Genomic DNA, 52,883 nt, shown 5'->3' with positions numbered 1-52,883 from the left:
CTTCTCCCAGGTGCGCTGCGCCTTCTCCGGGGAGCGTCGCAGCGTGCTGGGCAGGTCCTCGCGCCCGGGCATCTCGTCCTCCTCCGTGCCGACAGGGTCACCGTGACCGTTCCCCGCTGACGCGGCGGCAAACCATACGCGCGGCGCGCACGACGCCGGCCACGTTTCTCGATTTCCCGATCCGGGTATCGGTGGCCAGGCCCGACCGGACGACCGGTCATCCGGCGGCCGGGGCGCAGGGAGCGGGCATGACGACCACGGAGCCCGGTACGACGCGCGACGGCGCACCCGGCACGCGCGACGGCGCGCCTGACACGCGTGTCCCCCGCCGGATGCGGCAGCTGAGCTGGCGGACCTGGCGTGGGGTGCTGGTCCGCAGCGTGCAGAACTTCGTCAACGACAACTGCTCCGACTGGGCCGCCGCGCTCACCTACTACGGGGTCCTGGCGCTCTTCCCGTCCGCCATCGTGGTGGTCGCCCTGGTCGGTCTGGTCTCCGACGGCGAGCGGACCCTGGACACGGTGGTCGACCTGGCCAAACAGGTGGGCGCCGGGTCGGTGGTGACCGGCGACGACGGCGGGGTTGTCGGAGTGCTCCGGTCCGTGGTGGTCCAGGAGCACAACGCCAAGGTGCTGCTGAGCTTCGGCCTGCTCGGTGCGTTGTGGTCCGCGTCGGGGTTCATCGGCGCGTTCACCCGGGCCTCCAACGCCATCTACGGGGTGACCGAGGGCCGGCCGGTCTGGAAGTTGCGGCCGATCCAGATCGGCCTGGCCGCGGTGACGCTCGTGCTGCTCGCGGTGGTCGCCCTCGCGCTCATCGTCAGCGGCCCGGTCACCGACGCGGTCGGCGATCTGATCAACGCCGGTGGCCTGGCCCGGACGGTGTGGAGCGTGGCGAAGTGGCCGGTCCTCGCCATGGTCATGATGGTGCTGTTGTCGCTGCTGTTCTGGATCGCACCGAACGTGCGCCAGCCCCGCTTCCGCTGGCTCACCCCCGGCGGCGCGGTGGCACTGGTCTCCTGGGCGGCGGTCTCCTTCGGCTTCGGCTTCTACGTGGCCACCTTCGCCTCGTACCGGACGACCTACGGCAGCCTGGGCGCGGCCATCGCGTTCCTGGTCTGGCTCTACCTGTCCAACTCGGCGCTGATGCTGGGGGTGCAGATCAACGCCGAGGTGCAGCGCGGGCGGCAGTTGCAGGCCGGCGACCCCGACCCGGAGGACCCGGTGCTGCCGCCCCGCAAGCGCGGCGACGACTGAGCCACCGGTCTCGCGCCGGTCGTCTCTCGCGCCGGTCGTCCGGTTCCGGGTCGGGCCATGGGCCCATTCGTGGCCCGGTGCCGGTTTACCGGGCAGGGTGCCGGGTAGCGCAGAAGGCATGGAGCGTGGCAACAGCAAGCACGGACCGAGGATCGACGAACAGATGAGTCAGGAGGTCAGCGGCCTCGTGCAGGGGCCGGGGACCGGTGGCTCTCGGGTCGACGAGTCGCGGGTGCCGGAGCCGGCTGGCGAGGACCAGCCGGAGACGACCACCGCGCCGGCGGGCGACCTGCGTACCGGCACCCCGCAGGGGATGAGTTCCACGGACGTCGAGCAGCGCAGCCGGCTGGGCCGGTTCATCTCGATGAGCGCGCTGCCGGGCGACCGCCTGGTGCTCATCGCCAGCGCCCGCGAGAACGCGGCGCCGGACGACATCGTGGCGGCGCTGGAGCGACTGCCCGAGGGCACCCTCTACCAGACGGTCTCCGAGGTGTGGGCGGCTCTCGGCAACAAGAACGAGACAACTCGCTGGTGACGGGTCGTCCCCCGACTCGATGACCACCAGCGGCCGAAGGAGGTTCTCTAGATGAGTGGCGTTACCGAACATGTGGACGTTTCCGTGCCCGTACGCACCGCGTACGACCAGTGGACGCAGTTCGAGCAGTTCCCCGAGTTCATGGAGGGCGTGTCGGAGGTCCGGCAGCTCTCCGACACGATGACCCACTGGACCGTGGACATCGCCGGGGTGAAGCGTGAGTTCGACGCCGAGATCACCGAACAGCTTCCCGACGAGCGGGTGGCCTGGCGCTCCACCGACGGCACCCAGCAGGCCGGCGTGGTGACCTTCCACCGGCTCGACGCCGACAAGACGCGGGTCACCCTCCAGCTCGAGTTCGAGCCGCACGGTGTGGTCGAGCAGGCCGGCGACAAGCTCGGCATCGTCGACAGGCGCGCCAAGGGCGACCTGGAGCGGTTCAAGACCTACATCGAGCGGCGCGGTCAGGAGACCGGCGCGTGGCGCGGCGCGGTGGACCGTCCGCAGCCCTGATCCCCGCCCGCACGACACCCGATGGCCGCCGGAGTCCCGGCGGCCATCGCCGTGTCGACGCCCCGGCCGGCGACGAGCCCGGTCGCGTGGCGCCGTTTGCGATCATCGCGCCCGGGTACCGCTCAAGACATGACCGACGACAGCATCAGGGTGTGGCGGGACGAGGAGCGGCTTCCGCTCGAGGAGTTGGAGAAGGCCGTGTCGGGCTCCAGCCTCGACGGGCAGGCCGACGACGTGACCGGCAACGACGCCGGCGAGGAAGCCGCGTTCGGGCACGGGCCGGCCGCCTCGGACCGCGACGGGCAGCCCCGGGGCAACAGTCGCGAGGCGACCGACCCGGAACGCCCCTACCGTCCCTCCACCACCGGCCGGACCGGGCCGGACGTCTGACCCTCCCTGCCGGCTGCGGCGGACACCGGCCGCCCGGTCGAGCGCCGGGCGCCCCACTCGTAGAGCGCGATCAACGCCAGCGCGAGCACCACCAGGGTCGAGCCCAGCACCTGCACCGACGTGTTGCTGATCAACACACCGAGCCCGGCCGGGACGAGCGCCGCGCCGATGCCGGAGGCGCCCACCTGCAACCCGATGGCCCGGTCCGCGTGGGCGGCGCCGACACGGTCGGCGGTGGTGAGGGTGAGCAGCGGGAACACCGGCGCGGCGGCGAACCCCACCACGACCAGGCCGAGCACCGCCAGCGCGGCCGGCCCGGGTACGGCGATCAGCACCGCGCCCACGGCCATTCCGACGAGGCTGACGCGTAGCACGAGCCGGGCGCCCAGCCGCTCGGCCACCACGCCCTGCACGACCCGGCCGACGAAGAGGCTCCCCCAGTACGCGGAGACGCAGACGCCGGCCACCGCCGCGCTCAGGCCGCGACCCTCGGTCAGCAGCAGGAACGCCCACAGGCCGGCGGACACCTCGATGGCGACGTACAGCGCGAAGGCGAGCGTCCCGGACCACACCGCCGGCAGCCGCAGGGTCGCCCCGATCGGAATCCGGACGGCCGAAGCGCTCGCGGCCCCTGCGGTTGCGGCCTCGGTGGCGTCCGGGCCCCGTTGCCAGGCCCGCACGGTGAGCGCGAACGCGGTGGCGAGGGCGAGTTGGGCGGCGGCCACGATGCCGTACCCCCAGCGCCAGGACAGTCCGGCGCTCAGCACCCCGGTCATGATCAGCGGACCGATCGCCACGCCCAGGCCGAAGAAGGCGTGCAACCAGTTCATGTGGCGCGGCCCGAAGGCCCCGGCGGCGTACGCGTTGAGCCCGGAGTCGACAGCGCCGGACCCGAGCCCGACCAGCAGCGCGCAGCCCACCAGCACGGCCAGCACCGGGCTCAGGGCATAGCCGGTCAGTGCCAGGCTGGCCAGCAGGGTGCTGCCGGCGAGCAGCGCGCCCACGCCGATGCGGGCCAGCGTGAAACCGGCCAGCACGCTCGAGGTCAGATAGCCGACGGTGCCCGCGGTGAGCACCAGACCGACCGCGTCGGTCGGCACGTCGAAGTCGCCCCGGATCGAGGGCCAGCCGACGCCGAGCAGGGAATCGGGCAGACCGAGGCTGACGAACGCGAGGTAGGCCAGCAGGAGCAGGGAGGCGCGGGGGCGTACGGGCGTGGTCGACACGGGGCACCATCCTGCCGCAGGGGCACCCTAGTGCCGTCGGCGCCCGTTTGCGCGCCGCGCAAAGAAGTCGTGTCCGGACGGTCGAGAAAACGGACAGCTCATCCAGAATCGGCCGATCGGGGGACGGCAAACGGGCGGACTCGCGTAAGAATTTCGGGATGCATCAAGGCTCCGGAATCCTCTCGACGCGTCAGCGCCGGCTCGCCTGGCTCGGCTTCCTGCTCGCCGCCCTACAGGCGCCCGTGTCCGCCCGACTGGTCGCCGACGACTCGTGGCTGTTCAGCCTCTGCGTCGCGCTGATGGTGGCGACCGTGATCATCGCCGATGACGCGGCACGCCGACGCCCGGCCGACGCGACAACCGACTAGGGTCCGCTGCCCGGCCGGGCCTCGTGGCCCGGTCGGCCGTGGCTGCGACGGCGTTCCTTCATCTCCGCCTCGTAAAGGTGGCGTCGTCCGCCCACCAACTCGTCCCGGGCCTGCCGGTCCAACTCCCGAAACAGCGCGTGGTAGCCGTCGTCGAAGTCCTCGACGATCTGGAACGTCCACCGCCCGGCGATGACGTTGCGGCCCAGCAACTCCGTGTCGATCCGGTCGGCGAGCTGCTGGTGACCGGCGTCGCGAAACTGCTCCACCGCGTCGCCGAGGATGAGATCGGCGTGCCCGATCAACTGGTGCAACGAGTACAGATGCCCCCGGGCCCGCTCCACGCACTCCAGCGCCTCGCTGAGCCTGCCGAGCGCGGCGACCGTCGCGTCGCTCACCCCGGGTGGTCGCCGGTGTCGCTCGTCCGGTCCGTCCGGCTGCTGTCCCATTGCCTGCCTCCGTGCCGTGAAACGCCTGTGCCTCTCCTGCTGCCCCGTCTGCGCCGGATCAACCCCCGCGGTCAGCACCGAACGGCACGTGGCGCGGCCGACATCCGCCGAGTGGCCGACGGCAACGCCGTCACCTGTCGGTTAGCCTCGGTCACCATGCGTGTGCCGTTCAACCGGGTCGCCACCCGTACCGCCGTCGACTCGGCGCGGTCCACCCTGGCCGCCCTCACCGTCTCCCTCGGCACCGTCGGGCTCGCGGCCGCCGCCGCGCGACCGGGGCTGCTGGCCCTCGTCGACCAGCACGCGGCCGCCGTGCGGGACAGCCTCGACGGTGACCGCCAGCCGCTGACCGCCGCGGCCCTCGCCGGCTACGTCGAGGGGGTACGCGCCGCCGCGCTGGAGCACGGGTGGGCGCCGCCGGACGGGCCGGTGGACTGGAGCCACCCCGAGTGGCTGCTCACCCGGCTGCTCGCGGTCTGCGCGCTGGCCCGCTCGCTCGACGGGGTCTGACGGACAGGGGGAGGGCACCCCGCGCCGTACGCGGAACACCCTCCCCACCGTGCCGTACCGCCTCGCTACGAGCGGTACTGCGGAGCCTCGTCCACCCGCGGCATCGCCTGGGTGCGATCACCCCCGCGGTCGGCCATCTGCCGCTCCACGTCGCTGCGTCCGGCCGCGTTGGCCTGACGCTGCTGCTGCACCGCCCGAGCCTCCCGGGCGGCCCGATCCAGCCAGCCGTCCCAGCGGTTCTGCATCGGCTTCACGAGACCACCACCGACACCGACGATCAGGATGCCGGCCACCGTGGCGAGCACCGCGATCAGCACCGGGGTCGTCACCGTGGTGGCGATACCCACCTGGTTCAGTGCGGCGATCACGCCGAGCGCGATGATGAAGATCGCCGTGAGGTCGGCCAGTACCTTGCCGTATGACAGCCCGCCCAGCGCCCCGGTGACCAGATCCCGGGCGGCGTTGGCGATCGCGGCCGCCACCACCACGATGACGATCGCGACGAACGCCCGCGGCAGCCAGGACACCACGCCGCTGATCAGGTCACTGATCGCGTTCGGCCCCCAGACTCCGAACGCGAACTGCAGCGTGAACAGCAGTACGGCGTAGTAGGCCAGTCTGGCCAGAATGTCGGAGGCGTCGTACTTCGTTCTCTCCAGGGCCCGTTTGATACCGCCACGTTCGACCGCCTGGTCGAAGTGCACCCGTTCCAGCACCGTATCCACGATCTTGAGGACGGCTCTGGCGATGAGCCAGCCGACCACCAGGATGACGATGAAGGCCACTGCCTTCGGGATGAAGAGCAGCACCGACCTCCAGGTGTCGGCGATGGCATCGCCGATGTCGGCCTGCCTGACCGCGAGGGTTTTCAGCATGATGTCCCTCCTGTCGCATGGACTGCGCCGGGCGCATACCCGGCTACCGGTCCAGCAGTCCGCACAACGCGCCGCGTTTTTCCCCGCCGGCCGATGATCAGGGGCCCTGAACTGCCCAAACGGGCAGCGCGACGCTGGCGGCGACGCCCCGCCGCCATGATCGGATGCCTTTTCCGACAAGCCGACTAGGCTGCGAACATGCCAGGAACGGTCGGGCGAGTCCCCACGCCAGCAACTCCGGTCCCGGATGCGTCCACCGGCACCGGTGCGGCCGCTGCCGTGCTCGCCCACGACTGGGCCGGCACCCCGCTGGGCCCACCCGAGAGCTGGGACGTGGCGGTCCGGGCCGTGGTCGAGCTGATCCTCGCCTCGCCGATGCCGATGGCCCTGGCGTACGGCGACGACCACGTCCTGCTCTACAACGCCGGCTACGCCGAACTGCTGGGCACCAAACACCCGAGCGCCCTCGGCCGCCCGGCCGCCGAGGTGTTCGCCGAGATCTGGGCGCTGCCGGGCGTCGGCCAGGTGTTCGAGCGCACCTACCGGCAGGGCGTGCCGTTCCTGGAGAAGGAGTCCACCCTGCCGCTGGTACGGGGGCACTCCGCGACCGTCGAGCAGGCGGTCTTCACCCGGGGCTACTCCCCGGTGCGGGACAGCACCGGCACGATCGTCGGCACGTTGACCGTCGCGGCCGAGACGACCCACGTCACCGAGCAGTTGCAGAGCCTCAGCGAGGTGGCCGCCGCGCTCGCGGGCACGCTCACCCTCGACGACGTGGCCCGGGTGGCGCTGCGGTACGCGATCACCACGTTCGACCCCGACCAGGCCTCGTTCGCGGTCGACGAGGGCGGCGGCGGTTGGCGCATGGTGCGCCGGGTGCGCGGCGAACTGCTGGACGAGGCCGACGAGCGGCTTCCTCCGCTCTGGCGGCGCGCTCCGGCGGGCTGGTCGGCCCCGGTGGTGGAGGCGGCCCGCTCCGCCGGCCCGTTCTTCGTCCGCGACGGGCAACCGCTGCGGGAGATCGCGGCGGACCGCCACGACCAGAAGATCCGCTCGATGGCGGCCCTGCCCCTGGGGACCTCGGTGGTGCGCGGCGGGCTGGCGGTCGGCTACCAGGTGCCGCACACCTGGTCACCCGCCGAGCGGGCGCTGCTGGCCGCCTCGGTCGAGCTGATCGGCCAGGCCGCGGAGCGGGCCCGCCGGTTCGAGACCCAGCACGGCACGGCCCAGTTGCTGCAACGCAGCATGCTGCCGGAGCACCTGCCGGACCTGCCCCGGTTGCGGGTGGCGGCCCGCTACGACCCGGGGGTGGACGGCAACGCCGCCGGCGGTGACTTCTACGACGCGTTCCTCCTGCCCGGTGGCGCGCTCGGCGTGGTGCTTGGCGACGTCGCTGGTCACGACGTGCAGGCCGCCGCGCGGATGGGACAGGTCCGGGCCGCGCTGCGCGCGCTGGCCCTGGCCGACCCGGCGCCGGACGCGGTGCTGGCCGGGTTGGACCGGTTGGTCACCAGCCTGGGCGCGGAGGCCAGCACCCACGAGCTCTTCGTCACCGTGGCGTTCGGGGTCATCGACGCGGAGCGGCGGGAGTTGACCGTGGCCAGCGCCGGTCACCCCGCACCGCTGATCCGCCGCAGCGACCCGGAGGGCCGCTGCCACGCGGAGTACGTCGACGTGCCGGCCGGTCCCCCGCTGGGTCTGGGCAGCCGGCCGGGCACCACCACCGTCGCGTTCCGTCCCGGTGACACCCTGTTGCTGTTCAGCGACGGGGTGGTGGAGCGTCGTCGGCAGAGCCTCACCGCCGGGCTGGCCACCCTCGGCGACGCCGTCGCCAAGGCCGGCAGTGGCGACCCCCGCGCCCTGTGCGCGGTGGCCACCGCGGCGGTGCCCGGCGGCACCGAGGACGACGTGGCCGTGCTGGCGGTCGAGCACGCGCTCAAGCCGAGCCGTTCGGCGAGCATGGAGGTGCCGGCGGAGCCGACCGCGCCCAGCCGGGTCCGACACTGGATGACCGGCCAGCTCACCGAGTGGCAGGTGGCCGAGTCGGTGATCGGGGCGGCGGTCCTCTGCACGAGCGAGCTGACCACGAACGCGTTGCTGCACGCCGGCACCGCCGCCCGGGTGGAGATCGACCTCAGCCCCGAGCGTCTCCTGGTCTCGGTCGCCGACTCCGGCACCCGGGGCACCGTGACCCGGACCCGCACTGACACGTTGAGCAGTCGTGGGCGTGGCCTCGGCCTGATCGAGGAGCTCAGCGACGCCTGGGGCACCGACCCGTCGGTCCGCGGCTCCACGGTCTGGTTCGAGATTCTGACGCCGCCGACCGCGCATCCCTGAGACGCCCGACGGGTAGGAGGACGTCCATGGCTACCGACCGGCCCAGTGGAGTCCTCTTCGACGTCGACGGGACCCTGGTGGACACCACCTACCTACACACGGTGAGTTGGTGGGAGGCGTTGCGCCAGACCGACCAGCCGGTGCCGATGGCCGTGGTGCACCGCTCGATCGGAATGGGTTCGGACAAGCTCCTCGACCACCTGCTCGGTCCCGAGCGGGACCGGGACGCCGACGAGAAGCTGCGCGACGCGCACGACACCCTGTACGCCGAGTACTGGGAACGCCTCACCCCGCTGCCCCGGGCCGCCGACCTGCTGCGCGCCTGCGCCGAGCGCGGCCTGCGGGTGGTGCTCGCCACCTCCGCCTCGGAACCCGAGGTGGCGGCGCTGCGCCGGGCGCTGGCCGCCGACGACGTGATCGACACGGTCACCTCCTCGGCGGACGCCGAGCAGAGCAAGCCGGCCCCGGACATTCTGGTGGTCGCGCTGGAGCGGTCCGGGTTGGCCGCCGAGCGGGTGGTCTTCGTCGGCGACTCGGTGTGGGATGTCATCGCGGCCGGCAAGCTGAGCATTCCGTGCGTCGGGCTGACCTGCGGCGGCACCAGTCGCGGCGAGCTCGCCGGCGCCGGCGCGGTGGCGGTGTACGACGACCCCGCCGCGCTGCTCGACGCACTGGCGGACTCGCCGCTGACCCGACCGAGGTGAGGCTCACTCCGGTTCACCCACTCGTACGCGCATAGCCGGCCCCCTCGTGGGGCAAGGTCTGTCACCACCTGCCCGCGCCCCGCGGGTGCGGTCGAAGGGTGGTGCCGTGGAGCCGGTAGACGTGGCGTTCGCGCTTGTGGGCCTGGGCGCCCTGCTCGCGGGCATCCTCCCCCGGGTGCTGGAGCAGCGTCCGCTGTCCATGCCGATCGCCTTCCTCGCCCTCGGCATGCTGGTGTTCCTGCTGCCGGTCGGGCTGCCGACACCCGACCCGCTGGCCCACCCGGAGCTGACCACCCACCTCACCGAGATCGGTGTGATCGTCGCGCTGATGGGCGCCGGGCTCAAGATCGACAGGCCGTTGAGCTGGCAGCGGTGGTCGTCCACCTGGCGGCTGCTGGCGATCGCCATGCCCCTGTGCATCGCCGCGGTGGCCCTGCTCGGCTGGTGGTGGGCGGGCCTGGTGCCGGCCGCCGCCCTGTTGTTGGGCGCCGCGCTGGCCCCGACCGATCCGGTGCTCGCCGCCGACGTGCAGGTCGGCGAGCCGACGGACGTGGAGGACTCCGAGGACGAGGTCCGCTTCGCGTTGACCTCGGAGGCCGGCCTCAACGACGGGCTGGCGTTCCCGTTCGTCTACGCCGCCATCGCCATCGCCTCGACAAGTCTCGCCCCGCGCGACTGGATGGCCGAGTGGTTCGCCGTGGACGTGCTCTGGAAGGTGGGCATCGGGGTCGGCGGTGGGCTGCTGATCGGCTGGTTGCTCGGCAAGCTGTTCTTCCGCGCGCCAAGTGAGCTGCGACTGGCCCGGCACGCCGAGGGCTTCCTGGCCCTGGCCGCCACGTTCCTGGCGTACGGGCTGGTGGAGGTGGTCGGCGGGTACGGCTTCCTGGCGGTGTTCGTCGCCGCGCGCGCCATCCGGGCCGCCGAGCGGACCCACGAGTTCCACTCGGTGTTGCACGACTTCGCCGAGCAGGTGGAACGGCTGCTCACCCTGGTGCTGTTGCTGCTGCTCGGCGGCGCGATCGTGGGTGGTCTGCTGACGCCGCTGACCTGGCCGGCGGCGGCCGTCGGGTTGGCGTTGGTGTTCCTGGTCCGGCCGGTGGTCGGCTGGTTGTCGCTGCGCGGCGCGCCGGGGCGAACGGCCGAGCACTGGGTGATCTCGTTGTTCGGCATCCGCGGGGTCGGCTCGTTCTACTACCTCGCGTACGCCACCACGAAGGCGGACTTCCCGCAGGCCGAGCTGCTCTGGGCGACCGTCGGGCTGGTGGTGCTCGTCTCCGTCGTGGTGCACGGCATCACGGCGACCCCGGTCATGCAGCTACTCGACTCCGAGGGCGAGCGGACCTCCGACCCGGCCGAGCGGGACGCCGACGCCCGGCCGGTAGCCGCGGCCGGGCACCCCTGAGCGCGTGCCGCAGCCCAGCCGGCAACGCCCGAGCAGGCGGCCGGCCACGCCCGAGCAGCGAGCAGGCCACCCCTGAGCAGGCAGCTCAGGCCAGGCGGGCGACCAGCGCACGGCCCAGGTCCCGGCCGGAGCGCCAGGCGCTCTGCACCCGGGGCTTGCCGAACGCGTCGCCGGCCAGGCCGATCCCGTCGGCGTCGAGGTGGTGGGTGACGCCGCCGGCGTCGCTCGTCGGCTTCGCGTACGTCCAGCGGTGCACGTGCACGTCTACGGCCTGCTCGTGCAGCCCGAGCAGATCCCGGACGGCCTGCTCGACCGCCGGGCCGGCCCCGGTGGGTTGGGCCAGGTGCCCGGCCGCGAACTCCGGCACGGTGTGCGCGACAAGCACCGGCGCGCCGTCACCGCGCCGGTCGCCGTCGTCGCAAACGAGGTTGAGGACCGGGTGCTCGTTGACGAACGCGCCCCGGAAGTCGGGCCAGCGCCGGGTCGGGAAGCGCAGCACCACGGCCAGCGACGGCGACCAGCGTTGCGCCTGCACGACCCGGGTGGCGTCGGCCAGGGCCGGGTCGAGCAGCAGGGCGGCCTGCGGGCCGGGCATGGCCAGGGCGACCGCCGCGCACGACTCCCCGTCCACGACCGGGCCCGGCTCCACGGTGAGCACCAGCCGGTCGACGGTCACCGGCACCTCACCGGCCAGGTGCTCGACCACCGAGCGCAGTCCACGGGGGGCGGCGAAGCGCATCGGCCCGGGCACCTCGTGGCTCCCGCTCCGGTCGTACGCCTGGAAGGTGTCGGTCCATTCCCGGACCAGGCCGGCGGCGCGCCACGTGTCGACGACGGCGACGAAGTCCGGGTCGGTGGCGGTGAAGTACGCGGCGCCGATGTCCGCGGGCCGACCCTCGAACCGTTTGCTGGCCATCCGGCCACCGCGGACGTGCCCCCGCTCGCGGACCTGCACCGGCACCCCGGCCCGGGTCAACTCCACCGCACAGGCCACCCCGGCGATGCCCGCCCCGACCACCACCACCGTCGACCGGTCCACCTTCATCCGATGATCGTAGGTGGCGGCGAGCGGGCAGGAATGAACAGTGGAGATCAGGGGTACTGGCACACCTGTTCGAAGAGAGGATGACGACGATGACGAACCCGAGCAACGAGCCGGCCGACCAGAGTGCCGCGATCAAGGACCCGGACGAGTGGGTCACCGGCGACGAACCGCCCACCGCGGCCCAGGAGTCCTACCTGGGCACCCTGGCCCGGGAAGCCCATGCCGATCTCCCGGACAACCTGACCAAGGCCGAGGCGTCCAAGCGCATCGACGAGCTTCAGGCCGAGACCGGCCGGGGGCAGTAGCCCCGCCCCGACGGTCAGGCGCGGGGTAGGCGGTGCAGCGTGACCTCGGTCAGGCCGCCCGCGTCGATCTCGGCGGTCAGGTAGGTCGCGTGGGGTTGGGAGCGGCGGTCGGTGGGCGAGCCGGGGTTGAGCAGGCGTAACCCACCAGGCGCTTCGGTGTCCCACGGGATGTGCGAGTGCCCGAAGACCAGCAGGTCGACGTCGGGAAAACGGGCCGCGCACCGCTTCTCCCGACCGGTGCGTGGCCCGGTCTCGTGCACCACGGCGACCCGCAGGCCGTCGAGTTCCACCCGGGCCACCTCCGGCAGCCGGGCGCGCAGCGCCGGACCGTCGTTGTTGCCGTACACCCCGACGAGCCGGCGCGACCGCGCGGTCATCGCGTCGAGCAGCGCCTCGTCCACCCAGTCACCGGCGTGCACCACCACGTCCGCGGCCTCGATCGCCGCCCAGAGCGGGCCGGGCAGGTCCCGGGCCCGCTTCGGTAGGTGGGTGTCCGCCGTGAGCACCAGCCGCATCCCGCCATTCTCCCCGGCGGCGGGCCACCCCTCGCGCGCGGCCCGCCGCCACTACCGGACCGGGGAGAAGTACGCCGGGGGCATCCCGCAGTGCCGCAGCGTCGGATCACGCTCGACGTCGGTCAGCACGCCTGCGGCGTTGATCAGGCCGATGTGCGAGAACGCCTGGGGGAAGTTGCCGAGCTGCTCCCCGGTCAGCGGGTCGATCTGCTCGGCGAAGAGGCCGAGGTCGTTGACCCGGGCAGCCAGCGCCTGGAACAACTCGTGGGCCCGGTCCCGCTCACCGGCCAGCGCCAGGCAACACACCAACCAGAACGAGCAGATGACGAACGCCGCCGGGTCGCCGTCCCAGCGCCGCAGCAGGCCGTCGTGCGACAGCCGCTGCTCCACGACACGGACCGTCGAGCGCATCCGCGGATCGTCGGCCCGCAGGAACCCCACCAGGGGCATCACCAGCACCGACGCGTCCAGCTCCTCGGATTCGAAACTTCCGGTGTACGACTGGAGCCGTTCGCTCCACCCCCGCTCGAGCACCTGCGCGCGCACCTCGTCGCGGACGGTCGCCCAGCGCGCCACGTCCTGCGGCTCGCCGAGCTGGTCACCGAAGCGGACCGCCCGATCCAGGGCGACCCAGCACTGCACCTTCGAGGACACGTGGTGGTGTTCGACGCCGCGTTCCTCCCACATCCCCGCGTCGGGCAACTCCCAGTCGTGCGCGGCCTGGTCGGCGAGCAACCGGAGGACGTGGCGCACCTCCTGGTCCATCGGCTCCAGCTTGTCGCGCATCAACCAGGCGGCATCGAGCGTCTCGCCGAAGATGTCGGTCTGCCGCTGCTGCCAGGCGTCGTTGCCGATCACCACCGGCGGGCTGTCGCGGTAACCGCCGAGTTGTTCCAGGCGGTGCTCGGTGAGATCCCGCTCCCCCAGCACCCCGTACATGATGGGCACCGGCTTGTTGTCGACCCGACCCATCGCCCGTCCCAACCAGGCGAACTGCCGCTGCACCTCGTCGATGCACGTCGTTCGCCACAGTGCCCGCAGGGTGAGGCTGAGGTCGCGCACCCAGACGTAGCGGTAGTCGTAGTTGCGGTCCCCGCCGAGTTTTTCCGGCAGCGACGTCGTCACCGAGGCCACCACGGCGCCGCTCGGTCGGTACGTCATGCCCTGCACGACGAGCCGGCTGCGCCCCACCTGTTCGGCGTAGAGCCCGTCGTAGGCGTGCGACGCCGTCCAGGACCGCCAGCCGGCGACGGTGTCGGCGATGGTCTGGTCGGCGTCCGGGACCTCCGGCAGCGGGGCGTCGTAGGTCGGGGCGTACCCGAGGGAGAAGTTGTGCCTGGTGCCGGCGCGGACGGTGAACGTCGCGGCGGCCTCGCCCTCGCCGGAGGTCAACCGCACGCTGCCGCGCAGGGTGAGCCGGGCGGCTCCGGCGATCGCCTCCAGCATGTCCTCTCGCTCGATCAGGTACGCGATGGTGCGGCCGTACTCGAAGCGCGGCCGGTAGTGCACGCGCATCGGCACCGCACCGGACAGCCCCTCCACCGAGCGGACCAACACCTGTGGCGAGTGCAGGCCGATGTCGTGACCGCGGGACCCCGGCTCGAAGGCGAGCGCGTCGGTGAGGGCGACCTCCCCCTGCGCGGTGCGGAAGACGGTCCGCAGCACCAGGGTGTCCTCGAGGTAGTCGCGTTCGGTTGTGTAGTCGCCCTCGGGCCGGATCGACCAGTGTCCGGCACCGTCGTCGAGCAGCCGCCCGAACACCGACGGGGCGTCGAACCGCCCCGGACACCACCAGTTCACCGAGCCCGAGGAGTCCACGAGCGCCGCGCTGCGTCCGTCGGCGAGGAAACCGTAGTCACTGATCTGTCCGCTCTCCACCTGACTGCCTACCCGGGCCACCCGCGCCCATTCCCCCCGCCGGGGATGGCCCGCGCGCGCCGGCCGGTGTTACCTGTCGACATGGACGGGAACCCGGAGAGCTGACGAGGGAGGATGCTCATGACGTCAGCTTCGGGGCCGACCGCCGCATGGCGGCCCGGCACACAGGATGGCGACCTGCTTCCAACCGGACCGGCCGGCCGCCTCGCGACACCGGGCGGTGACGGCCACGGGCCGGAGACCGGCCCGCCGACCGTGACGATCGGCTCGTACCCGGACTATCCGGCCGCACAACAGGTCGTCGACTATCTGGCCGACAATCGTTTCCCGGTGGAGCACACCGCCATCGTCGGCACCAACCTCACACTTGTGGAGACGGTGCTCGGGCGGATGACCACCGGTCGCGCCGGGCTGCTCGGCGCCGGCACCGGCGCCTGGTTCGGGCTCTTCATCGGTCTGCTGTTCGGCATCTTCACCGTCGGCAACTGGCTGGCGGTGATCCTGGTCGGGCTGGTCATCGGCGCGATCTGGGGTGCCGTGTTCGGCGCGGTCGCGCACGCGATGACGGGCGGGCAGCGGGACTTCACCTCGGCCAGCTCGCTACGCGCCGGCCAGTACGCGGTGACCGTCGACGCGCAGCTCGCCGACCAGGCGCGACAGCTGATGGGTCGGATGCGGGTGCCTGGCTCACCGGCCAACGCCCGCTGAGAGACGAGGCCCGCTCAGCAACAAGGCCCGCGCAGCGACGATCGACCGGCCGTCCGCCCCGGCAGCACCCGGGGCGGGCGGCCGTTCAGTCGTGCCGTGACGGGGCCTGGTCAGCTTCGAGCCGTTCGCCGTACCGTGTCGCACCGCGCACCGAGTCCACCGCGAACGTCACGTGGCCGACGGGGACCCGCCCGCCGACAGCCTCGGCCACCCGTGCCGCCGCCGTCAGCGCGAAGCCTCCGCACAGTTCGACGAGCGCGACCCCCTCGGCCACGAGGTCCACCGCCACGGCCGGGGCCGTCGACGGGTCCGGCACGGGCACGAGATAGGTGCGTTGACCGCCGCGGTCGAGCACGACCCGGTCGTCGACGGGGTCGCTGCCCGGATGCTCGTAGATGTACGCCCAGCTGATCGTCATCGAACGCTCCTCCTCCTGGACCGGGGACGTCGACCGACCGTAGGCGTTGAAGTGGACTTGAGGTCAAGGACACTCAGTCGTGGTACGTCAACTCCCCGGCGCGGATCTCGACGTCGACCCGGTTCTCCGGCGGGGCGAGGGGGCACGCCCAGCGGTCGTCGTACGCGCAGCTCGGGTTGTAGAGGTAGTTGGCGTCCAGCCGGACCCGGTCGCCGGGCAGCAGCTCGACACCTCGACCGAAGGTGCCTTTCACCGTGTCGGTGAGGTAGCGGCCTCCCCCGTAGGTCTCCCGCCCGCAGGTGCCGTCGCGCAGCGGCACGAACAGCCCGCCCCCGTACGCCTCGATCCACCAGAGCGTCAGCGGTCCCCAGGGCGTCTCGGCAATCGCCACCCGCCGGTACGCGACCACCCCGTCCGGACCGCCGGTGTCGATCCGCAGCTCGCCGCTGGCCGCCCGCAGGGGCGCCTCGACCACCGCCTCGGGATTGGGCGGGAAGTAACGCACCCCGGAGAAGCCGGCCCGCTCCGCCGCCGGGATCGGGCTCTGCGGGTGGGTGGCGAAGAGTTCGTCGCGGCCGGCACGGAACCCGGTCAGGTCGACGTCGGACAGGTACAGCCGGGCCACCCGCTCCCGCCAGTCGGCAAGTTCCAGGTCGGTCAGCATGCCGGGGACTCCTGATCGAATGACAGCTCTCCGGACCGGACGGGCCTGCCACACGCCTGGCAGCGCACCTCGGCGACGAAGACCTGGCCGCAGACGTCGTGGACGAAGTCGACCCTGGGCACGTCGCCCTCGCTGTAGGTGTCACCCCAGCGCTTGAGCACGAGGATGACCTGCCCGAGGTCCTTGCCCTTCTGAGTGAGTTCGTACCCCGCGACCTTGCCGTTCTCGCTGGCACGGGCCTGGAGGATGCCGGATTCGGCCAGTTTTCGCAGTCGGGCGGCGAGGACGTCCCTGGGCGCGCCGACGGCCCGAAGGATCTCGGTGTACCGCGAGGCGCCGAATGCGAGCGCTCGCACGATGTGCAGCGACCACCTGTCGTTGACTGCGTCGAGCGCCACAGCGAGAGTGTCCCGCTCTGGTTTGGTTTTCAAACCGTCGGTGCTACGGTTCGTTTGGTTGGACATTCAAACCACACTACCCGAGGAAGCACCCATGACGTCGCCATCCGATCCACGTACCGACGGAGCACCGCCCGTCGTCACCCAGCGCCGAGCCTGGACGACGCTCGTCATCACCGGGCTGATCATCGGCACGGCGTTCATCACGGTCTATGTCGGACTGCAACGCAGCCCTCAGCCGAGCCGGCTACCGATCGCCGTGGTCAGCGAGCGACTGGCGAACACCGCACAGGCCGGCTTCGGCGACACCGTGGCCGTCACCGAGGTCGCGAGCCTCGCGGACGGCGAGGCCATGGTGCGACACGGCGACGCCGTCGCCGTCCTCGGCGCGACGTCCCCCACCACGCTGACGCTCGACTACGCGGGCGCGAGCGGGTTCAGCGAGAGCGGCGCCGCGCGTCAGCTCGCAGCCGGTCTCGCCGAGAAGGCTGGGGCGACCGTCCAGGAGAACGACATCGTGCCGCTGGCGACCTACGACAGCCGAGGGCTGTCCGCCTTCTACGTGGTGTTCGGCGTCACCCTCTCGTCGTTCGTTCTCGCGCAGGGGCTCACCGCCGCCACCGCGAAGGTGCGACTGCGCCACCGCCTCTACGCGATCGGCGGATTCGCCGTCCTGATCGGCGTGATCGCGGCGACCGTCGCAGGTCCGATCTACGGATCACTGACGGCCCCGTTCCCGCTGCTCGCGCTCTCGCTCATCCTCCTGTCCGCCGCCAGCGCCTTCACGACGAAGGCTCTGGGGGCCTGGCTCGGCCCGGCGGGCATCGCCCTCGCCGTCCTCACTCTCACGACCATCGGCAACGCGACGAGCGGGGCGACGATCGGGGTCGACCTGCTCCCGGAGTGGGCACAGGCGATCTCGGGGAAGCTGCCGCCGGGCGCGGCCGTGCGGGCCGTCAACAACTTCGGCTACTTCGACGGCGCGCACACCGCGGCGCCCCTCGTCGTCCTCGCCGCCTGGTTCCTGGCGGGCCTCGGTCTCGTCCTGCTCCGACAGCGGACCGCGCGGCGCCGCCCGCTGGCCGCGGAGGTGGGACGGTGACCGCCCGAGTCAGCCCGTACGTACGCCCGCCCGGCCGTCAACGCGACGGCCAGTTGCTGAGGACCGCGTCGAGGGCGTCCAGGGTGCGCGACCAGGAGTCGTCCGTCGCCCGTGGGGTGTGGCGGAAGCCGCCGGTCTTCTCCAGGCTGACGAACCCGTGGAACGTGCTGTGCATCATGCGGACGGCGTCGGTCTGGTCGGGCTCGGAGAGCCGGTAGCCGCGCAGGATCGCCCGGGTCATCTCGGCGTGTCGGACGCCCGCGCTCGCCGCGGCGGTCTCCGGGTCGAGGTCGATCTGCATGGCGGCGTACCGACCCGGGTGCTGCCGCGCGTAGTCCCGGTAGGCGTTGGCGAACGCCACGAGCGCGTCCTTGCCGGCGCGGCCGGCGAGCGCGGCGCCCACCCGGTCGGCCAGCTCCGTCAGGGCCAACAGGGCGATCCGGACCCGCAGGTCCTGCGCGTTCCTGAGGTGGAAGTAGAGGCTCGCGTCCTTCACCCCGAAGTGGCGCGCGAGCGCGGCGACTGTGACGTTCTCCACGCCCACCTCGTCGGCCAGCTCGGCCCCGGCCAGCGCGATGCGCTCGACGGTCACCCCCGCACGTGCCATGCCGCACACTCCCCGCCCAGCCGTAATAATTGGTTGCCTAGGAGAGCTAGGCTACTACCTATGTTGCAGCTGACCGAATCCGTCATCCGCGCGTCCTTCGTGAATTGCAGCCGGGGCGAGGCGAAGCGGCTGACCGTACCCAACGATCTTGCGTTGCGTCCCTGGGACGACCTCGACTTCCTCGGCTGGCGGGATCCCGCCGCGCCGCAGCGGGCCTACCTGGTCGCCGAGACCGACGGCCAGCTGGCCGGGGTGGTGCTGCGGGCCGCGAAGCACCAGATGGGGCGCGTGCGGCACAGCATGTGCTCGTTCTGCCTGACCACGCACCTCGGCGGCGGCGTCACGCTGATGACCGCCCCGAAGGCCGGCCCGAGCGGACGGCAGGGCGATTCCGTGGGCACGTACCTGTGCTCCGACCTGGCCTGCTCGCTCTATCTGCGGGGGAAGAAGCACGCCGGGCCTCCCGCGCCCGAGCCTCTGCCCCTGCCGGAGCGGATCGAGCGCGTCCAGACCGCCCTCGCGACGTTCCTCCGCAAGGTCACCGAGTGACGGTTGGGGGCGACCGGCGCGTGTTTCGAGCCCGGTCGGCCCCCGGCTAACGGTCGGTGGCGAGCCGGGCGTGCAGGTGCTCGTCGTAGCGGCGGCCGTCGCCGTAGCGGTACGACTCGCGCAGTGTCCCCTCGGCGAGGTAGCCGGCCCGCTCGGCGACGCGGCAGGACGCCGGGTTGGCCACCGCGTGACACAACTCCACGCGGTGCAGCCGCAGGTCGGTGAACGCCCAGTCGGTGAGCCGGACGACGGCCCGCACCGCCACCTGCCGCCCGCGCGCCGCCGGCGCCGTCCAGTAACCGACGGAGGCGCCGCCGTCATGGATGCTGTGCAGCGAGACCGAGCCCAGCGGTTTCCCGTCGGCCGCCGAGGTCACCGCCAGGGAGACGTGGTCACCGGCGGACCAGTCGGCCCGGCGGCGGACCCAGCGCAGCGCGACCTCGTCGTCGACCGGGCCGCCACCCTGCGGGTTCCACTGGGCGATGGCCGGATCGCGCAGGGCGTCGCGCACCGCCGGAGCGTCCTCGTCTCGCCAGGGGCGCAGCAACAGGTCGGCGACGGTGAGCTCCACGTGTTTCACGAGGCGGCAGTCTGGCACACCGCGCCACCATCGCGCCGCTGGTTTACCGGCCAACTCTTTCAAAGTTGCACGAAGCGTCCAGTCGACGGCAGAGACGTGACGCGGGCAACGCTTCGCAGCGGTAGTTAAATTTTGAAGTAGTGCTATCGTCGTGGTCATGACCGAGAGCCTGGACCGCACCCGAGAGGTCGCCTGGCGCGCCTACATCGAGGCCAGCCAGCTTCTCTTCACCCAGTTGGAAGAGGACCTGCGCGCCGACAGCGCGCTCAGCTTCGCCGACTACCACGTGCTGGTCCTGCTCTCCGAGGCTCCGGGGCAGCGGCTGCGGATGGGCGAGTTGGCCAACGGGCTCATCTTCTCGCCCAGCCGACTGACCTACCAGATCTCCTCCATGCAGCGCCGTGGCCTGGTCAGCAAGGAGCCGTGCCCGGACGACCGACGCGGCAGCGAGGCGGTGCTCACCGCCGCCGGGCTGCTCGCCCTCTCCGACGCCGCGCCGCACCACCTGGCGTCGGTCCGGGCCCACCTCATGGACGACCTCGACGACGCCGAGGTCGCCTGCCTCACCCGGGTCTTCGACCGGCTCGGCCGCCGCCTGCGAGCGGCCCGAGCCGCCTCGTCCACCCACGTCACCCGTTAAGGAGCCCTCCGATGCCCGCGATCACCGTCGACAACGTCGTCGTCCTGCCGCGCCTGCCCCAGCTCGGCGACAGCACCACCTTCCGCAGGGTCCGCACGGTGACCACCGCGCCCACCGGCTTCGAGGGTGAGGGCTTCCCGGTCCGTCGCGCCTTCGCCGGGGTGTCGACCACCGACCTGGACCCGTTCATCCACCTCGACCAGATGGGCGAGGTCGACTACGCGCCGGGCGAGCCGAAGGGCACCCCGTGGCACCCGCACCGCGGCTTCGAGACCGTCACGTACATCATCGACGGCATCTTCGACCACCAGGACTCGCAGGGTGGCGGCGGCACCATCACCGACGGCGACACCCAGTGGATGACAGCGGGCAGTGGTCTGCTTCATATCGAGGCGCCGCCGGAGCACCTGGTGGTCAGCGGTGGGCTCTTCCACGGCACCCAGCTCTGGGTGAACCTGCCCCGCTCGGCCAAGATGAACCCGCCCCGCTACCAGGACATCCGGGGCGGCGAGTCGGCGCTGCTCACCACGCCCGACGGCGGCGCGCTGATCCGGGTCATCGCCGGTGAGATCGCCGGGCACCGCGGCCCGGGGTCGACCTTCACGCCGATCACCATCACCCACGTCACGGTGCAGCCGGGGGCGCAGGTCGACCTGCCCTGGCAGCCCGACTTCAACGCCCTGGTGTACGTCCTGGGCGGCCGCGGCACGGTCGGCACCGACCGGCGGCCGGTGCGTACCGGCCAGCTCGCGGTGCACGGCCCGGGTGACGCGCTGCGGTTCGCCGCCGACACCACGCAGGACAGCAACACCCCGGCGCTGGACCTCTACATCATGGGTGGCAAGCCGATCCGGGAGCCGGTGGCGCAGTACGGCCCGTTCGTGATGAACACCCGAGACGAGCTGATCCAGGCGTTCGAGGACTTCAAGGCCGGTCGGCTCGGCGTGATCCCCACCGAGCGGTTGCCGCACACCGGCGGCCAGGGCACCCGGCCCTGACGCCGCCTCGGCACTGAGATCGGCGCCGGCGCCCCCGGTTCACCACGGGCGCGCCGGCGCCGCCTCAGGAGACCGCGAAAATCCCAGCCACACCAAGAATCACCATCACCAACACCGCTACCAGCGCACCCCGTTCGCTCTCCACCGCCGGCTCGCGGTACTCGGTCACGGGATTCGTCGTGTCGCGGGGCATGATGTGGTCTCCTCGGCTGTTGTCGCGTCGCCGCGATGGCGTTGGCCAGGTCACCGGTGTGCCGGGCTGGCGTGCGGACCCACGTCCGGAGTCCTACCGTGAGGACGTTGCCGACCTCCAGGGGGGCTGGACGTTGCCGTCGCAGGACTGGTTCCTCACCGCGCAGGAACGCGCCAACCCGGTGTCTGGGTTACCCGTCTCAACCAGGGGAAACCTCGCTGAGCCGTTGATTCACGGTGCCGCGTACTTCGACCGGCTGGTCGACGAGGTGGAGGCGCTGGGGTCCGGCGACCACCTGTTCTTCACCGACTGGCGCGGTGACCCGGACCAGCGGATGCGGCCCGACGGCCCGACGGTGGCCCAGCTCTTCGCCCAGGCCGCCCAGCGCGGCGTGGTGGTCAAGGGACTGATCTGGCGCTCGCACCTCGACGTGCTCGCCTACAGCGAGGCGGAAAATCGCGACCTCAGCGAGACGATCTCCGCGGCCGGCGGCGAGGTGCTGCTCGACCAGCGGGTCCGCCGCGGCGGCTCGCACCACCAGAAGCTCGTGGTGCTGCGGCACCCGGGCGCACCCGAACGGGACGTCGCGTTCGCCGGCGGGATCGACCTGTGCCACAGCAGGCGCGACGACGCCGCTCACCACGGTGATCCGCAGCCGGTGCAGATGTCGCCCCGGTACGGGCCCAACCCGCCCTGGCACGACGTGCAGCTCGCGGTGCGCGGCCCGGTGGTCGGCGCGTTGGACACGCTGTTCCGGGAACGCTGGACCGACCCGATGCCGCTGGACTCGGAGAACCCGATGGCCTACCTGCGGGACCGGCTGCGCGGCGCGGACCTGCGGCCGGACCCGCTGCCCGAGCAACCCGCCGACCCGCCCGAGTGCGGTCCGCACCAGATCCAGGTGCTGCGCACCTACCCCGCCGTGCGTCCGCGTTACTCGTTCGCACCCGACGGCGAGCGGACCGTGGCCCGGGGTTACACGAAGGCGGTACGCCGCGCGCGCCGACTCATCTACCTGGAGGACCAGTACCTGTGGTCGGCCGAGGTGGCGGACCTGTTCGCGCACGCGCTGCGGGACAATCCGGAGTTGCACCTGATCGCCGTGGTGCCTCGACACCCGGACGTGGACGGCAGGTTCGCGCTGCCGCCGAACATGGTCGGCCGCGAGCAGGCGCTGTCGCTGTGCGAACGGGCCGCACCGGACCGGGTGCACGTGTTCGACGTGGAGAACCACACCGGCAACCCGGTCTACGTGCACGCGAAGGTGTGCGTGGTCGACGACGTCTGGGCCAGCGTCGGCAGCGACAACTTCAACCGCCGCTCCTGGACGCACGACAGCGAGTTGTCCTGCGCGGTGCTCGACGACACCCGCGACCAGCGGGCGCCCACCGACCCTGCGGGCCAGGGCGACGGCGCGCGGACCTTCGCCCGGGACCTGCGGCTACGGCTCTGGCGCGAGCACCTCGACCGGGATCCGGAGGGCGCCGACGACGCCGACCTGCTCGACCCGGCGGACGCCGTCGCGGCCGTCACGGCCGCCGCCGACGCGCTGCAACAGTGGTACGACGACGGCCAGGTGGGTGAGCGACCGCCCGGACGGCTGCGCCCGCACCGCCCCGAGCGGCTGCCGTGGTACACCCGCGCCTGGGCACTGCCGGTGTACCGGTTGGTCTACGACCCGGACGGCAGGCCGCTGCGGGCGAGGCTGGCCGGCACCTGGTGAGGTGACCGGATCGGCTCCGCCGCGGCGGCGACCGGATGCACGCTCAGCCCACCGGGGTAGGCGAACGAGGAGCGCGGCGAGTAGTAGCCGAAGCCGATGGTCAGCGGATTGGCCGGGCGGAGCGCGTACAACGGGTTGCCCGGCTCGAGGAACTCCACCGACTCGATCTCGAACGGGGCGACCGGTTCGGCGACGAACGGGTAGACCGAGCTGATGAGCTGGCCGTCGCGGCGGGTGAAGTAGCGGTGGTGCCCGCTGCTGATCGCGTGACCGGTCTCCCCCACCCGGCACCGTGCCCGGATCAACGTCGCCCCGTCGATCTCCGTCTCGGAGAGCAGTGCGTCGCCGGTCACCCCGATCCGGGTCCGGCCGGTCAACACCGGGGCGCCGCGCGCGGCGGCGTACTCACGGACCAGGCTGCTGGAGGCCACGTAGGTGGTCCACCAGCCGCCCGGGTTGAGCCCGCCGGGCGCGTCGACGCCGAGGAGCGAGACGCCGAGGTAGGTGAGCGAGTACGCCCCGAAGCCGGAGGTCTGCGTCTCGTCCTCGACCACGTACTGGTTGAGGAACACCTGGTGGTCGGGGCGCGGGAACAGGCCCGGCGGGACCAGTGCGGCGACGGCGTCCGGGTCCGCCGGCACCCAGCTGAAGTAGAGCGTGCGACTGTTCACGACGAGCTGGGGAGCGGCTGGATCGAGCACGGTGCCTCCGAACCGGGTGTGTACACGCGACGCTACGGCCGGTCCCACCGGCGGGACAACGACGGATAGTCGACACTTCCGCCCAGCTGTCGGATTCCCTGTTGACCACGGGGTCGAGGCGGCAGCCGCGAACCGGACGGGCCGGACGTGCTGCGCGGCGTCCCACTCTGGGTAAGTGTGATCACATCCCTCCCAACCTTTGCCCTATTTGCACCTTTTGTGGTGAGACACGCCTTAAGTACATCAGCCTTTCGGCTAGATTTCGGGGAGACGATCAGGCTAAGGTGAGTCCCGAACGGCCCATTGAAAGCTAAACCAAAGAGTCACACCTTTTTGTCCGCGGACAAGGTGCAGGGAGGACCACCCATGACCGCGCCAACGATCACCGAGCAGCCGAGCACCACTGCCAAGGCCACCAAGCTCGACCCGCGCGCACTCACCGACAGCGCCGCCGACCTGCTCAACGCCATGGCGGCGCTGCCCACCAACCACCCGTCGCGTGCCGCGCTGCGGGACCGGGCCATCGAGGCCTGGCTGCCGCTGGCCAACCACCTGGCCCACCGCTACAGCGGCCGTGGCGAGCCGACCGACGACCTGGCCCAGACCGCCGCGGTCGGCCTGATCAAGGCCATCGACAAGTTCGACCCGTCCCGCGGTGTCGACTTCGCCGGGTACGCGATCCCCACCATCATCGGCGAGCTCAAGCGGCACTTCCGCGACCGCACCTGGGACATCCGGGTGCCCCGCCGGCTCCAGGAGCTGCGGCTGGCCATCTCCGACGCCAACAGCTCGCTCCTGCAGACCCTCGGCCGTTCGCCGACGGTCGCCGACATCGCCGCCCACCTCAAGCTCACCGAGGAAGAGGTGCTGGAGGGCCTGGAAGGCGCCCGCGCCTACAACGCGGTGTCGCTGTCCACCCCGACCGGTGACGGCGAGCGCGCCACCGAGCTGGGCGACATGCTCGGCGGCGAGGACGGCGAGTTCGAGCTGGCGGAGCTGCGGGTCGCCCTCGGCCCGGCGCTGGCCACCCTCGACGAGCGCGAGCAGAAGATCCTCACGCTGCGCTTCTACGGCAACCTGACCCAGTCGCAGATCGCCGACCAGATCGGTGTCTCGCAGATGCACGTCTCGCGGCTGCTGACCCGGGCGCTGACCAAGCTGCGCGGCCAGCTCGACGGCACCTACTGAGCCAGATCACGCACGTACTGAGCCAGATCACGACGGTGGGCCGGGTCGACAGACCCGGCCCACCGTCGTACCCCCGTTCGTCCCGCTCACGTGCCGTGCGGGGAAGGCTCCCCGACCACCGCCGGCCCGCGCTGGGTCAGCGGTCGGCCGGCTGCCGCCACATCGGCCAGAACGGGGTGCCGTCGGGCACCCGGAACGGCTCGCCGGCCAGATAGCCGTGCTTCGCGTACAGGTCCCGGCTGCGCGGGCTGCTCGCCTCGACGTACGCCGGCATCCCGTTGGCATCCAGCCAGGCGTGGTGGTGTCGCATCAACGCGCTGCCCAGCCCCTGACCCTGCCGGCCCGGTTGCGTCGCCAGGAAGGCCAGGTGGTGGTGGTCCGGGTGCGGGTGGTTCGCCGCGAACAGCTCGTCGAGGTGCTGGAACCGGTCGGTCCACTCGCCGCACGCGGCGGCCAGTCGGGCGTCGTAGTCCACCGGCGGCGGAGCCGGCTCACCCACCGACCGAAACCAGACCGCGACCGAAGCCCGGTCCGCGGTGGCGTGGACCATGCCGTGCCGCATCGCGTGGCCGACCAGAATCTCGAAGTCTCCGGCCAGCACGGCCTCCCGCTTGCTCGGGTCGGGCACCAGCCAGGACGTCACCCGCAGGGCGACGAACGCCTCGGCGATCCGGTTGGCCACCAGGGTGGTCTCCTCGGGTCCGAGCTGCTCGATTGTCACGCTCACCGGGTCACCTCCACCTGGGCCGGCGTCTCCGGCTTGACGGCGGCGCTCGCCGCGCCGAGGCCGATCCGGGCGTACGTGTCCGGACGGTTGTCACGCAGCACCAGCGCCCAGCCGATGCCCAGCAGCGCCGCCACCGGGTACACGGCGGGCAACGCCCAGCGCAGGGTGGAGTCCGGCGCGACACCGAGCAGGTTGGCGAAGTTCGACACGGCCAACCAGATGATCACGAAGAGCGCGATGGTGGCCAGGCCGGGAGCGATGGCTCGCCGCCAGAGGTTCTCGTCGCCGCCGGAGCGGGCGAAGTAGCCGATCACCGCCACCGAGGTGGTGGCGATCAACAGCAGGACGCCGAACCCGCCTGTGGTGCCGCCCCAGAAGAACAGCTTGACCACCGGGTCCCAGCCGTTGATCGCGTAGAGCAGGATGACCACGAGGCCGAGGACGCTCTGCGCCAGCGAGGCGGCGCGCGGCGCCCCGCTGCGGGTCGAGGTCTGCCCGAACACCGCCGGCAGCACCCGCTCCCGACCGAGCGCGAACGTGTAGCGGGCCGTGGTGTTGTGAAACGAGATCATCGCGGCGAGCACCGAGGTCAGGAAGAGCACCTGCCCGATGGTGACGGCGGTGTCGCCGAGGTGTGCGCCGGCCAGGTTGAAGATCAGCGTGACGCTCTGCTCGTTGGCCGCGGCGACGATCTGGTCCGGCCCGACGGCGACGGTCATGGTCCACGCCGACAGCGCGTACAGCCCGGCAATGATCACCACCGACAGGTAGGTGGCGAGTGGCACCGTCCGCTTCGGGTCCTTGCTCTCCTCGCTGAAGACCACTGCCGACTCGAAGCCGACGAAACCGAGGATGGCGAGCACCAGCACCGCTCCGACGCCCGGCACGAAGAGGTTGTCCGGCGAGAACGTGGCGAAGCTGACCTCACCGCCGGCCGGGTTGCCGAGCTGCCCCAGGTCGAAGACGAGGATCACGACGACCTCGGCGACCAGCAGCGCGGCCAGGACCAGACCGTTGATGTCCACCCGGAGCAGACCGAGCAGACCGACCAACGCCCACGCCACCAGGGCCACGACGGCCCAGTGCGGGTGCCCGCCGAAGATCCGGTCGAGCACCGGCTCGGCCGCCACACCGATGGTGCCGTACAGCCCGACCTGGAGCGCGTTGTACGCGATGAGCGCGACCCAGGCGGCGCCGACGCCGGCCGGTCGGCCCAGTCCACGGGAGATGTAGGCGTAGAAGGCCCCGGCGTTCTCCACCCGCCGCGACATCGCCACGTAACCCACCGAGAACAGGGCGAGCACCGCGGCGACAAGCAGGAAGGCCAGCGGGATGCCGGTCACCCCGACCACGCCGTAGCCGGTGGTGACGACGCCTGCCACCACGGTCAGCGGCGCGGCGGCGGAGAGCACGAAGAAGATCACCGAGGGGATGCCGAGACGGCCTCGGGCCAGGGCTTCGGAGACGTTGCTGGGTCTGTCGACTGTCGATGTCGGGGGCATACGACTACTCCGGTCGTCGAGGGGAGGGGTAGGGGGTTACCGGGGAATCAGGGGATGCCGCGCAGCACGGCGGCGCCGACGGCGGCTTCGGTGTGCCCGACGAGTTCCTTCAGCGGGGCCGGCAGCGCGGGGATGAGGACGTTCAGCCGGTGGTGCGCGCGGGGGCCCGCGCTCCACAGCACCTCGCGGGTCAGCCCCGCGGCCACGACGAGGCCGAGCAGCAGGGCGTCCGGCACGCTCGGCGGGTCCGGCCGGTCCAGCAGAGCCCGCAGCCGGGTGGCCGGCCAGGCCACCGCGTTCAGGTCGATCGGCAGGTAACTGACCGAGGTGCGCAGCAGCCGGCGGCTCTCCTGGCGGCGCAGCACCCCGGCGCGGGCCAGCCGCTCCCCCACCGAGGTCGTCGCGCTCTGCGCCAGGAAACTGAGCCAGGTGCGCAGTTCCTGGTGCTGGGACTCGCCGATGAGCTGGTCGAGCACGGTGTGCGCGAGCGCGTCGGCCGGTGGACGCCGGTCGATGACGGTGACCCGTCCGGCCTCGATGTGGATGTGTCCGTAGATGAGCAGCTCGCCGAGCAGCCCGCCGGCCAGTCCGAGTCCGGTCGCCGTCGCGTGCAGTTTGGCCTTGCCCCGGCTGTCGTTGTGGGCGACCAGAAAGAACTCGTCGGCGATGAGCAACGGCCCTCCCGCACAGGTGTGTCCACAGTGATCGCGACCGGGAAAGGATGCACCGACCGCTACTGCAACGCAACTCCCAGATTTGAAAGTTGCACTCCGTGCTGGCGCGACCTGCGGATCTTGGCGTGGCAGACTCGGACGGTGACCGCCACCCCCACCGGCCGACCCGCCGCCAGCCCCACCGTGCGCCGTCGACGCATCGCCAGGGAGCTTCGCCAACTCCGGGAACGCGCGGGCATGACCCTCGATGTGGCCGCCCGCCAGCTCGACATGTCGAAGAGCAACCTCTCCCGCATCGAGAACGCGCTGATCGGCATCAAGCCCCGCGACGTCCGGGCGGCCCTCGCGCTCTACCAGGTGACCGGCGCGGACGCCGAGGCGCTCATCGAGATCGCCCGGGGGGCGCAGCAACGCGGATGGTGGCAGAGCTACAGCGACGTCCTGCCCGAGTGGTTCGAGTTCTACGTCGGGTTGGAGGCGGAGGCCGCCGCGCTGCGCACATATGAGGCCGAGTCGGTGCCCGGACTGTTGCAGACCGAGGCGTACGCCCGGGAGATCTACCGGCGCACCGCCGGCGAGGACGGCCTGGAGCGCAAGGTCGCCGCCCGACTGCGTCGGCAGGAGGTGCTGCGCCGCGAGGATCCGGTCCACCTGTCGGTGGTGCTCAACGAGGCGGTGTTGCTGCGACCGGTGGGCGGCGCCGCGGTGATGGCCGAGCAACTGGCCCACATGAGTCGCGTCGCGCAATTACCCAACGTGATACTTCAGGTACTTCCGTTCGTGGCCGGCGGGCATCCCGCGATGAGCACCCCGTACGTGCTCCTCAACTTCGCCGACACCGCCGACGCGTCCGTGGTTTACCTGGATAACCTATCGATGGGACTGGCGTTGGAGGATGTCGGCGAGGTGCTGCGGTATAGCCTTCTGCACGAGGAGCTGTGCCGCCTGGCGCTCGATCCGGCGGCGTCGTTGATCCGCTTGGAGCAGGCTTCTCGTTACTTTGCGTGACCGCTTCTGCGGCACGCCGACCAGACGAGAGGTACCACGGATGACGGCGCACGACCTGACCCGGGCGGACTGGCGCACCAGCTCGCGCAGCAGCGGCAACGGCAACTGCGTGGAGGTCGCGACAGCCGGTGGCCGGGTCGCCGTCCGGGACAGCAAGGACCGCTCCGGCCCCGCGCTCGCCTTCGACCCGGTGGCCTGGCGGGCCTTCGTGCTCGGCGTCGGCGAGGTCCGCCGCCCCTGAGGCGCCCACGCCGGTGCGAGACTGGGCCGTGCTCTCCGACGTAACCCTGGACCTGCCGGTACGCCCGGTGCTGCCGGCGCTTGTCGCGGCGCTCGACGCGGCCGGGGCAGGCGTCCTGGTCGCCCCGCCGGGCACCGGCAAGACCACCCTCGCGCCGCTTGCCGTGGCCGACCGGGTCAGCGGTCGGGTGGTGATCGCGCAACCCCGTCGGGTGGCCGCGCGCGCCGCCGCCCGACGGATGGCCGAGTTGCTGGGCGAACGGGTCGGCGACCGGGTCGGCTACGCGGTGCGCGGCGAGCGTCGGGTCAGCGCCGCGACCCGGGTGGAAGTGGTCACCACCGGCCTGCTGGTCCGCCGGCTGCACCACGACCCGGAGCTGCCCGGCACGGGCGCGGTGCTGCTCGACGAGTGCCACGAGCGGCAACTCGACGCCGACCTGGCGCTGGCCTTCACGGTGGAGGCGCGGGCCGCCCTCCGGCCGGATCTGTGGCTGCTGGCGATGTCGGCGACTCCGGACACCGACCGCTTCGCCGCGCTGCTCGGCGGGTCCGCCCCGGCCCCGGTGGTACGGGCCGACTCGGCGCTGCACCCGGTTGAGCGGATCTGGGCACCGCCGGCGCGCCCGATCGTCGCGTCCGGGGCCGGGCCGGTGGATCGGGCCCTGCTCGACCACGTGGCCGCCACCGTCCGGCGGGCGCTGCGCGAACGTACCGGTGACGTGCTGGTCTTCCTGCCCGGCGCCGGCGAGATAGCGGCGGTCAGCGGCCGGCTCGCCGACCTGCGGGACACCGTCGCGCTGCTGCCGCTGCACGGTCGACAACGGGGCACCGAGCAGGACGCGGCCCTGCGCCCCGCCGATCGACGCCGGGTCGTGCTGTCCACCGCGCTGGCCGAGACCAGCCTGACCGTGCCGGGCGTACGGGTGGTGGTGGACGCCGGGCTGTCCCGGGTGCCCCGCATCGACCTGGCCCGCGGGTTGGGCGCGCTCGTCACCGTGCCCGTCTCCCGGGCCGCCGCCACCCAGCGGGCCGGCCGGGCCGGCCGGGAGGCCCCCGGGTACGTCTACCGCTGCTGGTCCGCGGCGACCCACGAACGGCTGCCCGCCCGCGCCGAGCCGGAGATCGCGACCGCCGACCTGACCGGCTTCGCGCTGGAGCTGGCCGCCTGGGGCCGACCGGACGGCGTCGGGCTGGCGCTTCCCGACGCGCCGCCGGCTGCCGCGCTGACGGTCGCCCGGGACACTCTGCACACGCTGGGCGCGGTCGACGCCGACGGTCGGATCACCGCGCGCGGGCGGGCGATCGCCGCCGCCGGCGCGCACCCACGACTGGCCCGGGCGTTGCTCGACGGCGCCGGGCGGGTGGGCGCCGACCGGGCGGCCGAGGTGGTCGCCCTGCTCGCCGAGGAGAGCGTGGCCGGCCCCGGCGACGACCTGGTCGCCGGCTGGCGTCGGCTGCGCGCCGGCGTCGACGCGGGTGCGACCGCCCGCTGGCGCACCGAGGTACGCCGGCTGCGCGCCGCGTTGCCCTCCGGCGCCCCAACCCCCGCCCCCGGCGCGGGCGGGCTGAGCGACGATCTCGCCGCCGGGCTGCTCGTCGGTCTGGCGTACCCGGAGCGGTTGGCCCGGGTGCGGCGGCCGGGCGGATCGGCGTACCTGATGACCGGCGGGACCGCCGCGGAGCTGATGGCCGGGTCGGGGCTGGCCGGGTCCGACTGGCTGGCGGTGGCCGTCGCGGACCGCACCCCCGGCGCGCCGTCGGCCCGGATCCGGCGGGCCTCGCCGGTGGACGAGGCGACGGCCCGGGAGGCGGCCGGCCCGCTGCTGCTTACGAGTCGCGAGATCGGCTGGTCCGACGGCGACGTGGTGGCCCGGGAGGTGACCCGGCTGGGCGCGATCGAGCTGCTCCAGCGGCGGCTGGACCGGCCGGAGCGGGCGGAGGTGGCCGCGGCCGTGCTGACCGGTCTCCGTCAGGAGGGGCTGGGGCTGCTGACCTGGACGCCGGCGGCGCGGGCGCTGCGGGAGCGCCTCGGGTTCCTCCGGCACCACCTGGGCGCCCCGTGGCCGGACGTCGGCGACGAGGCGTTGCTCGACGCCGCCGCGACCTGGTTGGGTCCCGAGTTGGCGGCGGCCCGGCGTCGGGCCGACCTGGCGCGGGTGGACGTGGCGTCGGCGCTGCGCCGGCTGCTGCCGTGGGCACAGGCCGCCCGCCTGGACGAGCTGGCCCCGGAGCGGATCGAGGTGCCGAGTGGTTCCCGGGTGCGGGTGGACTACACCGATCCGGCCGCGCCGGTGCTCGCCGTGAAGCTGCAGGAGACGTTCGGCTGGTCGGCGGCCCCCCGCGTCGGAGCCGGGCGGACGCCGGTGCTGCTGCACCTGCTCTCCCCCGCGGGCCGGCCGGTGGCGGTCACCGCCGACCTGGAGTCGTTCTGGCGTACCGGCTACCCGCAGGTGCGCGCCGAGTTGCGCGGGCGTTATCCCCGGCACCCGTGGCCGGAGGATCCTCGGACGGCGACACCCACCCGACGCGCGGCGCCTCGTCGACGCTGAGCCGCGCCCCTACTCCTCCAGGACGTCGGCCACCACGACACTCACGTTGTCCGGTGCGCCGGCGTGCAGGGCCAGATCGATCAACTTGCCCGTGCAGGCGCCGCGATCGGGATATTCCCCGAGCACCTCGGTGAGGGTGTCCGGGCGGACGACGTTGGAGAGGCCGTCGCTGCACAGCAGCCAGCGGTCGCCAACCCGGGGCACCATCGTGGAGTACGACGGGTTGACCTCGTCACCCTGCAGGGCCTGGGTGACGACGGCGCGGCGCGGATGGCTGCTCGCCTGGTCCGCGGTGATCACCCCCTGGTCCACCAGCATCTGGACGAACGTGTCGTCCCGGGTGACCTGCTTGAGCACGCCCTCGCGGAACAGGTAGGCCCGGGAGTCGCCGACGTGCGCGAGGGCCAGGCAGCTGCCGGTCCGGGCGAAGAGCAGGGCGGTGAGTGTGGTGCCCATCCCCTGGCGCTCGGGATCCTCGGCGACCGCCTGCCGGATCCGGGAGGTGGCCAACGCGATGCCACCTTCGAGCGCGGCCACCAGGGCGTCCTCGGGGGTCTCCACGTCCAGCGGGGCCAGCGCGCCGACGGTGAGGGCGCTGGCCAGGTCGCCGGCGGCCATCCCGCCCATGCCGTCGGCGACGGCGACGAGCCAGTTGCCGGCGTGCAGGGCGTCCTGGTTTCCGCTGCGGATCAGCCCACGGTCGCTCGTTCCCACCGAACGCAGCTTCAGGGTCATGGGAGGCAGCCTGCCAGGCGAAGGGCGCAGTTGTCTCTAGGAGATCAGGACGACGGCGCGTGGCGCGGCCAATCTCACGTCCGCGCGCCGGCGCCCCGGGCCGCGCCGGACGCGGTGGTCGCCCTCGTCGCGCGCCAGAACCCATCCAGTCAGATCAATTGACACGGGGTGTCGCCGCTGGAAACATCGAGCCGATACCTGGGAGCGCTCCCAGGTTTCCACCATCACCACCGTCCCCCACCCGTCCGGAAGGACTCCCCGTGACGAGATCCCGACGCCGCCTCCTGTTGGCCGCGGCGACCACCCTGGCCCTCACCGGAGCGGGCGCCGGCGCGGCTTACGCCGAGCCACCACCGGATGCCCCCGAGCAGATCGACAACGGCGACTTCAGCGAGGGGGTGAGCCCCTGGTTCTCCTTCGGCACCGGCCCACTCGCGGTCACCGACGGCCGGCTCTGCACCACAGTGGCGGGCGGGCTGGCCAACCCCTGGGACGCCGGCATCGGCCAGGACGGGGTGCCCCTGATCGCGGGCGCCGAATACACCCTCGGGTTCGACGTCTCCGCCACCCCCGGCGCCGCCGTCAAGGCCGTGCTGCAACTCGGCAGCGCCCCGTACACCACGTACGCGGCCGTGGACGCCACCGCCACCGGCACCGCCCAGCGGGTCGAGCAGACCTTCACCGTCCCGGAGACCAACCCCGGCGCCCAACTGATCTTCCAGGTCGGCGGCTCCGCCCAGACGCAGACCATCTGCCTCGACGACGTCTCGCTGCGCGGCGGCGAACCGCCCGCGCCGTACGTGCCGGACACCGGTCCGCGGGTGCGCGTCAACCAGGTCGGCTACCTGCCCGGCGGCCCGAAGAACGCCACTGTCGTCACCGAGGCCACCGACCCGCTGCCCTGGCAGCTGCGCAGCGCAGCCGGCGCCGTCGTGGCCAGTGGCACCACCACCGCACGCGGTGTCGACGCCGCCTCCGGGCAGAACGTGCAGTCCGTCGACTTCTCCAGCTACCGCACCCCCGGCAGCGGGCTGACGCTCACCGTCGACGGCGAGACCAGTCACCCGTTCGACATCTCCGGCGCCCTCTACGACCAACTGCGCTCCGACTCGCTGCAGTTCTTCTACGCCCAGCGCAGCGGCATCGCCATCGACGGGGACCTGATCGGCGACGAGTACGCCCGCCCCGCCGGGCACCTCGACGTGGCGCCCAACAAGGGCGACACGAACGTGCCCTGCCAGCCGGGCGTCTGCGACTACTCGCTGGACGTGCGCGGCGGCTGGTACGACGCCGGTGACCACGGCAAGTACGTGGTCAACGGCGGCATCGCCACCTACCAACTGTTGAACACCTTCGAGCGCACCAAGACCGCGGCGACCGCCGACGGTGGCGCCGAGCTCGCCGACAGCACGCTGCGGGTGCCCGAACGCGACAACGGCGTGCCGGACATCCTCGACGAGGCCCGCTGGGAGCTGGAGTTCCTGCTGAGCATGCAGGTACCGGCCGGCAAGCCCCTCGCTGGCATGGTCCACCACAAGATCCACGACCAGAACTGGACCGGGCTGCCGCTCGCACCGCAGGACGACCCGCAGCCGCGTGAGCTGCACCCGCCGTCGACCGCGGCCACCCTCAACCTGGCCGCCACCGCCGCCCAGTGCGCGCGGCTCTTCGCCCCCTACGACGCGGCGTTCGCGGCCCGCTGCGGCACCGCCGCGACCACAGCCTACGCCGCGGCCAAGGCCCACCCCGCGGTGTACGCCAGCCCGACCGACGGCACCGGCGGCGGCGCGTACGACGACAGCAACGTCACCGACGAGTTCTACTGGGCGGCGGCCGAGCTGTACCTCAGCACCGGCGCGCAGAACTACCTGACCGACCTGACCGCGTCGCCGCACCACACCGGAAACGTGTTCGAACCGCGCGGCTTCGGCTGGCAGAGCGTGGCCGCGCTGGGACGCCTCGACCTGGCCACCGTGCCGAACGGGCTGCCCACCGCAGACCTCACCCGGGTCCGCGCCTCGGTCACGACCGCGGCCGACGCGTACCTCGCCGAGCTGCGCCGGCAGGCGTACGGGCTGCCGATGCCCGGTGACGCCGAGAGCTACTTCTGGGGCGGCAACAGCAGCATCATCAACAACGCCATCGTCCTGGCCACCGCCTTCGACCTGACCCGCGATGCCAAGTACCGCGACGGCGCCGTGCAGGCGATGGACTACATCTTCGGCCGCAACGCCCTGAACATCTCCTACGTCACCGGGTGGGGCGAGCACGCCGCACAGAACCAGCACAGCCGGATCTTCGGCCACCAGCTCGACCCGAACCTGCCCCGACCGCCCGCCGGCTCCCTCGCCGGTGGCGCGAACGCCGCCCTGCAGGACCCATTCGTCGCCAAACTGCTCGCCGGCTGCAAGCCCCAGTTCTGCTACGTCGACGACATCAACTCGTACTCGACGAACGAGGTGGCGATCAACTGGAACTCGGCGCTGACCTGGATCTCCTCGTTCCTGGCCGACCAGGGTGACGCCGGCGCGGTGCCGGCCGTCACCTGCTCGGTGGGCTACAGCAACTACGGCACCTGGCAGGGCGGCACCGGCTTCACCGCCCAGCTGACCATCCGCAACACCGGTGCCACGGCCGTCAACGGCTGGAACGTGCGCTTCGCGTTCACCGGCGGCCAGCGGGTACGCGAGGCGTGGTTGGCGAAGGTCACCCAGTCCGGTGCGACGGTCACCGCCAAGAACGAGTCGCACAACGCCAAGATCAATCCCGGCGGCACTGTGACGTTCGGCTTCAACGCCACCACCTCCGGCGGCGCCAACCCGAACCCGGGCCTGGTCACCGTCAACGGCAAGCCCTGCTCGCTGTCCTGAGCACGCCCGGCTGGTGGCCGCCCTCCCTCGGGCGGCCACCAGCTCGGCTGGATCCGCATACCTACCATCGCGAGCATGGATGGACGAGTGTGGATTCTGGTCGGGGTGGCCACTTTGCTGCTCGCCGTACTCCTGGTGGCGGCACTGCTGGCCGTCGGGCGGCGCAGGCGCCGCGCCCCGGCCGGCGCCGACGAGACGATGCGCCGCGCCCGCCAGGCCATCCGGCAGAGCGGGCACCAACAACGCCGCCAGCGCCGGGGCACCACGCGCGGCAAGGGCTACGGCGGAGACGACAACCAGGCCTACAACAGTGGCATCGCCAGCGACTCCGGCGGCGGGCCCTGACGCCCGCTTCCATCGGGTGGTTGGCGGCGGCCCGGACCCCGCCGAGGCTCGGGCCGTCTCATCGTGCGTCCGGGTCTGCGTCTCGCGCCGTGCGGTCGATACCTACCTGTCTTCGGAGGTGGAGCCGTGCCCATGGACGACGGGCCCGTAACGCCAGCGCTGGTGATCTGGACCGCGAAACGGGTGATCAACCAACATCGCAAGCCGTCGAGTCGCTGCGCGCAGTGCCAGGACGACGGGTGCGAAATGCTGACGTGGGCGCGGAACGCGCTCACGGCGCACCGCGAATGATGGAGCGGGAGCCAGCCCGGTCGGCGGGTGCGAACACCTCCCCGCGCACGGATCGACGAAGTTGTCGTACACCTGTTCTATTCTCGGTCCATGTTGGAGGAGTTGGCGCAGGCAGAGGCGGCGGTCGCGGCCTGCGCCGACGCCCCGGCCTGGGCTCTCACCGAGTCCGACCTCGTCGCGGCTCTCGACGCGGCGCACCGGCTTGAGCGCCGTCTGGCGGCCGTCCAACTGACCCTGGTGCGTGAGCTGGACGGCCGGGGCACGGCGGGGGCGCAGGGCGCGTCCTCGACGGCGGTCTGGCTGCGCGACCGGCTACGGCTCACGGTCCCCGCCGCCCGCCGAATTGTCGACCTCGCCGGCGCGCTGGACACCGGAGCACCGGGGGTGCGGGCAGCCCTGGCCAGCGGGGCCATCAGTGTGGAGCAGGCCCGGGTCATCGCCGCGACGGTCGACACCGTGCACGCCGCCGCCGGCGCCGAGGCCGCCGACAAGGCGGTCGGTGTGCTGGTCGAGTGGGCCGGGCAGTTCGAGCCGACCCTGCTGCGCAAGCTCGGCACCCGCATCCTCGACCACGTCGCCCCGGAGGTTGCCGAAGCTGCCGCCCGGGCGGCTCTGGAGGCGGAGGCCCGCCGATCCGCCCGTGATCGTCATGTCACCCTGTCCGAGCTCTCGGATGGCCGCCTGCGGTTGAGCGGCACCCTGGACGCCGAGGCCGCCGGCCTGCTCCGCGCGGCGATCGACCCGTTGACGGCCCCATCGGGCCCGGACGATTCGCGCAGTCCTGGCCAACGCCGCCACGACGCGCTCGCCGACCTCTGTCGTCTCACCCTGCGCACCGGCGAGTTGCCCGAGCACGGCGGGGACCCCGCCCAACTCGTGGTCACCACCAGCTTCGACGCGCTGGGCCGGCAGCTCGACGTGGGAGCCCTGGACACCGGCCTCCGGCTCACTCCGGAGACGGTCCGCCGTCTCGCCTGCGACGCGGCGATCCTGCCCGCTGTCCTCGGCAGCGCCGGTCAGGCACTGGACGTGGGTCGACAACGCCGCCTCGTCACCGGGCCGCTCCGACGCGCCCTGGTCCTGCGCGACCGCGGCTGCGCCTTCCCCGGCTGCGACCGCCCGCCACGCTGGTGCGACGCTCACCACATCCGGCACTGGGCCGACGGAGGTGACACCAGCCTGGCCAACTCGGTGCTGCTCTGCGGCCACCACCACCGGCACGTCCACCGCGGCGACTGGGCCGTCCGGCTCGGCGGCGACGGTCACCCCGAATTCATCCCGCCCGCCTGGCTCGACCCCGACCAGATCCCCCGCCGCAACGAGTACCACCGGCGAACGTGACCTCCGCCGGTATCCGGTGACGGGGAAGCTCCACCGCACCTGACCAGCGAGGTCGAAGGGCCGTGCGAGCCCCACGGCGAAGGCCGACGGCGGCACGGCGTCAACGAGGCTTGGGCCCTCGACGAGATCACGGCGTGATCCCTTCGGCATCACGCCGTCAGCAGCCGCGTCACCGGCCGGCTGCTAGCCTGCTGGGCTGATGACAGGGAGATTCGGCACTCGGGACACCTTCGCCGTCGAGGTCGGCGAGATCCTGTCTCCCAACCTGCGCGTCGTCGACCTGTGGGCGGCAGGCAAGAAACTGACGACCCATGACAACGTGGCCTACGTACCGTCCCTCTGCCATTACATGCAGACTGCGGCAGCGGAGGTACGCCAGCGCGCGATTCGACCCCGCCCCTCTCGCGAACGGTCACCGGAGGAGATCTTCCGGCAGTTTGAGGCCGACGAGACAGACTTCCGCGAGCGGTACTGGTTTCTGCAGTGGAGCGAGATCGTCGACAACGTATCGTGCTACGCCTACCTCGACGATCACCTGGTGATCGTCTTCGCGTTCCGGCGAGCCGACCACCCCTTCCCCGAAGACGTGGGCAAGGTCTTCGTCGCCAGAATCCCGCCAGACGAATTCGCGGCCACCCTGGAACAGGCGACTGACCTGCTGGGCGACGAGCGGGTGGGTTGAGGCCCGACAAGGATGCCTTCGAGCCCCACGTCCTCAACCTAAAGACTTCTCAAACACGCTGTTCGGCCCGTACGCGCCGACTGACGCGCTCCTTGCTCCCCGGTTTTCCGATCGCCGCGGGTGCCGGGGCGGAACGCAGCCCGGACTTGATCACGTACAGCTCACGCTTGGCCGTGGCCATCCCCCGTGCGTCGAGCACGTACCCCGCGATCCACACCCACCCGTTGTACGGGTCGTCCTCGCCGATAGACATCACCCGCATCAACAGCGCCCGGTCCCCGGTGAACTGCACCGAGCAGTCCGGGCCGACGAACACGACGTCCCCCGCCTTCACGGCAGCCAACCGATGAACCTGCGTCGGAGCACATCGACCGGAGCCCAGCCCATGTCCTGTACGGCAGCGATCAGGCACAGGCTCAGGTAGTACGCCAGCGGCACCCGCTCGCGTTCGGCCAGCAGGTCCGCGCGGCGCGTGGCACAGGGCCAGGGCCGGTCGCATCCCTCGCACAGCCACAGCGGGAGGACCGGCGCGTGCGTGGTCACTGGCTCTCACCCGGCCAGTGGCCCCGGTTGATCGGGATCTTGTGTCTCGTCCGGCACGGCAGCTCGTTCCCGCACTTGCAGACGTTCCGCCACTTGATCCACGACCACACCGGCTGATGCCTGCGCGCCAGGGTCATCGCTACCGCCGCCAGGTATTGGCCGTAGGGCACGTGTCGGGTCATGCGCCCCACGGTCGTCGCCTCGGACGCATTAGTCAACTGGCAATATCCGAAAGGAAAGAGCGAGTCGCTTTACGTTCGGGCTATGGACCGAGGGCCGGGGCAGCTCATGGGGCCGTACGAGATCGCCGAGCGCCTGGGCGTCTCGCGGCAGCGGTTCCAGCAGCTCGCCCGGTATCCCACCTTCCCGAAGCCGTACCAGGAGCTACGGGGAACGAAGGTCTGGCTGGCCGAGGACGTCGAGGCGTGGATCAAGAAGTACCGCCAACCGCGCCCAACCGAGGACGACACCCCGGACTGACCGGGCAGGACGAAGCCCGCCCGGCCACCCGTCACGTCGCTACCGACGCCACCAGCGGAACAGCTCGGAAACAGCCTTCACAATGGCGGCGCGGTCTTTGGATTCAGCACCCCTCAGGGCGATACCGGCCACGATGACTTTGCCGGCTACCGGAAGCCCTACGAGAACCGCAGCGATCAGCGGACTAGCTGCGGCGATGGGTTCGATGCTGGACAGTCCCACTGCTTGCCCCTCCTCACTCTGGTCGAGCGAGGCCACGCAGGACTCAGCTCGACCAGTACGCATTGACTGGTGAAGCCGAGGTCCTGCACCGACTGAGCAAGATCTCAGATGTTGCGGAGTCTCCTGTAGGTATTCGATAGAACGGCAACTACGGCCGAAGTATAGGAGGTTGCCTAGCACCTGCTTGTCGGCTAGCGATGCCAGGTAGCAAGCTGCCGTCCCTGGGGAAGGCAGTTGCTCGCGTGTCCCTCGGGACGAGCTAATGATCGCCCAGCCCCGGAGAGGACATCAACGAGTTTACCTGCACGGACGCTGCCGGCTGACAAACACCCCCCGTCCGCATCGATGGAAGGCGGTGGCGAGGGCTCCAGTTCGCCGCAGAGACGCTGTCAACACGCGTTGGGGGTAGCGGTTATCCCCACCGCGCAGGCTCAGCACGACCAGTAGGTGACGACTGGTGAAGCTGAGTTCCTACGAAGCCCATCCTGCGCTCCCGGGGTGGGTGTCGGTTTTGATGCCACGACACGTCGGAGGCTCTGGGGCGACGAGCACGCCGTAGGCGGGCTGTGACGGGCGCCGCAGCGTTCGGGGCATCGGTGCGCGTACCCCCGGACCTAGGTTCGACGTGTGGGCATCCGGGTGGGGACTCGTGGCCGCTGGCGGTCTCTGTCGCCGCTGCCGCCGCCGGGTCGGCTGCGTACCCTGTCCCTGGCCACGCTCGCCAACACCGTCGGGACCGGGCTGTGGGTGACCGGTTCGGCGCTCTATCTCACTCGCGTCGTCGGGCTGAGCCCCACGCGGGTCGGGCTGGGGCTCACGCTCGCCGGCCTGGTGGGGCTCACCGCCAGCGTGCCGCTCGGCGGACTGGCCGATCGACTTGATCCGCGAAACCTGCGGGCGGTCCTCCAGTTGGCAGGCCGGCGTCGCCGTGGCGTACCTGCTGGTCGGCTCGTTCCCGGTCTTCCTGCTGGTGGCCACCGTGGACGCGCTGCTGATCTCCGGCAATCTGGCGGTCCGTGCGGCGCTCGTCGCCGCGGTCGGCGGGCCGGAGGGGCGGGTGCACGCCTTCGCGACCCTGCGCGCGGTGGCCAACCTGGGTGTGGCGCTCGGCGCGGCGCTGGCCGGGTTCGCGCTGGTGGCGGACACCGGGTGGGCGTACCGGCTGCTCGTGGTCGGCAATGCCGCGACCTATCTGGTGTCGGCGGCGCTGATCATGCGACTGCCGGGTTATCCGCCGGTCCGGCGGCTGCGCCGGCCCGACCCCGGTCGTGCCCTGCGCGATGGACGCTTCCTCGCGGTCGCCGGGGCGTCAGCCGTGCTCTCCCTGCACTGGGTGGCGCTGACACTGCTGCTGCCACTGTGGGTGGTGACCCGCACCGACGCCCCGCCGGTGCTGGTCTCCGTCATGCTGCTGGTCAACACGCTGCTGACAGTGGTGCTCGCGGTACGGCTGAGCGGCGGCGCCCGGGACGCGCTGCCGGCGGCGGCGACGATGCGCCGGGCCGGGCTGGTGCTCGCGGCCGGGATGCTGCTGTGGGCCGCGACCGGCTTCGTCTCCGGCGCGCTGGCGATCGGCCTGCTGCTGTGCGCGACAGCGATCTACACCCTCGGCGACCTGTGGCACGCCGGGGCCGGGGCGGCACTGGCCTACGACCTCGCCGCCCCGGACGCCATCGGCGCCTACCAGGGGGTCGACACACTGCTCGCCGGGCTGGCCCGCGCGGCGGGGCCGGCGGTGCTGACCTGGCTGATCCTCGGCGGTGGCCCGATCGGCTGGCTGGCCCTGGCCGGGCTCCTCGCCGGCGCCGGCCTGGCCGTGCCACCGCTGACCCGGTGGGCCCTGGCGAACCGCAGCGATCAGCCGATCTCCTCGTCGACGTAGCACCAGCGCCAGGTCTCGCCCGGCTGCACCGAGCGGATCACCGGGTGGCTGCTGGACTCGAAGTGCTTCGTCGCGTGCTGGTACGGCGACGAGTCGCAGCAACCGACGTGCCCGCAGCTCAGGCAGGCCCGCAGGTGCACCCAGTCGGCGTTGCCGATGGCGACGCAGTCGGGGCACTCCTCGGTGGTGCGCGGCTCGACCGTATCCGTCTCGGCCAGATGCTGACAGCTCACTTCTCGACCTCCCGCAGCAACGACTCTTCCAGGTCCAGGTCACGATAGGCCCGCACCAACACCTCCTCGGGGATCCGACCGGCGTCCCGGGCGGCCCGGAAGACATCCCGCTCGGCGTCGATCATCTTCTGTCGTAGCCGACCGTACGCCTGCGACGGCGTTTCCCGCTCGGTGCCACCCAGTCGTTCCCAGGCCAGGTTGTTGCGATCCTCAAGCGCGCGGCGCAACCGGTCCACCACCGCCTCGGGGGCGCTGTCGGCAAGCGCGTCGAGGCGGTCCTGGGCGGCCCGGCTGGCCTGTTGCTGCACCCCGGCAGCCGACAACGCGTCCTGCACCGGGTCGTCCTGGGGCAGCTTCAACCGCCGGGCGACCACCGGCAGGGTGGCGCCCTGCCCGACCAGGGTGACCACGATCACCGCGAAGGCCAACCAAATGAACAAAGCCCGGGGGTACGGCTCGTCTTCGGCCAGGGTCAGCGGCAGGGCCAACGCGGCGGCAAGCGTCACCACGCCCCGCATGCCGGCCCAGCCGATGACGATCGGAAACTTCGGTGACGGCCTGGCGTCGCGGCGGCGGACCCGGGGAACCAACCGGGCCAGGTAGGTGGCCGGGAAGAGCCAGATGAACCGGGTCAGGAAGACGGTGGCGAGCACCACGAAGGTGACCAGGATGAGGAAGCCGGCCGGCTCGTCGAGGTCGCGCAGCACCTCCCGCAGTTGGAGCCCGACCAGCAGGAACACCAGCCCTTCCAGCAGGAAACGAACGAGCCGCCAGAACGCGCCGATCTGCAGGCGGGACGCCGCCGACAGCAGCTGCGGCAGTTTGTGGCCGAGCACCAGACCGGTGACGACCACCGCGACCACACCGGAGGAGTGCACCGCCTCGGCGGCGAACACCACCGCGAACGGAATGATCAACGACAACGCGTTGTCCAGCACCGGGTCGGTGATCCGCCGGTGCAGGAAGCCGAAGACCACCGCGCCGAACGCGCCGATCAGGATGCCGCCGCCGGTGGCCCGCAGCACCTCCAGGGTGACGTCGGCGGCGCCGACCGCCAAGCCGGCGGTGGCCATGGTGGCGACCCGCAGCAGCACCAGCGCGGTGGCGTCGTTGACCAGGCTCTCCCCCTCCAGGATGGTGACCACCCGGCGGGGCAACCCGACCCGGCGCGCGACAGCGGTGGCGGCCACCGCGTCCGGCGGGGCGACCACCGCGCCGAGCGCCAGGCAGATCGCGAACGGCACCTGCGGCAGCAGCAGGTGCAGCACGAACCCGACCACGAACGCGGTGAACAGCACCAGGCCGACCGCGAGCAACAGGATCGGCCGAATGTTGTTCTTGAACGCCGGCACCGAGGTTTCCAGCGCCGCGACGTACAGCAGCGGCGGCAGGATGCCGACAAGCACCAGCTCCGGGTCGAGTTCGACGTGCGGGACGCCCGGCACGAAGGAGAGCGCCAGACCGAGCACGACGAGCACGATCGGCGCGAGCAGGCCGAGCCGGCGGGCCAGCGCAGCACCGAAGGTGGCGATCGCCAGGAAGACGACGACCGGAAACAGGCTTTCCATGGGGTACGAGCCTAGGGGTCGACGGATTCGGGCCTCGATCAGCCAGGCCTCGATCAGCCGGTCGGCCGCAGCTTCGGCAGCACCTCGGCGCCGAACGCGTCGATGAAGCCGCGCTGTTCCTGCCCGACGTGGTGCAGCGCGATCTGGTCGAAGCCGAGCTGCGCGTACTCCTCCAGCCAGCCGACGTGCCGACCCAGATCGGCCGAGACGTTCACCACCTCGGCGACCCGCCGCGCCGGCACATCGGCGGAGACCACGTCGAAGTGCTCGACCGTCTCCAGGTCCCAGCAGACCGGCGGGGCGAAGACGTTGCTGCGCCACTGGTCGTACGCGAGGGCCTCGGCCTGCTCCTGCTCCGGCGCCCAGGAGACGTGCACCTGCAGGTGCAGGGGGCCGCGCCCGCCGGCGTCCCGGTACGCGTCGATCATCTCGCGCAGGTGTGCCACGGGGGCGTTCACGGTGATCAGACCGTCCGCCCACTCGGCGCACCAGCGGGCGGTGGCCACGCTGACGGCGGCGCCGACGAGCGCGGGCGGCTCCTCGGGACGGGTCCACAGCCGGGCCCGGTCCACCCGGACCAGGCCGTCGTGGCTGACCTCCTCGCCGGCCAGCAGCGCCCGGATGACGTCCACGCACTCCCGCAGGCGCGCGGCGCGGACGTCCTTGCGCGGCCAGGGGTCGCCGGTGATGTGCTCGTTGCTGGCCTCACCGGTGCCCAGCGCTGCCCAGAACCGGCCCGGGTACATCGCGCCGAGGGTGCCGATCGCCTGCGCGATGATCGCCGGGTGGTACCGCTGGCCGGGCGCGTTCACGACGCCGAACGGCAGGCCGGTGGCCTGCAACGCCGAGCCCAGCCAGGACCAGGCGAAGCCGGACTCGCCCTGCCGTGCGCTCCACGGGGAGAAGTGGTCGGAGCACATGGCGGCGTCGAAGCCGGCCCGCTCGGCGTGTTTCACCGCCTCCAACAGGGCGCGCGGACCGATCTGCTCATGCGAGGCGTGGAATCCGAACAGCGTCATGGGCGCACTTCCTACCCACGCCCGCCCCCGCTGATGCGTGCCGCGCCGCTACCTACTCGGCGTGCGCGCCGGCTCCGGCCGAGGCGGCGCCCTCACCCACCCAGACCGTCTTGGTGTTGCAGAACTCCCGCATGCCCAGCGCCGACAGCTCGCGCCCGTAGCCGGAGTTCTTCACGCCGCCGAACGGCAACTCCGGATAGGAGGTGGTCATGCCGTTGATGAAGACGTTGCCCGCGTCCAGGTCGGTGGCGAAGCGCTCCTGCTCGGCCGGGTCCCGGGTCCAGGCGTTGGAGCCGAGCCCGAAGCTGGTGCCGTTGGCGACCTCGATCGCCTCGGAGTACGACGACACCCGGAACAGGCCGGCGACCGGGCCGAAGACCTCCTCGGACCACATCCGCATCTTCGGGGTGAGGTCGGTGACCACCGTCGGCGGGTAGAACCAGCCGTCGCCGGTCGGCATCTCGCCACCGCAGAGCACCGTCGCGCCGTTGTCGACCGCGTCGCGGACCTGGGCGTGCACCTCGTCGCGGCCACGTTCGCTGGCCAGCGGCCCCACGTCGGTGTTCGAGTCCATCGGGTCGCCGACCCGCAGCGCGGCCATGTTCGCGGCGAACTTCTCGGCGAAGGCGTCGAACACGTCGGTGTGCACGATGAACCGCTTCGCGGCGATGCAGGACTGGCCGTTGTTCTGACAGCGGGCGGTGGTGGCCACCTCGGCGGCCCGGTCCACGTCGGCCGAGGGCATCACCACGAACGGGTCGCTGCCGCCGAGTTCGAGGACCGTCTTCTTCAGCTCCCGCCCGGCGATCTGGGCGATGGACCGGCCGGCCGGCTCACTGCCGGTGAGCGTGGCGGCGCGGACCCGGGGATCGGCCAGGATCGCCTCGACCGCGTCCGAGCCGACCAGCACCGTGGTGAAGGCTCCCTCGGGGAAGCCGGCCCGGCGGAACACGTCCTCCAGCAGCAGCGCGGTCTGCGGCACGTTCGAGGCGTGCTTGAGCAGGCCGGTGTTGCCGGCCATCAGCGCCGGCGCGGCGAAGCGCATCACCTGCCAGAGGGGGAAGTTCCACGGCATCACCGCGAGCACCACACCGATCGGCTGGTAGCGGATGAACGCCCGGGTCGCCTTCACGGCGTCAGCGTCGGCCGGCTCGTCGGCGAGGAACCCCGGGGCCTTGTCGGCGTAGAAGCGGGCGGCCGTGGCGCACTTGGTCACCTCGGCCTGCGCCGAGGCGTACGTCTTGCCCATCTCCGTGGTCATGATGCGGGCGATCTCGTCGCGCTCGGCGTCCAGCAGGTCGGCGGCGGCGTTCATCCACCGGGCGCGCTGATCGACGGTGGTCGTCCGGAGCTGCTGGTACGCGAGGTCGGTGCGCTCGATGGCACCGTCGAGTTGCTCGGTGGACATCGCCTCGTAGGTCTTGAGCACCTGTCCGGTGGCGGGGTTGGTGGTGGCGATGTGGGGCATCTCGTCCTCCTGTCACTCGAACAACGAGTGTCGTACGCCCGGCTCCTCGCGGTGGCGGGCGGCGCGGCGGCGCTGGATCACGACCAGGTCGATCACGGCGACCACGGCGAAGATCGCGCAGAGGACGCCGAGCCAGGCGATACCTGCCCAGAACGCCAGCACCGCGAAGATCACCATCGTCACCAGCCCGAAGCCGGCGAAGGTGAGCCGGAGGTTCAACGCGCTGTTCGCGTGGCCGACCGTGCCACGGGCACGCCGGGGCTGCGATCTCGTCATGACCAGGGAGCTACCCCCGATCGGCCGGGTTAACCGGTACGACGCGCTCGCACCCGCCGGTGCGCCGGTGTGCTCCGGCACATCCGATCGCGCCGAGGGCCACGCGACCCGCACGATGGGCGCATGTCAATGACCCTCGCCGTGCCGGTGACCGTCGCCATCGCCCGCCGTGTCGACCCGACCCGGACCAGCGAGATGGTGGCCTGGATGCGGGCCGGCACCGCGCTGGCCGAGGCGTTCCCGGGTTTCCTCGGCGCCGGCTGGGTGCAGAGCGGCCCCGGTTCGCCGGAGTGGCACATGCTCTACCGCTTCGCCGACGCCGAGACGCTGCGCCGGTGGGAGGAGTCGCCGCAGCGGCACTGGTGGCTCAGCTCGGCCCAGGGCATCGTCGAGCACACCCGGGTCGAGCGACGTACCGGGATCGAGGGCTGGTTCGACCCGCCGTTGGAGCACTCGGTCGACCCGGTCGAGCCGGTCGGGCCGGTCGGGCCGGCGTCGCCGCCGAGGTGGAAGCAGGCGGTGACCATCTGGTTGGCGTTCTTCCCGCTGAGCCTCAGCGCCACCCTGCTGACGAGTCACTTCCTCGCCGCCGTGCCGTTGGCGGCGCGGGTGCTGCTGATGACGCTCTGCCTGACCCCGCTGATGACCTATCTGGTGCTGCCCCGGATCACCCGGGCCCTGCACGGGTGGCTGCACGGCCAGCCGGCACCGCGGCGGGATTAGAACACCTCACCGGCCCGGCCGCCGACACTCTGCCGCATACCCGACAGCAACTTCCCGGTGAACCACCTCCTACGCATAGAGTTACCGCGCTGTCGCTCTGTGCTGCGGGAACGGGGGACGTCATGCCTCGACGGTGGGTCGCCGCGCTGGCCTGTCTCGTCGCACTTGTCGCGTTGGCCTGCGAGGGCGGCACGTCCGCGTCGCCCCGCCCCACCCGGAGCGGCACGCCGTCGACCGGGCCGGGTGGCATCGCCGCCCTCGGTGACTCGATCACCACCGGCTTCGCCTCCTGCCTGGTGCTCACCTCCTGCGAGCGCAACTCCTGGTCCACCGGCGACGGGCTGCGGGTGGAGAGCCACTACCGGCGGCTGCTCGACCAGAATTCGGCGATCCGCGACCGGACGTACAACCACGCCAAGGCCGGCGCCCGGGCGGACGCTCTGGAGGGTCAGGCCACGGCAGCGGTACGCGACCGCCCCGACTACGTCACGGTGCTCATCGGCGCCAACGACATCTGCCGGGGCGGGGTGGACGCGATGACGCCGGTGGCGCAGTTCCGGGCCGACGTGGACCGAGGGCTGAAGGTGCTGCGGACCGGCCGGCCGAAGGCCCGGGTGCTGGTGGTGAGCATCCCCGACCTGTACCGGCTCTGGGAGGTCGGACACGACGAGCCACGGGCGGTCCGCGCGTGGCGGCGGGGCATCTGCCCGGCGCTGCTGGCCGAGCCCACCTCGACAGCGCCGGCCGACCGGGCCCGCCGGGCCGCCGTCCGGGATCGGATCGACGCCTACAACGCCGAGCTGGTCGCGGCCTGTCGGGCGTACGGCTCACGCTGTCGCCACGACGGCGGCGCGGCGCACAAGGTCCGGTTCACCCTGGACCTGCTCAACCCGCTGGACTGGTTCCACCCCAACGCCAGCGGCCAGGGCCGGCTGGCCGAGGCGACCTGGCGACCCTCCGGGATGGCCGGTTGACCGTCCCGGAGGGCGATCGTCAGGGTTGGCGGGGGCCCGGGAGAGCGGTGCCGCGGGGGCGGTAGAGCGCCCGCGAGCGCTGCGCGAGGTCCTTCGTGGCCGACGAGTTGGCCCAGGTGCCGAGCACGATGGCCGCGCCGGGGATGACCTTGGCGACGAGCCGCTTGGCGGCCCGGACGCCGGCCATCTGGGCCAACCGGACGCCGAGTTGCAGCATCACCCGACCGAGCGGGCGCTGACCACCCAGACCGAAGAGCGCATCGGCGCGTTCCCGGCCGGCGGCCACACCGAGCGCCAGTCGTGCGCTCTCGGCGACCTTGTGCACGCGCTGCAGCACCAACAGGTCGGTGGCCCGGTCGCTGTGCAGCGGATCGACGTCGTACGCGGCGGCGATGTGCAACACCATCCGCGCCTGGGTCCAGGCCAGTACGCCCACGTCGATCACGGCGCCGGGTAGCCCGGCGGCGCCGGAGACCGCGCCGGACAGCCGGGCCAGGTTGACGAACCTGCGGGCCGCCTGGTCGGCCAGGGCGTCGGACGAGATGCCGGGCTGCTCGGCTCGGGTCCGGTCGGCCCACTGCTCGGCTTCCGGTCCGAGCCGGCGCACCGCCTCCAGGGCGAGGTGCTCCGGGGCGTACTGGGGGTCGTCGCGCATCCGGTCCCAGAGACGGGCCGGCGGACCCTCGGGGGCAGCCGCCGACCCGGCGGGCAGATCGACGGACGGCTGGGGAGTAGGGGCGGCGGGCTGGCCGTCGACGGGCGGGGTGTCGGTCACCGGGTCTCCCCTGGAATGGGAACGGCGGACAGGGCGGCCGATGGAGCGGTCAGCGGCGGCGGTTGGAGAACCGGGCCGCCAGACCCTTGAGCTTCTGCTGGTTGTCAGGCTTGGCCATCTCCCGACGACCTCGCTCGACCAGCTGCTGCCCCTTCGGCGATCTCAGGAACGTGGTGATCCGCTGCATCAGTGACATGGCGTCCTCCTGTCGATGATCCCTCTGGTTCATGTGTACCCCGAACCCGCAACACATGTACCCGGGATGCGACAGCCTCAACCCTGACCGTCCACAGTGGGCGGAAGACTACCGCCCCGCCGGCACGATGGCGTCGACGACCCGGGTGGCCCGCCATTCGTGCTGCTGGTAGTACTCGGGGTACGCGGAGACCTGCACCGCCTGGGCCGCGTCGGTGAGTCGCATCCCCTGCCAGCCGGGCACCTGCTCCAGCGCGGAGAGGAACTGCCGGGTGGCAAACTCGGGGTCCATCAGCCGGTCCACCGGGCCCCAGCCGCTGCTGGAACGCTGCTGGAACAACCCGACCGAGTCGTGATCCCAGCCGACGCCCTGGTGCGGGTGGTTCTGCGACTCGGGCAGCACTCCGCTGGCCACGTTGTAGAGGTTGCTCTCCTGCATGGCGGTGGCGACCGCGATCACCAGACCCCGGCGGGGCACCCCCATCTTGCGGCCGGCGCGCACGATCGCCTCGGCGTTCTCCATCTGGTCCTCGTCCAGCCCGGCTACCGGCGCCGGTTTGGTCGGGCGGGCCGGGGCGGCCTTGCGGGCGGGCGCCGCGGTGTCCGGGTCGGCGGGGGTCGCCGTGGCGGACGGCGCCGGGGCAGCGGCGGTGCGGTCGAGACCACGGGAGGCGGCACCCTGCTGCTCGGCGCGCTGCGCCAGCTCCGAGGTGGCGGGCGAGCCGGATCGGGTCGCCGCGCCGGGCTTCTCGTCGCAGACCTGGGCCACGACGGTCAGGCCGAGGCAGCAGACCACACCGGTGGCAAGCGCCACCTGGGCCCGGCGTCGACCGGTCAGGTCCCGGACGTACGCCCGGAGTCGACTCGCGGCGGTTGTCCGTTCGGCTGAGGTGCCATCCTCCGTATCGGCAGCATCGCTGCTCGGGGCGTACGGGTCGTCGAGGGTGCCGTCGTCACGCATCAACCGAGGCTAGGCAGAGAGAAACCCCGATCACGCACGGTGATCACGTGGTGATTGCCACAGATCGGTGCCGTACTGGTGGACGACCCGGGCGGGTCGACCCGCCCGGGGAACATTCCTCGCGTACCGGATGAACCCGGCGGCGCACCCAGGCCGGCACGGCCGGTGACAGGCCCCGACATCCGACCCTGGGGCCTGACATGATCGACAAACTGGGCCGTTGGGCCGAACCAACCCTCCGCCGATCGGCCGACCGGCGGCGTAATCAGGCGAATAGTCCGGTCACGCCCATCCCCCGGGCGACGGATCGCCCGGCGCAGGAATGCACCAGGATGGCGGGTACGTTGCCCGAACGGGTGCTCTCCATCGCGACGGCACCCCGCAGGCACATTTCAGGGAGGTCCGCACCGGTGCTCGACCCACACGAGCTCTACCAGCTCACCGACGATCTGCCCGACCTCGGGCAACCGGTCCTGATCCAGGCCCTCACCGGGTTCGTGGACGCCGGCAACGCCAGCCGGCTGGCGCGCGAGCAGCTGCTCACCTCGCTCGAGGGTCGACCGATCGCCACCTTCGACGTCGACCAGCTCTTCGACTACCGGTCGCGACGACCGGTGATGACCTTCGTCGAGGACCACTGGGAGAGCGTCGACGCGCCCAAGCTGGAGCTGCACCTGCTGCACGACGACGACGAAACCCCGTTCCTGTTGCTCACCGGCCCCGAGCCGGACCTGCAGTGGGAGCGGTTCGTGGCCGCCGTGGCCGGGCTGGCCGCCCGCCTGGACGTCCGGCTCACCGTGGGGCTCAACTCGATCCCGATGGCGGTGCCGCACACCCGGCCGACAGGCGTGACGGCGCACGCCACCCGCCCCGAGCTGATCGCCGGATACGAGCCCTGGCTGCAACGCGTCCAGGTGCCCGGCAGCGTCGGCCACCTGCTGGAGTTCCGCCTCGGCGAGCAGGGCCGCGACGCGTTGGGCTTCGCCGCCCACGTGCCGCACTACGTGGCGCAGACCGAATACCCGGCCGCCGCCGAGGTGCTGCTCACCTCCGTGTCGCGCAGCACCGGGCTGCTGCTGCCCGGCGACGGGCTCCGCTCGGCCGCCGAGGTGGTCCGGGTGGAGATCGACCGCCAGGTCGCCCAGACCGAGGACGCCGCCGCCCTGGTCCAGGCCCTGGAGGAGCAGTACGACGCGTTCGCCCGTGGTCGGGGCGAGAAGAGCCTGCTCGCCCCGGACGCCGGGCCGCTGCCCACGGCCGACGAACTCGGCGCGGAACTGGAACGGTTCCTGGCCGAACAGACCCGTCCCGGCGACACCCCGGGCAGCTGACCCGGCGCGCCGGGGGCGGATACGGCAGGCTGGGGGCATGCGCCTGGCGACCTGGAACGTCAACTCGGTGAAGGCCCGCCTCCCCCGGCTGCTGGAGTGGCTGGCCGACACCGGGCCGGACGTCGTCTGCCTGCAGGAGACCAAGTGCCCGGACGGCGCCTTCCCGGTGACCGAGGTGGGCGAGCTGGGCTACACCGTGGCCAGCCACAGCGACGGCCGGTGGAACGGGGTCGCCATCCTGTCCCGGGTCGGGCTGGACGACGTCCGGATCGGGTTCGCCGGTGAGCCCGGCTTTCCCGACCCGGAGGCCCGCGCCATCTCCGCCACCTGCGACGGGGTCCGGGTCTGGTCGGTGTACGTACCCAACGGCCGGACGCCCGACGACCCGCACTACGCGTACAAGCTGGCCTGGTTCGCGGCGCTGCGCGACGCGGTGGAGGCCGAGCTTGCCGGTGGGCTCCCGCTGGCCGTCTGCGGCGACTTCAACGTCGCCCCGACCGACGCCGACGTCTGGGACCCGGCGGTCTTCACCCACTCCACCCACGTCACCCCGGCCGAGCGGGCGGCCCTCGCGGCACTGCGCGACCTGGGCCTCGTCGACGTGGTCCCGACCCCGATGAAGGGGCCACACCCCTTCACCTACTGGGACTACCGGGCCGGGATGTTCCACCAGAACAAGGGCATGAGAATCGACCTGGTGTACGCGTCCGCGCCGTTCGCCCGCGCGGTCGGCTCGGCCTACGTGGACCGGGAGGCCCGCAAGGGCAAGGGCCCCTCCGACCACGCCCCGATCGTGGTCGACGCGGAGCTGGTGCCCGCGGTCGAGGGGTTCTGAGTGGCTGTCGGGGCGTTCTGAGTGGCTGTCGGGGCGTTCTGAGTGGCTGTCGGGGCGTTCTGAGTGGCTAGGGTGGACAGATGGCAGTCGTGAAGATCAACGCAATCGAGGTCCCGCCCGGTGCTGGCGCGGAGTTGGAGAAGCGGTTCGCCGCCCGGGCCGGCGCGGTGGAAAACTCCCCCGGCTTCCTCGGCTTCGAGTTGCTCCGACCGGTGGCCGGCGAGACCCGCTACTTCGTCTACACGAAGTGGGAGAACGAGGAGGCGTACCAGGCGTGGGCCGCCGGCCCGTCGCGAGCCGCCCACGCTGCCGCTCCCGGCGAGAAGCCCCGACCGCCCGTCTCCAGCGGGGCGAGCCTGCTGGAGTTCGAGGTGGCCCTCCACGTCCCCCAGCCCTAGCCACCTCCCCGCCGGCCGAAATCGCACCGGGCCGGACGTCTCCGTTGATAGCGTCGAGGCGGCCCGAGCGGTAGCCGGCCACCAGTTGCCCTGCCCGCCGTCCCACGCCGTTGGCTCAGGGCGCATCCCGAGGCGCGGGGGTCCTGCCCATGTTCGACGGGTTCGAAGAGTTCGACATCGCTACGTCCGGCGCGACGATCCACGGCCGCCGGGGCGGCACCGGGCCACCGGTGCTGCTCCTGCACGGCATTCCCGAGACACACCTCATGTGGCATCAGGTCGCGCCACGTCTCGCCGAGCACTTCACAGTCGTCGCCACCGACCTGCGGGGTTGGGGCGACAGCGGCACACCGCCGAGCACGCCCGACCACGAGCCGTACGGCATGCGCGCCATCGCCCGCGACCAGATCGAAGTGATGCGGAGTCTGGGTCACGAGCAGTTCCGCCTCGTCGGCCACGATCGCGGGGCCCGCTGCGCGTACCGTCTCGCGCTGGACGCGCCGGACGCCGTCACCCGGCTGGCCGTCCTGGACGTCGTGCCGGTCGGCGACGTCTACCACCGCGCCGACCGGGCGTTCAGCCTCTCCTACTGGGTCTGGTCCTTCCTGGCCGCGCCGGCCCCGGTGCCCGAGCGGTTCATCGACGCGGCCCCCGCCGTGCTTGTCGACTTCATGCTCGACACCTGGCCCGAGGTGAAGGACGCCTTCCCACCCGAGGTGCGCGCGGCGTACGTCAGGCAGTTCAGCGACCCCGCCAGGGTGCACGCGATCTGCGAGGAGTTCCGCGCCGCCGCGACGCTCGACTACCAGCAGGACGAGGCGGACCGCGGCAACCGGAAGATCACCTGCCCGGTGCTGTTTCTCTGGAGTCAACGCGGACAGGTCGCCAAGCTCTACGACGACCCGCTCGCCATCTGGCGGGAGTGGGCCGACGACGTACGCGGCCAGCCGGTCGGAGTCGGGCACTTCATCCCGGAGGAAGCCCCCGACGAGACCACCCGCCAACTCCTCGCCTTCCTCAGCTGACGCCGGGCCCACCTGCGAACGTCGGCGGTTTGATCGACTCGACTTCACGGAAACCGGGCCGTCCAGGCCGACCTGACACCCCGACTTCAATGATCCCGAGTCGATCAAGCGGAGGTAGCCGGCCCGGCGGGCGGCCAGCCGGGCGGGCGGCCAGCCGGGCGGGCGGCCAGCCGGGCGGGCGGCCAGCCGGGCGGGCGGCCAGCCGGGCGGGCGGCCAGCCGGGCGGGCGGCCAGCCG

General features: G+C 72.0%; 62 protein-coding genes (1 of these 62 running past the window's edge). 32 read left to right on the top strand and 30 right to left on the bottom strand.

Going from position 1 to position 52,883, the window contains the following annotated elements; translation table 11 throughout:
• Positions 1-72 carry the beginning of a ChaB family protein gene (locus tag ACGFH8_RS16125; protein ID WP_393367627.1) on the bottom strand. It extends 330 nt beyond the left edge of the window, so only the first 72 of its 402 coding nucleotides appear in the window; the start codon lies at positions 70-72; the stop codon falls past the left edge of the window.
• Between the two features lie 176 nt (positions 73-248).
• Here ACGFH8_RS16125 and ACGFH8_RS16120 point away from each other — a divergent pair, with 176 nt between their 5' ends.
• The 4 genes from ACGFH8_RS16120 to ACGFH8_RS16105 all read left to right on the top strand — a co-directional run bounded on the left by ACGFH8_RS16120 (position 249) and on the right by ACGFH8_RS16105 (position 2,694).
• On the top strand, positions 249-1,256 hold the full coding sequence (locus tag ACGFH8_RS16120) for a YihY/virulence factor BrkB family protein (RefSeq protein WP_393367626.1): 1,008 nt from the start codon (positions 249-251) through the stop codon (positions 1,254-1,256).
• Between the two features lie 118 nt (positions 1,257-1,374).
• The gene (locus ACGFH8_RS16115; protein WP_393367624.1) at positions 1,375-1,791 is read left to right on the top strand and encodes a DUF2795 domain-containing protein; all 417 of its coding nucleotides are present in this window, start codon (positions 1,375-1,377) and stop codon (positions 1,789-1,791) included.
• Positions 1,792-1,842: 51 nt separating this feature from the next.
• Positions 1,843-2,304, top strand: a complete 462-nt coding sequence (locus ACGFH8_RS16110; RefSeq protein WP_357411772.1) for an SRPBCC family protein — start codon at positions 1,843-1,845, stop codon at positions 2,302-2,304.
• 129 nt (positions 2,305-2,433) lie between these two features.
• Complete coding sequence (locus ACGFH8_RS16105; RefSeq protein WP_393367622.1) at positions 2,434-2,694, top strand: hypothetical protein; 261 nt, start codon at positions 2,434-2,436, stop codon at positions 2,692-2,694.
• Here the strand turns inward: ACGFH8_RS16105 and ACGFH8_RS16100 are convergent.
• Positions 2,652-3,920: an MFS transporter gene (locus tag ACGFH8_RS16100; RefSeq protein WP_393367621.1), complete on the bottom strand. Its 1,269-nt coding sequence runs from the start codon at positions 3,918-3,920 to the stop codon at positions 2,652-2,654. The two genes, ACGFH8_RS16105 and ACGFH8_RS16100, sit on opposite strands and share 43 nt — an antisense overlap.
• Before the next feature lie 158 nt (positions 3,921-4,078).
• Here ACGFH8_RS16100 and ACGFH8_RS16095 point away from each other — a divergent pair, with 158 nt between their 5' ends.
• A complete protein-coding gene (locus ACGFH8_RS16095) occupies positions 4,079-4,288 on the top strand; it encodes a hypothetical protein (RefSeq protein ID WP_393367619.1) in 210 nt (69 codons plus the stop codon).
• Here ACGFH8_RS16095 and ACGFH8_RS16090 read toward each other — a convergent pair.
• On the bottom strand, positions 4,285-4,734 hold the full coding sequence (locus ACGFH8_RS16090; protein ID WP_393367617.1) for a hypothetical protein: 450 nt from the start codon (positions 4,732-4,734) through the stop codon (positions 4,285-4,287). The two genes, ACGFH8_RS16095 and ACGFH8_RS16090, sit on opposite strands and share 4 nt — an antisense overlap.
• Before the next feature lie 156 nt (positions 4,735-4,890).
• Here ACGFH8_RS16090 and ACGFH8_RS16085 point away from each other — a divergent pair, with 156 nt between their 5' ends.
• On the top strand, positions 4,891-5,244 hold the full coding sequence (locus tag ACGFH8_RS16085; protein WP_393367615.1) for a DUF6401 family natural product biosynthesis protein: 354 nt from the start codon (positions 4,891-4,893) through the stop codon (positions 5,242-5,244).
• Positions 5,245-5,309: 65 nt separating this feature from the next.
• On the opposite strand, the gene ACGFH8_RS16080 is transcribed toward ACGFH8_RS16085, so the two are convergent.
• Positions 5,310-6,119: a hypothetical protein gene (locus ACGFH8_RS16080; RefSeq protein WP_393367975.1), complete on the bottom strand. Its 810-nt coding sequence runs from the start codon at positions 6,117-6,119 to the stop codon at positions 5,310-5,312.
• A gap of 198 nt (positions 6,120-6,317) precedes the next feature.
• Between ACGFH8_RS16080 and ACGFH8_RS16075 the strand changes: the two genes are divergently transcribed.
• The 3 genes from ACGFH8_RS16075 to ACGFH8_RS16065 all read left to right on the top strand — a co-directional run bounded on the left by ACGFH8_RS16075 (position 6,318) and on the right by ACGFH8_RS16065 (position 10,562).
• Positions 6,318-8,456 (top strand): SpoIIE family protein phosphatase, encoded by a 2,139-nt coding sequence (locus ACGFH8_RS16075; RefSeq protein WP_393367613.1) that lies wholly within the window; start codon positions 6,318-6,320, stop codon positions 8,454-8,456.
• A gap of 26 nt (positions 8,457-8,482) precedes the next feature.
• Positions 8,483-9,160 carry an HAD family hydrolase gene (locus ACGFH8_RS16070; protein ID WP_393367611.1) on the top strand — a complete coding sequence of 226 codons (678 nt, stop codon included), beginning with the start codon at positions 8,483-8,485 and terminating at the stop codon, positions 9,158-9,160.
• Between the two features lie 106 nt (positions 9,161-9,266).
• Positions 9,267-10,562, top strand: coding sequence for a cation:proton antiporter (locus tag ACGFH8_RS16065; RefSeq protein ID WP_393367609.1), 1,296 nt, complete (start codon positions 9,267-9,269; stop codon positions 10,560-10,562).
• Between the two features lie 85 nt (positions 10,563-10,647).
• On the opposite strand, the gene ACGFH8_RS16060 is transcribed toward ACGFH8_RS16065, so the two are convergent.
• The gene (locus ACGFH8_RS16060) at positions 10,648-11,586 is read right to left on the bottom strand and encodes an NAD(P)/FAD-dependent oxidoreductase (protein WP_393367973.1); all 939 of its coding nucleotides are present in this window, start codon (positions 11,584-11,586) and stop codon (positions 10,648-10,650) included.
• Between the two features lie 110 nt (positions 11,587-11,696).
• On the opposite strand from ACGFH8_RS16060, the gene ACGFH8_RS16055 reads away from it, so the two are divergent.
• Positions 11,697-11,912, top strand: coding sequence for a DUF3072 domain-containing protein (locus ACGFH8_RS16055; RefSeq protein ID WP_393367608.1), 216 nt, complete (start codon positions 11,697-11,699; stop codon positions 11,910-11,912).
• A 14-nt stretch (positions 11,913-11,926) separates the two neighbouring features.
• Here the strand turns inward: ACGFH8_RS16055 and ACGFH8_RS16050 are convergent, their stop codons facing one another.
• Together ACGFH8_RS16050 and ACGFH8_RS16045 are read right to left on the bottom strand one after the other, a co-directional pair.
• A complete protein-coding gene (locus ACGFH8_RS16050) occupies positions 11,927-12,427 on the bottom strand; it encodes a metallophosphoesterase family protein (RefSeq protein WP_393367607.1) in 501 nt (166 codons plus the stop codon).
• Between the two features lie 51 nt (positions 12,428-12,478).
• Entirely contained in the window at positions 12,479-14,305 is a 1,827-nt protein-coding gene (locus ACGFH8_RS16045) for a glycoside hydrolase family 15 protein (RefSeq protein WP_393367605.1), read from the bottom strand.
• Positions 14,306-14,425: 120 nt separating this feature from the next.
• On the opposite strand from ACGFH8_RS16045, the gene ACGFH8_RS16040 reads away from it, so the two are divergent.
• The gene (locus ACGFH8_RS16040; RefSeq protein WP_393367603.1) at positions 14,426-15,013 is read left to right on the top strand and encodes a general stress protein; all 588 of its coding nucleotides are present in this window, start codon (positions 14,426-14,428) and stop codon (positions 15,011-15,013) included.
• An 85-nt stretch (positions 15,014-15,098) separates the two neighbouring features.
• Here ACGFH8_RS16040 and ACGFH8_RS16035 read toward each other — a convergent pair whose 3' ends face one another.
• From ACGFH8_RS16035 to ACGFH8_RS16025, 3 genes are all read right to left on the bottom strand, one after another.
• A complete protein-coding gene (locus ACGFH8_RS16035) occupies positions 15,099-15,431 on the bottom strand; it encodes a DUF6506 family protein (protein WP_393367601.1) in 333 nt (110 codons plus the stop codon).
• A 73-nt stretch (positions 15,432-15,504) separates the two neighbouring features.
• Positions 15,505-16,092 (bottom strand): DUF1684 domain-containing protein, encoded by a 588-nt coding sequence (locus ACGFH8_RS16030; RefSeq protein ID WP_393367971.1) that lies wholly within the window; start codon positions 16,090-16,092, stop codon positions 15,505-15,507.
• Positions 16,089-16,493, bottom strand: coding sequence for a winged helix-turn-helix transcriptional regulator (locus ACGFH8_RS16025; protein WP_393367599.1), 405 nt, complete (start codon positions 16,491-16,493; stop codon positions 16,089-16,091). Before ACGFH8_RS16025 ends, ACGFH8_RS16030 begins: the two co-directional genes overlap by 4 nt.
• A 94-nt stretch (positions 16,494-16,587) precedes the next feature.
• On the opposite strand from ACGFH8_RS16025, the gene ACGFH8_RS16020 reads away from it, so the two are divergent.
• Positions 16,588-17,595, top strand: coding sequence for a hypothetical protein (locus ACGFH8_RS16020; RefSeq protein ID WP_393367597.1), 1,008 nt, complete (start codon positions 16,588-16,590; stop codon positions 17,593-17,595).
• A 37-nt stretch (positions 17,596-17,632) separates the two neighbouring features.
• On the opposite strand, the gene ACGFH8_RS16015 is transcribed toward ACGFH8_RS16020, so the two are convergent.
• The gene (locus ACGFH8_RS16015; RefSeq protein WP_393367595.1) at positions 17,633-18,202 is read right to left on the bottom strand and encodes a TetR/AcrR family transcriptional regulator; all 570 of its coding nucleotides are present in this window, start codon (positions 18,200-18,202) and stop codon (positions 17,633-17,635) included.
• Positions 18,203-18,262: 60 nt separating this feature from the next.
• On the opposite strand from ACGFH8_RS16015, the gene ACGFH8_RS16010 reads away from it, so the two are divergent.
• Positions 18,263-18,751 carry an FBP domain-containing protein gene (locus ACGFH8_RS16010; RefSeq protein WP_393367593.1) on the top strand — a complete coding sequence of 163 codons (489 nt, stop codon included), beginning with the start codon at positions 18,263-18,265 and terminating at the stop codon, positions 18,749-18,751.
• 46 nt (positions 18,752-18,797) lie between these two features.
• Here ACGFH8_RS16010 and ACGFH8_RS16005 read toward each other — a convergent pair whose 3' ends face one another.
• Positions 18,798-19,331, bottom strand: a complete 534-nt coding sequence (locus tag ACGFH8_RS16005) for a GNAT family N-acetyltransferase (RefSeq protein WP_393367591.1) — start codon at positions 19,329-19,331, stop codon at positions 18,798-18,800.
• 157 nt (positions 19,332-19,488) lie between these two features.
• On the opposite strand from ACGFH8_RS16005, the gene ACGFH8_RS16000 reads away from it, so the two are divergent.
• Both ACGFH8_RS16000 and ACGFH8_RS15995 read left to right on the top strand, forming a co-directional pair.
• Positions 19,489-19,971 carry a MarR family winged helix-turn-helix transcriptional regulator gene (locus ACGFH8_RS16000; RefSeq protein ID WP_393367589.1) on the top strand — a complete coding sequence of 161 codons (483 nt, stop codon included), beginning with the start codon at positions 19,489-19,491 and terminating at the stop codon, positions 19,969-19,971.
• An 11-nt stretch (positions 19,972-19,982) separates the two neighbouring features.
• The gene (locus ACGFH8_RS15995) at positions 19,983-20,969 is read left to right on the top strand and encodes a pirin family protein (RefSeq protein ID WP_393367588.1); all 987 of its coding nucleotides are present in this window, start codon (positions 19,983-19,985) and stop codon (positions 20,967-20,969) included.
• 64 nt (positions 20,970-21,033) lie between these two features.
• Here ACGFH8_RS15995 and ACGFH8_RS15990 read toward each other — a convergent pair whose 3' ends face one another.
• Positions 21,034-21,162 (bottom strand): hypothetical protein, encoded by a 129-nt coding sequence (locus ACGFH8_RS15990; protein ID WP_255508778.1) that lies wholly within the window; start codon positions 21,160-21,162, stop codon positions 21,034-21,036.
• A 133-nt stretch (positions 21,163-21,295) separates the two neighbouring features.
• On the opposite strand from ACGFH8_RS15990, the gene ACGFH8_RS15985 reads away from it, so the two are divergent.
• The gene (locus ACGFH8_RS15985; protein ID WP_393367970.1) at positions 21,296-22,885 is read left to right on the top strand and encodes a phospholipase D family protein; all 1,590 of its coding nucleotides are present in this window, start codon (positions 21,296-21,298) and stop codon (positions 22,883-22,885) included.
• On the opposite strand, the gene ACGFH8_RS15980 is transcribed toward ACGFH8_RS15985, so the two are convergent.
• A complete protein-coding gene (locus tag ACGFH8_RS15980) occupies positions 22,834-23,586 on the bottom strand; it encodes a hypothetical protein (protein ID WP_393367586.1) in 753 nt (250 codons plus the stop codon). The genes ACGFH8_RS15985 and ACGFH8_RS15980 overlap by 52 nt on opposite strands.
• 366 nt (positions 23,587-23,952) lie before the next feature.
• Here ACGFH8_RS15980 and ACGFH8_RS15975 point away from each other — a divergent pair, with 366 nt between their 5' ends.
• Complete coding sequence (locus ACGFH8_RS15975; protein WP_393367585.1) at positions 23,953-24,774, top strand: SigB/SigF/SigG family RNA polymerase sigma factor; 822 nt, start codon at positions 23,953-23,955, stop codon at positions 24,772-24,774.
• A 136-nt stretch (positions 24,775-24,910) separates the two neighbouring features.
• Here the strand turns inward: ACGFH8_RS15975 and ACGFH8_RS15970 are convergent, their stop codons facing one another.
• From ACGFH8_RS15970 to ACGFH8_RS15960, 3 genes are read right to left on the bottom strand one after another with little or no spacing between them, the layout of a single operon-like run.
• Positions 24,911-25,501, bottom strand: a complete 591-nt coding sequence (locus tag ACGFH8_RS15970) for a GNAT family N-acetyltransferase (protein ID WP_393367583.1) — start codon at positions 25,499-25,501, stop codon at positions 24,911-24,913.
• Positions 25,498-27,003 (bottom strand): APC family permease, encoded by a 1,506-nt coding sequence (locus ACGFH8_RS15965; protein WP_393367581.1) that lies wholly within the window; start codon positions 27,001-27,003, stop codon positions 25,498-25,500. The genes ACGFH8_RS15970 and ACGFH8_RS15965 overlap by 4 nt, the downstream gene beginning before the upstream one ends.
• Before the next feature lie 47 nt (positions 27,004-27,050).
• Positions 27,051-27,677 (bottom strand): GPP34 family phosphoprotein, encoded by a 627-nt coding sequence (locus ACGFH8_RS15960; RefSeq protein ID WP_393367579.1) that lies wholly within the window; start codon positions 27,675-27,677, stop codon positions 27,051-27,053.
• A gap of 183 nt (positions 27,678-27,860) precedes the next feature.
• Here ACGFH8_RS15960 and ACGFH8_RS15955 point away from each other — a divergent pair, with 183 nt between their 5' ends.
• Genes ACGFH8_RS15955 through hrpB form a run of 3 tightly spaced genes read left to right on the top strand, consistent with a single transcriptional unit; the run spans position 27,861 to position 31,474 of the window.
• Positions 27,861-28,685 (top strand): helix-turn-helix domain-containing protein, encoded by an 825-nt coding sequence (locus ACGFH8_RS15955; RefSeq protein WP_393367968.1) that lies wholly within the window; start codon positions 27,861-27,863, stop codon positions 28,683-28,685.
• 40 nt (positions 28,686-28,725) lie between these two features.
• Positions 28,726-28,926: a DUF397 domain-containing protein gene (locus ACGFH8_RS15950; protein WP_393367578.1), complete on the top strand. Its 201-nt coding sequence runs from the start codon at positions 28,726-28,728 to the stop codon at positions 28,924-28,926.
• A 28-nt stretch (positions 28,927-28,954) separates the two neighbouring features.
• A complete protein-coding gene (hrpB, locus tag ACGFH8_RS15945; protein WP_393367966.1) occupies positions 28,955-31,474 on the top strand; it encodes an ATP-dependent helicase HrpB in 2,520 nt (839 codons plus the stop codon).
• Positions 31,475-31,483: 9 nt separating this feature from the next.
• On the opposite strand, the gene ACGFH8_RS15940 is transcribed toward hrpB, so the two are convergent.
• The gene (locus ACGFH8_RS15940; RefSeq protein WP_393367576.1) at positions 31,484-32,209 is read right to left on the bottom strand and encodes a PP2C family protein-serine/threonine phosphatase; all 726 of its coding nucleotides are present in this window, start codon (positions 32,207-32,209) and stop codon (positions 31,484-31,486) included.
• 260 nt (positions 32,210-32,469) lie between these two features.
• Between ACGFH8_RS15940 and ACGFH8_RS15935 the strand changes: the two genes are divergently transcribed.
• The 4 genes from ACGFH8_RS15935 to ACGFH8_RS15920 all read left to right on the top strand — a co-directional run bounded on the left by ACGFH8_RS15935 (position 32,470) and on the right by ACGFH8_RS15920 (position 37,738).
• A complete protein-coding gene (locus tag ACGFH8_RS15935; protein WP_393367575.1) occupies positions 32,470-35,079 on the top strand; it encodes a glycoside hydrolase family 9 protein in 2,610 nt (869 codons plus the stop codon).
• 75 nt (positions 35,080-35,154) lie between these two features.
• Positions 35,155-35,424: a hypothetical protein gene (locus tag ACGFH8_RS15930; RefSeq protein WP_393367574.1), complete on the top strand. Its 270-nt coding sequence runs from the start codon at positions 35,155-35,157 to the stop codon at positions 35,422-35,424.
• A gap of 381 nt (positions 35,425-35,805) precedes the next feature.
• Positions 35,806-37,056, top strand: coding sequence for a DUF222 domain-containing protein (locus ACGFH8_RS15925; RefSeq protein WP_393367572.1), 1,251 nt, complete (start codon positions 35,806-35,808; stop codon positions 37,054-37,056).
• A gap of 199 nt (positions 37,057-37,255) precedes the next feature.
• The gene (locus ACGFH8_RS15920; protein WP_393367570.1) at positions 37,256-37,738 is read left to right on the top strand and encodes a hypothetical protein; all 483 of its coding nucleotides are present in this window, start codon (positions 37,256-37,258) and stop codon (positions 37,736-37,738) included.
• 49 nt (positions 37,739-37,787) lie between these two features.
• Here ACGFH8_RS15920 and ACGFH8_RS15915 read toward each other — a convergent pair whose 3' ends face one another.
• The 3 genes from ACGFH8_RS15915 to ACGFH8_RS15905 are packed head-to-tail and all read right to left on the bottom strand — an operon-like array spanning position 37,788 to position 38,463.
• Positions 37,788-38,081: a hypothetical protein gene (locus ACGFH8_RS15915; protein ID WP_393367569.1), complete on the bottom strand. Its 294-nt coding sequence runs from the start codon at positions 38,079-38,081 to the stop codon at positions 37,788-37,790.
• On the bottom strand, positions 38,069-38,281 hold the full coding sequence (locus ACGFH8_RS15910) for a hypothetical protein (RefSeq protein WP_393367567.1): 213 nt from the start codon (positions 38,279-38,281) through the stop codon (positions 38,069-38,071). The genes ACGFH8_RS15915 and ACGFH8_RS15910 overlap by 13 nt, the downstream gene beginning before the upstream one ends.
• Positions 38,278-38,463, bottom strand: coding sequence for a hypothetical protein (locus ACGFH8_RS15905; protein WP_393367565.1), 186 nt, complete (start codon positions 38,461-38,463; stop codon positions 38,278-38,280). The genes ACGFH8_RS15910 and ACGFH8_RS15905 overlap by 4 nt, the downstream gene beginning before the upstream one ends.
• A gap of 82 nt (positions 38,464-38,545) precedes the next feature.
• Here ACGFH8_RS15905 and ACGFH8_RS15900 point away from each other — a divergent pair, with 82 nt between their 5' ends.
• Positions 38,546-38,761, top strand: a complete 216-nt coding sequence (locus ACGFH8_RS15900; protein WP_334509531.1) for a hypothetical protein — start codon at positions 38,546-38,548, stop codon at positions 38,759-38,761.
• A 39-nt stretch (positions 38,762-38,800) separates the two neighbouring features.
• Here the strand turns inward: ACGFH8_RS15900 and ACGFH8_RS15895 are convergent, their stop codons facing one another.
• Positions 38,801-39,019, bottom strand: coding sequence for a hypothetical protein (locus ACGFH8_RS15895; RefSeq protein ID WP_393367563.1), 219 nt, complete (start codon positions 39,017-39,019; stop codon positions 38,801-38,803).
• Between the two features lie 841 nt (positions 39,020-39,860).
• Here ACGFH8_RS15895 and ACGFH8_RS15890 point away from each other — a divergent pair.
• Positions 39,861-40,865: an MFS transporter gene (locus ACGFH8_RS15890; RefSeq protein ID WP_393367561.1), complete on the top strand. Its 1,005-nt coding sequence runs from the start codon at positions 39,861-39,863 to the stop codon at positions 40,863-40,865.
• Here ACGFH8_RS15890 and ACGFH8_RS15885 read toward each other — a convergent pair.
• The 5 genes from ACGFH8_RS15885 to ACGFH8_RS15865 are packed head-to-tail and all read right to left on the bottom strand — an operon-like array spanning position 40,841 to position 45,429.
• On the bottom strand, positions 40,841-41,098 hold the full coding sequence (locus ACGFH8_RS15885) for a UBP-type zinc finger domain-containing protein (RefSeq protein WP_393367559.1): 258 nt from the start codon (positions 41,096-41,098) through the stop codon (positions 40,841-40,843). The genes ACGFH8_RS15890 and ACGFH8_RS15885 overlap by 25 nt on opposite strands.
• Positions 41,095-42,666: a Na+/H+ antiporter gene (locus ACGFH8_RS15880; protein WP_393367558.1), complete on the bottom strand. Its 1,572-nt coding sequence runs from the start codon at positions 42,664-42,666 to the stop codon at positions 41,095-41,097. The genes ACGFH8_RS15885 and ACGFH8_RS15880 overlap by 4 nt, the downstream gene beginning before the upstream one ends.
• A 53-nt stretch (positions 42,667-42,719) precedes the next feature.
• Positions 42,720-43,685: a TIGR03885 family FMN-dependent LLM class oxidoreductase gene (locus tag ACGFH8_RS15875; RefSeq protein WP_393367556.1), complete on the bottom strand. Its 966-nt coding sequence runs from the start codon at positions 43,683-43,685 to the stop codon at positions 42,720-42,722.
• Between the two features lie 52 nt (positions 43,686-43,737).
• Positions 43,738-45,153: an NADP-dependent succinic semialdehyde dehydrogenase gene (locus tag ACGFH8_RS15870; RefSeq protein WP_393367555.1), complete on the bottom strand. Its 1,416-nt coding sequence runs from the start codon at positions 45,151-45,153 to the stop codon at positions 43,738-43,740.
• A gap of 12 nt (positions 45,154-45,165) precedes the next feature.
• Positions 45,166-45,429, bottom strand: a complete 264-nt coding sequence (locus ACGFH8_RS15865) for a DUF6343 family protein (RefSeq protein WP_393367553.1) — start codon at positions 45,427-45,429, stop codon at positions 45,166-45,168.
• 123 nt (positions 45,430-45,552) lie between these two features.
• Between ACGFH8_RS15865 and ACGFH8_RS15860 the strand changes: the two genes are divergently transcribed.
• Together ACGFH8_RS15860 and ACGFH8_RS15855 are read left to right on the top strand one after the other, a co-directional pair.
• Positions 45,553-46,152 carry an antibiotic biosynthesis monooxygenase gene (locus tag ACGFH8_RS15860; protein WP_393367551.1) on the top strand — a complete coding sequence of 200 codons (600 nt, stop codon included), beginning with the start codon at positions 45,553-45,555 and terminating at the stop codon, positions 46,150-46,152.
• Positions 46,153-46,274: 122 nt separating this feature from the next.
• Positions 46,275-47,126: a GDSL-type esterase/lipase family protein gene (locus ACGFH8_RS15855; protein ID WP_393367549.1), complete on the top strand. Its 852-nt coding sequence runs from the start codon at positions 46,275-46,277 to the stop codon at positions 47,124-47,126.
• Between the two features lie 19 nt (positions 47,127-47,145).
• Here the strand turns inward: ACGFH8_RS15855 and ACGFH8_RS15850 are convergent, their stop codons facing one another.
• The 3 genes from ACGFH8_RS15850 to ACGFH8_RS15840 all read right to left on the bottom strand — a co-directional run bounded on the left by ACGFH8_RS15850 (position 47,146) and on the right by ACGFH8_RS15840 (position 49,057).
• On the bottom strand, positions 47,146-47,901 hold the full coding sequence (locus tag ACGFH8_RS15850; RefSeq protein ID WP_393367547.1) for an EcsC family protein: 756 nt from the start codon (positions 47,899-47,901) through the stop codon (positions 47,146-47,148).
• 49 nt (positions 47,902-47,950) lie between these two features.
• The gene (locus ACGFH8_RS15845; protein ID WP_393367546.1) at positions 47,951-48,097 is read right to left on the bottom strand and encodes a hypothetical protein; all 147 of its coding nucleotides are present in this window, start codon (positions 48,095-48,097) and stop codon (positions 47,951-47,953) included.
• 108 nt (positions 48,098-48,205) lie between these two features.
• Positions 48,206-49,057 carry a peptidase M23 gene (locus ACGFH8_RS15840; RefSeq protein WP_393367545.1) on the bottom strand — a complete coding sequence of 284 codons (852 nt, stop codon included), beginning with the start codon at positions 49,055-49,057 and terminating at the stop codon, positions 48,206-48,208.
• Between the two features lie 410 nt (positions 49,058-49,467).
• On the opposite strand from ACGFH8_RS15840, the gene ACGFH8_RS15835 reads away from it, so the two are divergent.
• From ACGFH8_RS15835 to ACGFH8_RS15820, 4 genes are all read left to right on the top strand, one after another.
• Positions 49,468-50,388, top strand: coding sequence for a PAC2 family protein (locus tag ACGFH8_RS15835; RefSeq protein ID WP_355423646.1), 921 nt, complete (start codon positions 49,468-49,470; stop codon positions 50,386-50,388).
• Positions 50,389-50,425: 37 nt separating this feature from the next.
• Entirely contained in the window at positions 50,426-51,223 is a 798-nt protein-coding gene (locus ACGFH8_RS15830) for an exodeoxyribonuclease III (RefSeq protein ID WP_393367543.1), read from the top strand.
• An 80-nt stretch (positions 51,224-51,303) separates the two neighbouring features.
• A complete protein-coding gene (locus tag ACGFH8_RS15825; protein WP_393367541.1) occupies positions 51,304-51,621 on the top strand; it encodes an antibiotic biosynthesis monooxygenase family protein in 318 nt (105 codons plus the stop codon).
• 149 nt (positions 51,622-51,770) lie between these two features.
• Positions 51,771-52,646, top strand: coding sequence for an alpha/beta fold hydrolase (locus ACGFH8_RS15820; protein ID WP_393367539.1), 876 nt, complete (start codon positions 51,771-51,773; stop codon positions 52,644-52,646).
• The last annotated feature ends 237 nt before the right edge of the window (positions 52,647-52,883 follow it).

Origin of the sequence: Micromonospora sp. NPDC049175, assembly GCF_043197345.1 — a bacterium.
GTDB lineage: Bacteria > Actinomycetota > Actinomycetes > Mycobacteriales > Micromonosporaceae > Micromonospora.
The sequence above is the reverse complement of the archived record's forward strand: the minus strand, read 5'-3'. Positions and strand labels throughout refer to the sequence as shown.

What these genes read in the sequence shown, in the direction of transcription:
- ACGFH8_RS15870 (WP_393367555.1), bottom strand. Translation starts at nt 45,153, where the DNA reads ATGCCCCACATCGCCACCACCAACCCCGCCACCGGACAGGTGCTCAAG.
- ACGFH8_RS15950 (WP_393367578.1), top strand. Translation starts at nt 28,726, where the DNA reads ATGACGGCGCACGACCTGACCCGGGCGGACTGGCGCACCAGCTCGCGC.
- ACGFH8_RS15830 (WP_393367543.1), top strand. Translation starts at nt 50,426, where the DNA reads ATGCGCCTGGCGACCTGGAACGTCAACTCGGTGAAGGCCCGCCTCCCC.
- ACGFH8_RS15975 (WP_393367585.1), top strand. Translation starts at nt 23,953, where the DNA reads ATGACCGCGCCAACGATCACCGAGCAGCCGAGCACCACTGCCAAGGCC.
- ACGFH8_RS15840 (WP_393367545.1), bottom strand. Translation starts at nt 49,057, where the DNA reads ATGCGTGACGACGGCACCCTCGACGACCCGTACGCCCCGAGCAGCGAT.
- ACGFH8_RS16050 (WP_393367607.1), bottom strand. Translation starts at nt 12,427, where the DNA reads ATGCGGCTGGTGCTCACGGCGGACACCCACCTACCGAAGCGGGCCCGG.
- ACGFH8_RS16120 (WP_393367626.1), top strand. Translation starts at nt 249, where the DNA reads ATGACGACCACGGAGCCCGGTACGACGCGCGACGGCGCACCCGGCACG.
- ACGFH8_RS16000 (WP_393367589.1), top strand. Translation starts at nt 19,489, where the DNA reads ATGACCGAGAGCCTGGACCGCACCCGAGAGGTCGCCTGGCGCGCCTAC.
- ACGFH8_RS16080 (WP_393367975.1), bottom strand. Translation starts at nt 6,119, where the DNA reads ATGCTGAAAACCCTCGCGGTCAGGCAGGCCGACATCGGCGATGCCATC.
- ACGFH8_RS15875 (WP_393367556.1), bottom strand. Translation starts at nt 43,685, where the DNA reads ATGACGCTGTTCGGATTCCACGCCTCGCATGAGCAGATCGGTCCGCGC.
- ACGFH8_RS16010 (WP_393367593.1), top strand. Translation starts at nt 18,263, where the DNA reads ATGTTGCAGCTGACCGAATCCGTCATCCGCGCGTCCTTCGTGAATTGC.
- ACGFH8_RS16110 (WP_357411772.1), top strand. Translation starts at nt 1,843, where the DNA reads ATGAGTGGCGTTACCGAACATGTGGACGTTTCCGTGCCCGTACGCACC.
- ACGFH8_RS15930 (WP_393367574.1), top strand. Translation starts at nt 35,155, where the DNA reads ATGGATGGACGAGTGTGGATTCTGGTCGGGGTGGCCACTTTGCTGCTC.
- ACGFH8_RS15825 (WP_393367541.1), top strand. Translation starts at nt 51,304, where the DNA reads ATGGCAGTCGTGAAGATCAACGCAATCGAGGTCCCGCCCGGTGCTGGC.
- ACGFH8_RS15900 (WP_334509531.1), top strand. Translation starts at nt 38,546, where the DNA reads ATGGACCGAGGGCCGGGGCAGCTCATGGGGCCGTACGAGATCGCCGAG.
- ACGFH8_RS15880 (WP_393367558.1), bottom strand. Translation starts at nt 42,666, where the DNA reads ATGGAAAGCCTGTTTCCGGTCGTCGTCTTCCTGGCGATCGCCACCTTC.
- ACGFH8_RS16020 (WP_393367597.1), top strand. Translation starts at nt 16,588, where the DNA reads ATGACGTCGCCATCCGATCCACGTACCGACGGAGCACCGCCCGTCGTC.
- ACGFH8_RS15995 (WP_393367588.1), top strand. Translation starts at nt 19,983, where the DNA reads ATGCCCGCGATCACCGTCGACAACGTCGTCGTCCTGCCGCGCCTGCCC.
- ACGFH8_RS16070 (WP_393367611.1), top strand. Translation starts at nt 8,483, where the DNA reads ATGGCTACCGACCGGCCCAGTGGAGTCCTCTTCGACGTCGACGGGACC.
- ACGFH8_RS15940 (WP_393367576.1), bottom strand. Translation starts at nt 32,209, where the DNA reads ATGACCCTGAAGCTGCGTTCGGTGGGAACGAGCGACCGTGGGCTGATC.
- ACGFH8_RS15865 (WP_393367553.1), bottom strand. Translation starts at nt 45,429, where the DNA reads ATGACGAGATCGCAGCCCCGGCGTGCCCGTGGCACGGTCGGCCACGCG.
- ACGFH8_RS16055 (WP_393367608.1), top strand. Translation starts at nt 11,697, where the DNA reads ATGACGAACCCGAGCAACGAGCCGGCCGACCAGAGTGCCGCGATCAAG.
- ACGFH8_RS15820 (WP_393367539.1), top strand. Translation starts at nt 51,771, where the DNA reads ATGTTCGACGGGTTCGAAGAGTTCGACATCGCTACGTCCGGCGCGACG.
- ACGFH8_RS15925 (WP_393367572.1), top strand. Translation starts at nt 35,806, where the DNA reads ATGTTGGAGGAGTTGGCGCAGGCAGAGGCGGCGGTCGCGGCCTGCGCC.
- ACGFH8_RS15855 (WP_393367549.1), top strand. Translation starts at nt 46,275, where the DNA reads ATGCCTCGACGGTGGGTCGCCGCGCTGGCCTGTCTCGTCGCACTTGTC.
- ACGFH8_RS15845 (WP_393367546.1), bottom strand. Translation starts at nt 48,097, where the DNA reads ATGTCACTGATGCAGCGGATCACCACGTTCCTGAGATCGCCGAAGGGG.
- ACGFH8_RS15920 (WP_393367570.1), top strand. Translation starts at nt 37,256, where the DNA reads ATGACAGGGAGATTCGGCACTCGGGACACCTTCGCCGTCGAGGTCGGC.
- ACGFH8_RS16015 (WP_393367595.1), bottom strand. Translation starts at nt 18,202, where the DNA reads ATGGCACGTGCGGGGGTGACCGTCGAGCGCATCGCGCTGGCCGGGGCC.
- ACGFH8_RS15905 (WP_393367565.1), bottom strand. Translation starts at nt 38,463, where the DNA reads ATGACCCGACACGTGCCCTACGGCCAATACCTGGCGGCGGTAGCGATG.
- ACGFH8_RS15990 (WP_255508778.1), bottom strand. Translation starts at nt 21,162, where the DNA reads ATGCCCCGCGACACGACGAATCCCGTGACCGAGTACCGCGAGCCGGCG.
- ACGFH8_RS15860 (WP_393367551.1), top strand. Translation starts at nt 45,553, where the DNA reads ATGTCAATGACCCTCGCCGTGCCGGTGACCGTCGCCATCGCCCGCCGT.
- ACGFH8_RS16085 (WP_393367615.1), top strand. Translation starts at nt 4,891, where the DNA reads ATGCGTGTGCCGTTCAACCGGGTCGCCACCCGTACCGCCGTCGACTCG.
- ACGFH8_RS16035 (WP_393367601.1), bottom strand. Translation starts at nt 15,431, where the DNA reads ATGACGATCAGCTGGGCGTACATCTACGAGCATCCGGGCAGCGACCCC.
- ACGFH8_RS16075 (WP_393367613.1), top strand. Translation starts at nt 6,318, where the DNA reads ATGCCAGGAACGGTCGGGCGAGTCCCCACGCCAGCAACTCCGGTCCCG.
- ACGFH8_RS16040 (WP_393367603.1), top strand. Translation starts at nt 14,426, where the DNA reads ATGACGTCAGCTTCGGGGCCGACCGCCGCATGGCGGCCCGGCACACAG.
- ACGFH8_RS15965 (WP_393367581.1), bottom strand. Translation starts at nt 27,003, where the DNA reads ATGCCCCCGACATCGACAGTCGACAGACCCAGCAACGTCTCCGAAGCC.
- ACGFH8_RS16115 (WP_393367624.1), top strand. Translation starts at nt 1,375, where the DNA reads ATGGAGCGTGGCAACAGCAAGCACGGACCGAGGATCGACGAACAGATG.
- ACGFH8_RS16090 (WP_393367617.1), bottom strand. Translation starts at nt 4,734, where the DNA reads ATGGGACAGCAGCCGGACGGACCGGACGAGCGACACCGGCGACCACCC.
- ACGFH8_RS16105 (WP_393367622.1), top strand. Translation starts at nt 2,434, where the DNA reads ATGACCGACGACAGCATCAGGGTGTGGCGGGACGAGGAGCGGCTTCCG.
- ACGFH8_RS16095 (WP_393367619.1), top strand. Translation starts at nt 4,079, where the DNA reads ATGCATCAAGGCTCCGGAATCCTCTCGACGCGTCAGCGCCGGCTCGCC.